The organism is Klebsiella sp. C360 (genome assembly GCF_048822415.1).
Classification (GTDB): domain Bacteria; phylum Pseudomonadota; class Gammaproteobacteria; order Enterobacterales; family Enterobacteriaceae; genus Klebsiella; species Klebsiella quasipneumoniae.
The window spans coordinates 276,470-333,981 of record NZ_JBMEZZ010000002.1; the positions used below are offsets into that span (position 1 = coordinate 276,470).

Genomic DNA, 57,512 nt, shown 5'->3' on the forward strand with positions numbered 1-57,512 from the left:
CGGTCACCACCACTTCGCCGAGGTCGCCGTAATAGCCGGTGGCTGACCCGCTGATCAGCACGGAGGGAGGGGGGTCGCTGGCGTGGATCAGGCCCACCAACCGCTGAGTGAGATCCCAGCGACTATGGCATAAGCGCTGTTTCTGTTCGGCGGTCCAGCGTTTATCGGCGATGGGCTCGCCCGCCAGATTGATGACGGCATCGATGTCATTGAGGTGGTGATGGCCCTCGAAATCGCGCCACAGCGTGACGCGTGGATCGAGACGGGCGCGGGCGGTATCCGGATGCCGGGTGGAGACCGTGACGCTATGCCCGAGCTCCAGCAATCTGGGTATCAGATGTCGGCCAATCAGGCCGGTACCACCAGTAAGCAGGATCTTCATACCACCTCCCTGACATGGTTAGCGCCGCCAGCTCATGGTCATGGATACCGAGTCGGCATAGCGCAGCGCGTGAAGTTTATCGATCTCCACTTCAGCATATGTGACCCAGTGATGTTCGCATGCGATATTCAGCACATCCTGAGTTAATTTTTCCAGCAGTGAAAAACGACCATTCTCAAGATGGCTGATGATGCGTTTGGTAATGGTGCGGTAGTTCAACGCATCATTAATGTCCTCGCTGTCGCGCGCTTTATCGGCAGGGTAGTGAATGGCCACATTCACCACCACGTCCTGGCGGTTGGCGATCTCTTCCTCTTTAATACCAATAAAAGTACGCAGGCGCAGGTTCTTAATACGAATAATGGCGTCTGGTTGAGACATTGCAGGCTTCCTCCGTGGTGTAAGTCCTGCAATCATACAACAAAGCGCGACGGGCGAGCAGGGGGTTAATAAGACTGAATTTTTAGCATCGCTTCCACCGTCGCCGGCCGCTGCTTAATGCGCTCATACCAGTTATGCACCGCCGGATAGTTCGCCAGATCGATCCGCTGGCGGACATGGCAGTTCACCCAGGGCCAGGCGGCGATGTCGGCGATGCTGTAGTGGTCCCCGCCCAGCCACGGGCTGGATCCCAGGCGGTGATTCAGTACCCCGTAGAGTCGCTGGGTTTCCACCTGAAAACGCTCAATCGCGTAGGGCACGGTTTGCGGCGCTGAGTGGGAAAAATGCTGATTTTGCCCCAGCACCGGTCCCAGGCCGCCGACCTGCCAGAACAGCCACTGCAGGGTGGTATAGCGCGCCCGCAGCTCGCCGCTCAGCAGCTTGCCGCTTTTTTCCGCCAGATAGAGCAGAATGGCGCCGGACTCAAAGACGCTCAACGGCGCGCCGCCGTCGGCAGGCATGTGGTCGACGATAGCCGGAATTTTGTTATTCGGCGAAATCGCCAGAAACTGCGGATGAAACTGCTCCCCTTTACCGATATCGACCCGGATTAGCCGATAAGCCAGCTGCGCCTCTTCGAGAAAGAGGGTGATTTTGTGGCCGTTTGGGGTGGGCGCATAGTAGAGATCGATCATAATATTTCCCGCCGTCGTGGGTCGCAAACTGATCGAGTATAGGTGAAGCTGCGCGACCCGGGAGAAAATCCGCGAGCGGTGCCTCGGTCTGTCGCCAGCCACGCAGCGGGCGAGCAGTGACATCGCCTGTAAGACAGGCTATGTTGGTTTATTGCCCTGTCTACCAACCCTGAGGAAGCTATGAGCCAGCCTGTGATTACCCTGTGGTCCGATGCCGATTTTTTCTCACCGTACGTGATGTCTGTCTATGTCGCGCTGCAGGAAAAGAGCCTGCCTTTTAGCCTTAAAACCATCGACCTGAACCGCGGCGAACATCTGCAGGCCGGCTGGACGGGCTATGCCGCCACCCGTCGCGTACCGCTGCTTGAGGTTGACGATTTCGCGCTGAGCGAGTCTTCGGCGATTACCGAATATCTGGATGAACGTTTCGCGCCGCCTGAGTGGGAGCGCCTTTATCCACACGATCTGCAAAAGCGGGCCCGCGCCCGGCAGATCCAGGCATGGCTGCGCAGCGATCTGGTGCCCATTCGTGAAGAGCGATCCACCGCCGTGGTGTTTGGCGGAGTGAAAATGCCGGCGCTCAGCGAGGCAGGCAAGCGGTCGGCGGAAAAACTGTTTGCCACCGCGACCACGCTGCTGGCCCACGGCGGGCAAAATTTATTCGGCGAATGGTCTATTGCCGACGCCGACCTGGCGCTGATGCTCAATCGTCTGGTTCTCAATGGCGATGAGGTGCCGGAGGCGCTGGCGGATTATGCGGCGTTCCAGTGGCAGCGGGCCTCAATCCAGCGTTACGTGGCGCTTTCCGCCAAACGCGGAGGCTGATAACCCGCTGCGCTTCCGCTATCATAGAGGCATCGTAACCAGTGGAGATGGAACCTATGAAGCTGATGTTTGCCTCCGATATTCATGGTTCGCTGCCCGCCACGGAACGCGTGCTTGAACGTTTCGCGCAAAGTGGCGCCAGGTGGCTGATCATCCTCGGCGATGTGCTTAATCACGGACCGCGCAACGCGTTGCCGGAAGGCTATGCGCCGGCGGAGGTGGCCGAGCGGCTGAACAGCGTGGCGGAGCGCATCATTGCCGTCCGCGGTAACTGCGACAGCGAAGTGGATCAAATGCTGCTTCGTTTTCCCATGACCGCACCCTGGCAGCAGGTGCTTGGCGAAGGCTATCGCCTGTTTCTGACCCACGGTCATCTGTATAACCCGGACAATTTGCCGCCACTTGCCGCTGGCGATGTCCTGGCGTATGGCCATACTCATATTCCGGTTGCTGAAAAACGCGGGGCGATCTCTCTGTTTAATCCAGGCTCAGTGAGTATCCCGAAAGGGGGATATTCCGCCAGCTATGGGCTACTGGATGAGGGGCGTCTGCAGGTTTTAGCACTCAATGATAATCAGGTTATTGCAGAGGTCGCAATTTACCCGTAATTTAGCCCTCAATCATAAAGACGCGCCGCAAGAGCGCTTTTAAAGTAAGGTTTCCTGATGGCGGAACAGAATCATTTGGCAAGCACAGAATGGGTCGATATTGTTAATGAAAACAATGAGGTGATAGCACAGTCCAGCCGCGAGCAGATGCGCGCGCAGTGCCTGCGCCACCGGGCGACCTATATCGTCGTTCACGACGGAATGGGGAAAATTCTGGTGCAGCGACGCACCGAGACAAAAGACTTTCATCCGGGCATGCTGGATGCCACCGCCGGCGGCGTCGTGCAGGCTGATGAGCAATTGCTGGAGTCGGCCCGCCGCGAGGCGGAAGAGGAGTTAGGCATCGCCGGGGTGCCGTTCGCCGATCACGGCCAGTTCTACTACGAAGATAAATTCTGCCGCGTCTGGGGAAGCCTGTTCAGCTGCGTTTCCCACGGGCCGTTTGCCCTGCAGGAAGAAGAGGTAAGCGAGGTGTGCTGGTTAACGCCGGAAGAGATCACCGCCCGCTGCGATGAGTTCACGCCCGACTCCCTGAAAGCGCTGGCGCTGTGGATGACCCGCAACGCCGGTAACGAGTATGATGACGCGGAAGAGAGCGAGCGCGAATAATCGCGCGAACGCGTGGCAGCAAACGCTGTTCGCCTCCTGACAAAAAAAGGCAGCCATCTGGCTGCCTTTTGCTTTTCTCTCAGCGAGCGATTACTTCTGCTGCTGAGCTGACTGGATCGCGGTCAGTGCGATGGTGTAGACGATATCGTCTACCAGCGCGCCACGAGACAGATCGTTGACCGGCTTGCGCATACCCTGCAGCATCGGCCCGATGGAGATCAGGTCGGCAGAGCGCTGTACCGCTTTATAAGTGGTGTTACCGGTGTTCAGATCCGGGAAGATGAACACGGTCGCGCGGCCAGCTACCGGCGAGTTCGGCGCTTTGGATTTCGCCACGTCAGCCATCACCGCGGCGTCATACTGCAGCGGACCGTCGATCATCAGGTCAGGACGTTTTTCCTGCGCCAGGCGGGTCGCTTCGCGGACTTTTTCTACATCGCTACCCGCGCCGGAAGTACCGGTGGAGTAGGAGAGCATCGCCACGCGCGGTTCGATGCCGAAGGCAATCGCGGAGTCAGCGGACTGAATCGCGATTTCCGCCAGCTGCTCTGCGGTCGGATCCGGGTTGATCGCGCAGTCGCCGTAAACGTAAACCTGTTCCGGCAGCAGCATGAAGAACACCGAAGAGACCAGCGAGCTGCCCGGTGCGGTTTTGATCAGCTGCAGCGGCGGACGAATGGTGTTGGCGGTGGTGTGTACCGCGCCGGACACCAGGCCGTCGACTTCGTCTTGTTCCAGCATCAGGGTGCCGAGAACCACGTTATCTTCCAGCTGCTCGCGGGCGACCGCTTCGGTCATGCCCTTGCTCTTACGCAGTTCGACCAGGCGAGCCACGTAGCTTTCGCGTACCACTTCCGGGTCGACGATTTCGATACCGGCGCCCAGCTCAACGCCCTGCGCTGCCGCAACGCGGTTGATCTCATCCGGGTTACCCAGCAGCACACAGGTGGCGATCCCGCGTTCGGCGCAGATAGCGGCGGCTTTCACGGTACGCGGCTCGTCGCCTTCCGGCAGAACCACGCGTTTGCCGGCTTTGCGCGCCAGCTCGGTCAGCTGGTAGCGGAAGGCTGGCGGGGAGAGACGACGGCTGCGCTCGGAGGTCGCGGTCAGCGATTCGATCCAGTCGGCGTTGATGTAGTTGGCGACGTATTCCTGAACTTTCTCAATGCGCTCGTGATCGTCAACCGGTACTTCGAGGTTGAAGCTCTGCAGGCTCAGGGAGGTCTGCCAGGTATTGGTGTTGACCATGAATACCGGCAGGCCGGTGGCGAAGGCGCGTTCGCACAGCTTGCTGATGCGCGCGTCCATTTCATAGCCGCCGGTCAGCAGGATGGCGCCGATTTCCACGCCGTTCATCGCTGCCAGGCAGGCGGCAACCAGCACGTCAGGACGATCTGCGGAGGTCACCAGCAGTGAGCCCGCGCGGAAGTGCTCCAGCATGTGCGGGATGCTGCGCGCGCAGAAGGTCACGGATTTGACGCGGCGGGTGTTGATGTCGCCTTCGTTGATGATGGTCGCATTCAGGTGATGGGCCATGTCGATCGCGCGGGTGGCGATCAGATCGAAGCTCCACGGTACGGCGCCCAGCACCGGCAGCGCGCTGCCGTTTTGCAGCTGAGCCGGATCGATCTTCACGACTTTCGCTTTGGATGAGTCGTCGAAGATTTCTGACAGGTCAGGACGGGTACGGCCCTGCTCGTCGACCGGCGCATTCAGTTTGTTGATGATAACGCCGGTGATGCTGGTGTTTTTCGCGCCGCCAAAGCTGTTGCGGGTCAGTTCAATACGCTCGTTCAGCTGTTCTGGCGTATCGGTGCCCTGCGACATCACGAAGACGATTTCCGCGTTCAGGGTTTTGGCGATTTCAAAGTTCAGCGCCTGGGCGAACTGATGCTTACGGGTCGGCACCAGGCCTTCCACCAGTACCACTTCCGCGTCCTGAGTGTTCGCGTGGTAGTTGGCGATGATCTCTTCCATCAGCACATCTTTCTGATTGCTGGAGAGCAGAGACTCAACGTGGTTCATCTTCAGCGGTTCAGCAGCGGTGGTAGTGGAGGAGCTGGCGCGAACGATGGTGGTGGTCTGGTCCGGGGCATCGCCGCCGGAGCGTGGCTGGGCGATAGGTTTAAAGACGCTCAGACGAACGCCTTTGCGTTCCATAGCGCGGATCACACCGAGGCTGACGCTGGTCAGGCCTACGCTGGTACCGGTAGGAATTAACATGATAGTACGGGACACGGTATATCCTCTTTCGTTACCGCCAGTATCAGGCGGGATACAAAACAGCACCACCAGCGACCCGTCATACTCCACGTTGCACGTGCGTTGGCTCTACTTGCTCACCCCGGTCGCGTACGCGCTGTACGCGCCGGGGATCTGCTGTGTCGCCGCCTTCCTGCAGCTCGAAGTATTGCGGGTCAGGGCTGGCGGTGTGGAATTATGCGGTCAGACGGCTGGCGTCTTGCGCGATGACCAGCTCTTCGTTGGTCGGGATAACCACGGCAGGACGGGTGCCTTCTTTGTTGATGAAGCCAGACTTGCCGAAGCGGGCAGCCAGGTTACGCTCATGGTCAACTTCAAAGCCCAGTACGCCCAGTTTGCCCAGCGACAGCTCACGCACCATCGCGGCGTTTTCACCGATGCCACCGGTGAAGATCACGGCGTCGAGACGGCCGTCCATCAGCGCGGTGTAGGAGCCGATGTATTTCGCCAGGCGGTGGCAGTAGACGTCCATCGCGCGTTTAGCGTCGGCTTTTTCCTGGTAGTTGTCTTCCACGTAGCGGCAGTCGCTGGTGACTTCGGTCAGGCCCAGCAGGCCGGACTCTTTGGTCAGCATTTTGTTGATGGCGTCAACGCTCATGCCCAGGGTGTCGTGCAGATGGAAGATGATGGCCGGATCGATATCGCCGGAGCGGGTACCCATCACCAGGCCTTCCAGCGGGGTCAGACCCATGGAGGTGTCAACGCATTTGCCGTTACGAATAGCGGAAACCGAACCACCGTTGCCGAGGTGGCAGGTGATGATGTTCAGCTCTTCAACCGGCTTGTTCAGGATCTTAGCGGCTTCCTGAGTCACGTAGAAGTGGCTGGTGCCGTGCGCGCCGTAACGACGAACGCCGTGCTCTTTGTACAGGCTGTACGGCAGGGCGTAGAGATAGGATTCTTCCGGCATGGTCTGGTGGAACGCCGTATCGAATACTGCCACGTTTTTGTCTTTCAGGTGCGGGAAGGATTTCAGCGCTTCAGCGATGCCGATCAGGTGTGCCGGGTTGTGCAGCGGGGCGAAGGACGCGGCGTCTTTAATGCCCTGAATCACGGACTCGTCGATGACTACGGAGCTGGTGTATTTTTCGCCGCCGTGGACGATACGGTGGCCGATTGCGGTCAGCTGAGCAGACAGTTCTGGTTTTTGTGCCAGAATAGTGTTAACGATAAAGTTCAGTGCTTCGCTGTGCGCGGCGCCCGCGCCTAATTCGGCTTCTTGTTTGCCGCCGTCAATTTTCCATTTGATACGGGCTTCCGGCAGGTGGAAGCATTCCGCTAAACCGGACAGGTATTCGTCGCCGTTCACGGCGTCAAGGATAGCAAATTTCAGAGAGGAGCTACCGCAGTTCAGAACCAGTACTAACTTACTCGACATGGAAGTACCTTTTTATGATACGTGGCTAAAAAAACGTCAGTGTGTCATTAGCGTAGCGCAGGATGACCTCGACATTTATGATTAACATCATGCCTTGTTCTGTTTTCAGGCACGATGAGATAAGTACATTTGATTTTATGCCATTTTGCATAATTTTCAGCCAATGGCAGAATATGCGATAATTTGACTAGCCTGGCAAAAGAGTCTATCCGCCCTTTCAGGCGGGCACAGGATACCTGATTGCGGCATCCTTTGCCAAAATCTTTTGAACGATGTCATGCATAGTTGGTGTTTTGCACGAATTTTTTAAGTTTTATATGTAAAGTTGAGGTAAAGCCATGTCGACCCCTGAGAAACGCCCCGTTAGCTTCTTTAGCTTGTTCAACCGCGGGCAGCACTACGCCAAGACCTGGCCTCTCGACAAGCGCCTCGCGCCGGTATTTATCGAAAACCGCATCATTCGTGCCACCCGCTACGCCATCCGCATCATGCCGCCGATCGCCATTTTCACCCTCTGCTGGCAGATAGCGCTGGGCGGCCAGCTGGGTCCCGCCGTGGCCACCGCGCTGTTTGCATTGAGCCTGCCGATGCAGGGGTTATGGTGGTTGGGTAAACGTTCAGTGACGCCGCTGCCGCCTTCCATTCTTAACTGGTTCTACGAAGTACGCGGCAAACTGCAGGAGGCGGGGCAGGCGCTGGCGCCTGTCGAAGGCAAGCCCGATTATCAGGCGCTGGCTGACACGCTTAAGCGCGCCTTCAAACAACTCGATAAAACTTTCCTTGATGATTTGTAATTCACTACGGAAAACGCATATAAAAGAAGGCGCATGATTTATGCGCCTTCTTTATTTCACGCCCTACCGTGCTACAGGAGTCACAACATGGAAATGACCAATGCGCAGCGTCTGATTTTATCCAATCAGTACAAAATGATGACGATGCTCGACCCGGACAATGCGGAGCGCTACCGTCGTCTGCAAACCATCATTGAGCGTGGGTATGGGCTGCAGATGCGTGAACTGGACCGCGAGTTCGGCCAGTTGACGGAAGAAACCTGCCGTACCGTTATCGACATCATGGAGATGTACCACGCGCTACACGTCTCCTGGACCAACCTGAAAGACGCGGAGGGTATCGACGAGCGCCGAGTCACCTTCCTCGGCTTTGATGCCGCCACCGAAGCGCGTTTTCTCGGCTACGTGCGCTTTATGGTCAATGTTGAAGGCCGTTACAGCCACTTTGACGCCGGCACCCATGGCTTTAACTCGCAGACCCCGATGTGGGAGAAATATCAGCGGATGCTGAGCGTCTGGCACGCCTGCCCGCGCCAGTATCATCTGAGCAGTAACGAAATTAACCAAATCATCAATGCCTGAGGGAGGTGCCCGTGCAGTGTAAAGGTTTCCTGTTCGATTTAGACGGGACGCTGGTGGATTCCTTGCCGGTGGTGGAGCGTTCATGGTGCAAGTGGGGGGATCGTTTCGCCATCGACCATGATGAAATTCTCAGTTTTATTCACGGCAAGCAGGCCATTACCTCCATTCGCCATTTTATGCCGGGTCGCAGCGAGGAGGATATCCAGGCCGAATTCCGTTATCTCGAGCAGATGGAAGCCACTGATATCGAAGGCATCGTCGCCCTGCCGGGGGCGTTAGCCCTGCTGAATTCGCTCAATGAGGCTGGGATCCCGTGGGCGATTGTCACCTCCGGCTCGATTCCGGTTGCGCACGCGCGTCACCGCGCGGCGGGCCTGCCGATGCCGGAGGTGTTTGTCACCGCTGAGCAAGTGAAGCACGGCAAGCCGGCGCCGGACGCCTATCTGCTGGGCGCCGAGCGGTTGGGGCTGCCTGCCGGGGAGTGCGCGGTGGTGGAAGATGCGCCGGCGGGGCTGCTCTCCGGGCTGACGGCAGGCTGTCGCACCATCGCGGTCAAGGTGCCTGCCGATGCCCCCCGTCTGGATGAAGCCGACCTTGTGCTGAGCAGCCTGGAAGATCTGCTGGTTGAACGGCAGGCCGACGGCGTGGTGAATGTGCGTCTTAAAGCGTAAACCCATGATTTCGCCCCGCGTCGTCGGGGCTTTTTTATGCCACTATGTCGACCCCCACTTGTGACAAGGAAACGTTGTGAACGGTGAATTGATTTGGGTTTTATCCCTCCTGGCCATCGCGGTTGTGCTGTTTGCTACCGGCAAGGTGCGCATGGATGCTATCGCCCTGATGGTCATTGTCGCCTTTGTCCTCAGCGGCACGCTGACGCTGACCGAAGCTTTTTCCGGGTTCAGCGATCCTAACGTGATCCTGATTGCCGCCCTGTTTATTATCGGCGACGGCCTCGTGCGTACCGGGGTAGCCACCAAGATGGGCGCCTGGCTGGTGAGCGTAGCAGGCAACAGCGAAACCAAAATGCTGATCTACCTGATGCTCACCGTCGCCGGGCTGGGCGCGTTTATGAGCTCCACCGGCGTGGTCGCCATTTTCATTCCGGTGGTCCTTAGCGTCTCGGCGCGGATGAATACCTCCCCCTCGCGGCTGATGATGCCGCTGAGCTTCGCCGGGCTTATCAGCGGGATGATGACCCTGGTGGCGACGCCGCCCAACCTGGTGGTCAACAGCGAACTGCTGCGCGAAGGGCTGCACGGCTTCAGTTTTTTCAGCGTCACCCCGATTGGCCTGGTGGTGCTGATCCTGGGCATCGTCTATATGCTGGCGGTGCGCTTTATGCTGAAGACGGATAATGGCGAATCCGCGCGCGATGGACGAAAAAGAAGCACCTTCCGCGATTTGATTCGCGAATATCACCTCACCGGCCGCGCCCGCCGGCTGGCGATCCGACCCGGTTCGCCGATGATCGGTCAGCGGTTGGATGATTTAAAGCTGCGTGAGCGCTACTGTGCCAACGTCATCGGCGTTGAGCGCTGGCGGCGGTTCCGTCGGGTGATTGTTAACGTCAACGGGGTATCGGAATTTCGCGCCCGCGACGTCCTGCTGATCGATATGTCCGCCTCCGATGTCGACCTGCGCCAGTTCTGCGGCGAGCAAATGCTCGAGCCGATGGTGCTGCGCGGCGAGTATTTTGCCGATCAGGCGCTGGATGTGGGGATGGCGGAGGTGGCGCTGATCCCGGATTCAGAGATGATAGGCAAAACGGTGCGTGAGATAGCCTTCCGCACCCGGTTTGGTCTCAATATCGTCGGCATGAAGCGCGATGGCAAATCGATGGATGGTTCCGTGGTCGATGAGCCGCTGCAACTCGGCGATATCCTGCTGGTGGTCGGCAACTGGCGGCAAATTGCTCTGCTGGCGAAGCGCGGTCGGGATTTCGTGGTGCTCAATATGCCGGTTGAGGTCGATGACGCTTCGCCGGCCCACAGCCAGGCTCCGCACGCGATTTTCTGTCTGGTGCTGATGGTGGCCCTGATGCTGACGGATGAAATCCCCAACCCTATCGCCGCGATCATCGCCTGTCTGCTGATGGGCAAATTCCGCTGCATCAACGCCGAAAGCGCCTACAAGGCGATCCACTGGCCGAGCATTATTCTGATTGTCGGGATGATGCCTTTTGCCCTGGCCTTGCAGAAAACCGGTGGGGTGGATCTGGTGGTCAAGGGACTGATGGACGTTGCCGGAGGCGAGGGGCCTTATCTGATGCTCGGCTGCCTGTTTGTGATGTGCGCGGCGATAGGCCTGTTTATCTCTAACACGGCCACTGCAGTGCTGATGGCGCCTATTGCCTTAGCGGCGGCGAAGTCGATGGGCGTGTCGCCCTATCCCTTTGCCATGGTGGTGGCGATGGCGGCTTCGGCGGCGTTTATGACCCCGGTCTCCTCGCCGGTCAACACCCTGGTGCTTGGCCCGGGTAAGTATTCCTTCAGCGACTTTGTAAAGATTGGCGTGCCCTTTACCGTGCTGGTAATGGTGGTCTGCGTCCTGCTGATCCCGGTGCTCTTCCCGTTTTAAGGTATGCCGGCCGGGTAGGGGGCGACCGCTGCCCGGCCTGAAAAATTACAGCGGCGAATCCTGGCTGATTTCATCCAGCGACAGCTGGAAGCTCGGGACAAACACCTGCATAAAGTAATCCATCTCCGCGCTGCGCCGCGACGCCAGCGTTTTTTCCAGACGGCCTTTGGCCAGCAGAAATTCGTTGTTGCCCGCCGACAGCTCTTCGAGGCATTTCAGGTAGGCGCAGAGGGCGTCAGCCTGTTTGACGATCGACTGCTCTTCCTCACTGTAGTGATGCTCGTCAATCAGCGGTTCGAAAATATCGCGCAGCTCGTCAGGCACCATATCCACCAGCTTCTGCTGGGCGATTTTCTCAATCGCCTTATATTCCTGGGCAATCTGCGAATTGAAATATTTCACCGGAGTAGGGAGATCGCCAGTTAAGACTTCCGAGGCGTCATGGTACATCGCTAACAAGGCGATACGCTCGGCGTTGACCTGGCCGCCGAATTTGCGGTTTTTGATCGCCGCCAGCGCGTGGGCGACCATCGCCACCTGCAGGCTGTGCTCGGAGACATTTTCAGTGCGCACGTTGCGCATCAGCGGCCAGCGGTTAATCAGTTTCAGACGGGAGAGGTGGGCAAAGAAATGACTCTGACTCATAGGAACCCTTAATCAGTGACAACATCGGGTTCCATTGTGCGCAGGGATCGCCGCCGGATGCAAATGCCGGCGGCGGCACGATTACAGCTGATGGTAGCCGGAGAGGAAGCGGCCGAAGCGGGAGATCGCCATCTCCAGGTCGTCTTCGCGAGGCAGGGTCACAATGCGTACGTGATCCGGCCACGGCCAGTTAAAGGCAGTACCCTGCACCAGCAGCACTTTCTCCTGCAGCAGGAAATCGAGCACCATTTTCTGGTCATCGTGAATATTGAAGCGTTTGGCGTCGATTTTCGGGAACATGTACAGCGCGCCTTTTGGCTTCATGCAGGAGACGCCCGGAATATCGTTGATCAACTCCCAGGCGCGGTTGCGCTGTTCATACAGACGCCCGCCGGGAATGATGAATTCGCTGATACTCTGGTAGCCGCCCAGCGCCGTCTGGATAGCATGCTGGGCCGGCACGTTGGCGCACAGACGCATCGACGCCAGCATTTCCAGTCCTTCGATATAGCCTTTCGCATGTTTTTTCGGGCCATTCAGCACCATCCAGCCCTGACGGAAGCCGGCGACGCGGTAAGTTTTCGACAGTCCGTTGAAGGTCACCGTCAGCAGATCGGGCGCCAGAGCGGCAATGGAGTGATGCTGGGCTTCGTCGTAGAGGATCTTGTCGTAGATCTCATCGGCGAAAATAATCAGGTTGTGCTGGCGGGCGATCTCCACGATCTCCTGCAGCAGCTCTTTGGAATAGACCGCGCCGGTGGGGTTGTTGGGGTTGATGATCACGATCCCGCGGGTGCGAGGCGTAATTTTAGCGCGGATATCGTCAAGATCCGGGAACCAGTCAGAGGATTCGTCACACAGATAGTGCACCGCTTTACCGCTGGAAAGGGACACCGCCGCCGTCCACAGCGGGTAGTCCGGGGCGGGAACCAGCATCTCATCGCCGCTGTTTAACAGCGCCTGCATCGCCTGGACAATCAGTTCGGACACGCCGTTGCCGATGTAAATATCTTCCACGGTGACATCGCGCATTCCCCGCGCCTGGTAATGCTGCATGATGGCTTTACGCGCCGAGTACAATCCTTTCGAATCGCAGTAACCCTGGGCGGTAGGCAGATTGCGGATGACGTCGACGAGGATCTCGTCAGGGGCTTCGAAGCCGAAGGGCGCCGGGTTGCCGATGTTCAGTTTCAGAACCTTATTGCCTTCTTCTTCAAGACGTTTCGCTTCTTTCAGAACCGGGCCGCGGATGTCATAACAGACGTTCTCTAACTTGCTGGATTTTTCGATGGGGGACATGAATCTTGACCTTTTAGCTGTTATCGCCACTCCCTGCCGTGGAAGTCAGCACGGAACAATGTACTCCGCCTCCCCGCTGTTTTGAAGGCTTTGCAGGAGAAGATTTTGCTAACGCAGGATTTTAAGTGTAATTGATTTATCTGTTGCTTGCTGATTTTTCCTGTGGTTTATGCCTTTTCAGGGCATTTTTTCGGTCGTCTATGTTGAGGTAGTGCCTTTTTTACCATCATTTATCTGGTTTGTTTGTCGGGTAAACGGGGGGGCTGAAGAATGGATGGCCGCAAAAAAACGCTATCCTTAATGTAATAGCGGTTGATTTGTAATCTTGATGTTAAGTAATTTTAATAAAAAGCTGTGCGCAAGCGCATTATTATTATTTTTGACAGGTAATAATCTGAGGTTTGTTAATTTATATAAAATGTTGAAAAAAATTTAAAATTAACTCAGTTAATCCTTATTAAGGCTTATAAAAAGGATGGGAATCGGTTAGAATATCGCCGTTAATATCAGTGGTAGTCGGTATGATTTACGGCTGAATTGGTATCTAATATATTGTTATTACAGGATTTTATTGTTCGTTTTTCGCCAAAAAGAAGTCCGGCGAAAGAGAGGCTTTCTCACCACCACTGTGCGATTTCCCGGGGCGACGTATGACGCCTTGCTGGCCGTGGTAATTAATAATAATGAGGAATACGAACAATATATTACTCCGGTGTTCTGCGCATTTGCTCAGATGAGTACTTTGGCATGTAATAACGTTCGTCCAGTTGTTTATCCGCCATCTGACGGTGAGCACAAGGCTCAGGGAATAGCCGGAAACCTGGCGTAAAGCATCAACAAGGCAGGTCAGCGTTAGCCACCTGTAAGTGAAGAAAGATGATTAATACAACACGTCCGATACTCAACCTCGATCTCGATCTGCTGCGCACCTTTGTAGCCGTCGCTGATTTGAACACCTTCGCCGCCGCCGCCGCTGCAGTGTGCCGTACCCAGTCCGCGGTCAGCCAGCAAATGCAACGCCTGGAGCAGCTGGTTGGCAAGGAGCTTTTCGCTCGTCACGGACGCAATAAACTGCTGACCGAGCAGGGCATTCAGCTGCTGGGCTATGCCCGCAAAATCCTGCGCTTTAACGATGAAGCCTGCATGTCGCTGATGTATGGCAGTCTGCAGGGGGGACTGACTATCGGCGCGTCGGAAGAAACCGCTGATACTATCCTGCCGTTTCTGTTAAACCGCATCGGCTGCTTCTATCCCAGAATGACGCTGGAGATTAAAGTCCATCCCCACGCCGTCATCATGGCGATGCTGAGCGGGGGAGAGGTCGATCTGGCATTAACCACCCATCAGCTTCCCGGTTTTACCGCTTTTACGCTGAGAACGTCGCCTACCCTCTGGTACTGTGCGGCGGACTACGTGCTGGCGAAAGGGGAGTCGATCCCCCTGATCCTGCTCGAAGAGCCTGGCCCGTTCCGTGAGGACATCATCGCCGCGCTGGAGGCTGCCCGCGTCTCCTGGCATCTGGCCCACGGCGCCTCGTCGCTCTCCGGGGTGAAAGCGGCAGTGAAAGCCGGGCTGGGGGTCACCGCGCGTCCGGTCGAAATGATGAGCCCGGATTTGCGCGTGGCCGGCATTAGCGATGGCCTGCCGGTCCTGCCGGATACCCGGTACGTCGTCAGCTGCAATCCGCAGACGGTGAGCGAACTACCGCAGGCGATTTTTCAGTCTCTGAGCCAGGAGAGCGATCCCTGGCGCGCGGGGCCGGCACTTACTCCGGAAGAGGGAGGAAGCACCTTCATTTTGTGAGGTTATGTTGCTAACAAAGATCACAAAAACTGGTAACAGAATGTAAGTGTCCAAAAAGAGCCTCAGGGCTGGGTTTCTCGTCTGGTGGCTCTTTTTTTTGCACTCTTATTGATGTTTTGAATCTTTTTTTTATTTCTTTGCAGAAAAATCAGCATATTGGCGTGACCAGGCGCTCACCTTGCCGACTTTTTCCTGCACTTTCAACACTTCCTGCTAATGTTAAAAAACCGGATGGATTGTTGCCGATTTCCTGGGGTAATTAACAAAACCGTGTCGCAGATCAAGAAAATACCCCTCTTTGGGGGGAGGAATCGAGGCTAAATCCTGTCAAAATAGCAGGGATTTTTGATTTACGACGGAAACGGACACGATTCAACAACACTAAAACCGAACAGTATGCAAGGTTATTTCGCATAAAAGGGCATTTAATGTTAATGAAAAGATTCCAATGTAAATTAATGTTATGAAAACTTTTGTTAAAGTTGACAAAAGGTTAAAGAAAGGGGTAAAAAGCCACGGCATCTGGGCTTCTCACATCTTCCAGGGACGCTTTTTTGCACGGTTATTTTTTATTCCTCCCGTGAAACGCTGTGGCGTTCATCTGCCAGTAAGAGCAGAGGGTTTTGGCGCTACACTTTTTTGGTTAAGCAATGCGTATGTCAACATCCACTGAAGTCATCGCTCATCACTGGGCATTCGCTATATTTCTCATCATCGCTATCGGTCTGTGCTGCCTGATGCTCGTCGGCGGCTGGTACCTTGGCGGTCGCGCGCGCGCGCGTAGCAAAAACACGCCGTTTGAATCGGGGATCGACTCCGTTGGTTCGGCCCGCTTACGTCTTTCTGCGAAGTTTTATCTGGTTGCCATGTTCTTCGTGATCTTCGACGTGGAAGCCCTGTATCTCTACGCATGGTCGACCTCCATCCGCGAGAGCGGCTGGGTCGGCTTTGTGGAAGCCGCAATTTTCATTTTAGTGCTACTGGCTGGTCTGGTTTATCTCGTTCGCATCGGCGCACTGGACTGGACGCCTGCGCGTTCCCGTCGCACGCTGGTTAACCCGGAAACAGACAGTCCCACTAACCGTCATATGCAGTAAAAGCGAGGCAATAAGATGGATTATACGCTCACCCGCATAGATCCTAACGGTGAGAACGACCGTTACCCCCTGCAGAAACAGGAGATCGTTACCGACCCCCTGGAGCAGGAAGTCAACAAAAGCGTGTATATGGGGAAACTCGAACACGCGCTGCATGACATGGTGAACTGGGGCCGTAAGAACTCAATTTGGCCGTATAACTTCGGCCTTTCTTGCTGTTATGTGGAAATGGTGACGTCATTCACTGCGGTGCATGACGTTGCGCGCTTTGGGGCCGAAGTTCTGCGCGCCTCTCCGCGTCAGGCGGACCTGATGGTGGTCGCCGGAACCTGCTTCACCAAAATGGCGCCGGTTATTCAGCGTCTCTATGATCAGATGCTGGAGCCGAAGTGGGTGATCTCCATGGGCGCCTGCGCGAACTCCGGCGGCATGTACGACATCTATTCCGTCGTCCAGGGCGTGGATAAGTTTATTCCGGTCGATGTGTACATCCCGGGCTGCCCGCCGCGTCCGGAGGCCTATATGCAGGCGCTGATGCTGCTGCAGGAGTCCATTGGTAAAGAACGTCGTCCGCTCTCATGGGTGGTTGGCGATCAGGGCGTCTATCGCGCCAATATGCAGTCGGAACGCGAGCGTAAACGCGGCGAACGTATTGCAGTGACCAATCTGCGGACGCCGGACGAGATTTAATTTGCGCCTGCGGGCGGGAGAACCACTTCGCAAATCAATCTACAACAGCGCGAAGTCTCGCCCGGCAGTCACCACGGACCTTTTGCAATGGTGAACAATATGACCGATTTAACCGCGCATGACGCCGCACCAGCCTGGCAAACCCGCGATCACCTTGATGACCCGGTGATCGGCGAACTGCGCAACCGCTTTGGGCCGGATGCCTTTACCGTTCAGCCAACCCGTACCGGCGTACCGGTGGTATGGGTCAAGCGCGAGCAGCTGCTTGAGGTGGGTGATTTCCTGAAGAAATTGCCGAAGCCTTACGTGATGCTGTTTGACCTGCACGGCATGGACGAACGTCTGCGCACGCACCGCGATGGCCTGCCCGCCGCGGATTTTTCCGTTTTCTATCACCTGATTTCCATCGACCGCAACCGCGACATCATGCTCAAGGTGGCGCTGTCTGAAAACGATCTGCATCTGCCGACCTTCACCAAACTGTTCCCCAACGCCAACTGGTATGAGCGTGAAACCTGGGAAATGTTTGGTATTACCTTCGATGGCCACCCGAACCTGCGTCGCATCATGATGCCGCCGACCTGGGAAGGCCACCCGCTGCGTAAAGACTACCCGGCGCGCGCCACCGAATTCGATCCGTTTGAGCTGACCAAAGCCAAGCAGGATCTGGAGATGGAAGCGCTGACTTTCAAACCGGAAGAGTGGGGCATGAAGCGCGGCACCGACAACGAGGACTTCATGTTCCTCAACCTCGGTCCGAACCACCCCTCCGCGCACGGTGCGTTCCGCATTATTCTGCAGCTGGATGGCGAAGAGATCGTCGACTGCGTGCCGGACATCGGTTACCACCACCGCGGCGCCGAGAAGATGGGCGAGCGCCAGTCCTGGCACAGCTACATCCCGTACACCGACCGTATCGAATACCTTGGCGGTTGCGTCAACGAGATGCCGTACGTGCTGGCCGTGGAAAAACTGGCCGGGATCACCGTGCCGGATCGCGTCAACGTGATCCGCGTAATGCTCTCCGAACTGTTCCGCATCAACAGCCACCTGCTGTATATCTCTACCTTTATTCAGGACGTCGGCGCGATGACCCCGGTCTTCTTCGCCTTTACCGATCGGCAGAAAATCTACGATCTGGTGGAAGCGATCACCGGTTTCCGTATGCACCCGGCGTGGTTCCGCATCGGCGGCGTCGCGCACGATCTGCCGCGCGGCTGGGATCGTCTGCTGCGTGAGTTCCTCGAGTGGATGCCGAAGCGTCTGGACTCCTATGAAAAAGCCGCCCTGCGCAACACCATTCTGAAGGGCCGTTCCGTCGGCGTGGCAGCCTATACCGCTAAAGAGGCGCTGGAGTGGGGCACCACCGGCGCAGGCCTGCGCGCCACCGGTATCGGCTTCGACGTGCGTAAATGGCGTCCTTATTCTGGCTATGAAAACTTCGACTTCGAAGTCCCGACCGGGGGCGGCGTCTCTGACTGCTACACCCGCGTGATGCTGAAAGTCGAAGAGCTGCGCCAGAGCCTGCGCATTCTTCAGCAGTGCCTCGACAATATGCCGGAAGGGCCGTTCAAAGCGGATCACCCGCTGACCACGCCGCCGCCGAAAGAGCGCACGCTGCAGCATATCGAAACCCTGATCACCCACTTCCTGCAGGTATCGTGGGGCCCGGTCATGCCGGCCAACGAATCCTTCCAGATGATTGAGGCGACCAAGGGGATTAACAGTTACTACCTGACCAGCGACGGCAGCACCATGAGCTACCGTACCCGCGTCCGCACGCCGAGCTTTGCGCACCTGCAGCAGATCCCGTCGGCGATCCGCGGCAGCCTGGTATCCGACCTGATCGTCTATCTGGGTAGTATCGATTTTGTTATGTCAGACGTGGACCGCTAATTATGCACGAGAATCAACAACCACAAACCGAGGCTTTTGAGCTGAGTGCGGCAGAGCGTGAGGCTATTGAGCACGAGAAGCACCACTACGAAGACCCGCGTGCGGCGTCCATCGAAGCGCTGAAAATTGTTCAGAAACAGCGCGGCTGGGTGCCGGATGGCGCGATCTACGCTATTGCCGATGTGCTGGGCATCCCGGCCAGCGACGTCGAAGGCGTGGCGACGTTCTACAGCCAGATTTTCCGCCAGCCGGTTGGCCGTCACGTGATCCGCTACTGCGACAGCGTGGTGTGCCACATTACCGGCTATCAGGGGATTCAGGCCGCCATCGAGAAGAAGCTGAACATCAAGCCAGGGCAGACCACCTTTGATGGCCGCTTTACCCTGCTGCCGACCTGCTGCCTTGGCAACTGCGACAAGGGACCGACCATGATGATTGATGAGGACACTCACAGCCATCTGACGCCGGAGGCAATTCCTGACCTTCTGGAGCAGTACAAATGAAAACCGTAATTCGTACTGCGGAAACGCATCCGCTCACCTGGCGCCTGCGCGACGACAAGCAGCCGGTCTGGCTGGACGAGTATCGCAGCAAAAATGGCTATGAAGGGGCGCGAAAAGCGCTGACCGGCATGGCGCCGGACGAGATCGTCACGGCGGTAAAAGACGCTGGCCTGAAAGGGCGCGGCGGCGCGGGCTTCTCCACCGGTCTGAAGTGGAGCCTGATGCCGAAAGACGAGTCCATGAACATCCGTTACCTGCTGTGTAACGCCGATGAAATGGAGCCGGGCACCTATAAAGACCGCCTGCTGATGGAGCAGCTGCCGCACCTGCTGGTGGAAGGCATGCTGATCTCCGCGTTTGCGCTGAAGGCCTGGCGCGGCTACATCTTCCTGCGCGGAGAGTATATCGAAGCGGCCCAGCATCTGCGCCGCGCGATTGCCGAAGCCACCGAGGCGGGCCTGCTGGGGAAAAACATCCTCGGCACCGGTTTTGACTTCGAGCTGTTTGTCCACACCGGGGCAGGGCGCTATATCTGCGGCGAAGAGACGGCGCTGATTAACTCCCTGGAAGGTCGCCGCGCTAACCCGCGCTCCAAGCCGCCGTTCCCGGCGAGCTCCGGCGTGTGGGGTAAGCCGACCTGCGTCAACAACGTGGAAACCCTGTGCAACGTGCCGGCGATTTTGGCCAACGGCGTTGAGTGGTACCAGAACATCTCCACCAGTAAAGATGCCGGCACCAAGCTGATGGGCTTCTCCGGCCGCGTGAAGAACCCGGGCGTCTGGGAGCTGCCGTTCGGCACCACTGCCCGCGAGATCCTGGAGGATTACGCCGGCGGCATGCGCGATGGCCTGAAGTTTAAAGCCTGGCAGCCGGGTGGGGCAGGGACCGACTTCCTCACCGAAGCGCACCTCGATCTGCCGATGGAGTTCGAAAGCATTGGTAAAGCGGGCAGCCGTCTGGGCACCTCGCTGGCGATGGCCGTTGACCACGAGATCAACATGGTCTCGCTGGTGCGCAACCTCGAAGAGTTCTTCGCCCGCGAGTCCTGCGGCTGGTGTACGCCGTGCCGTGATGGGCTGCCGTGGAGCGTGAAGATCCTGCGCGCCCTGGAGCGCGGCGAAGGCCAGCCTGGCGATATCGAAACCCTTGAGCAACTGTGTCGATTCCTGGGCCCGGGTAAAACCTTCTGCGCGCACGCGCCGGGCGCGGTTGAGCCGCTGCAGAGCGCGATTAAATATTTCCGCGAAGAATTCGAGGCTGGCATTAAGCAGCAGTTCAGCAATACCCATGCAATCAACGGGATTCAGCCGAACCTGCTTAAGACGCGCTGGTAATCTAAAGGTTTTTTTATTTTTGGAAGCACGCTAATGGCTACGATTCATGTAGACGGCAAAGAATACGAGGTCAACGGAGCGGACAACCTGCTGGAGGCTTGTCTCTCTCTTGGGCTTGATATTCCCTACTTTTGCTGGCACCCGGCGCTAGGGAGCGTCGGTGCTTGCCGCCAGTGTGCGGTGAAGCAATATCAGAACGCGGAAGACACGCGTGGTCGCCTGGTGATGTCCTGTATGACTCCGGCATCCGACGGCACCTTTATTTCTATCGACGATGGCGAAGCGAAGCAGTTCCGCGAAAGCGTGGTGGAGTGGCTGATGACCAACCACCCGCACGACTGCCCGGTCTGCGAAGAGGGCGGCAACTGCCACCTGCAGGATATGACGGTGATGACCGGCCATAGCTTCCGCCGCTATCGTTTTACCAAGCGTACCCACCGCAATCAGGATCTGGGGCCGTTTATTTCTCATGAAATGAACCGCTGCATCGCCTGCTACCGCTGCGTGCGCTACTACAAAGATTATGCCGACGGCACCGATCTGGGCGTCTATGGCGCCCACGACAACGTCTACTTCGGCCGCCCGGAAGATGGCACCCTGGAGAGTGAATTCTCCGGCAACCTGGTGGAAGTCTGCCCGACCGGCGTCTTCACCGATAAAACCCACTCCGAGCGCTATAACCGTAAATGGGACATGCAGTTTGCGCCGAGCATCTGCCAGCAGTGTTCCATCGGCTGTAACATCAGTCCGGGCGAACGCTATGGCGAACTGCGTCGTATCGAAAACCGTTATAACGGGACCGTTAACCGCTACTTCCTCTGCGACCGCGGTCGTTTCGGCTATGGCTACGTGAACCTGAAAGACCGTCCGCGTCAGCCGGTTCAGCGCCGCGGCGACGATCTGATTACCCTCAACGCCGAGCAGGCGATGCAGGGCGCGGCGGATATTCTGCGCCAGTCGAAGAAAGTGATCGGCATCGGCTCCCCGCGCGCCAGCATTGAAAGCAACTTCGCGCTGCGCGAACTGGTGGGCGCCGACAACTTCTATACCGGCATCGCCAAAGGCGAACAAGCGCGCCTGCAGATGATGCTGAAAGTGCTGCGCGAAGGTGGGATCCACACCCCAAGCCTGCGCGATATCGAATCCTACGACGCGGTACTGGTGCTGGGCGAAGACATTACCCAGACCGGCGCGCGCGTCGCGCTGGCGGTGCGTCAGGCGGTGAAAGGGAAAGCACGCGAAATGGCGGCGGCACAGAAAGTGGCCGACTGGCAGATTGCCGCGATCCTCAACATCGGCCAGCGCGCCAAACACCCGCTATTCGTCACCAACATCGATGACACCCGCCTGGATGACATCGCCGCGTGGACCTACCGCGCGCCGGTGGAAGATCAGGCGCGTCTCGGCTTCGCCATCGCCCATGCGCTGGACGACAGCGCGCCGGCGGTTGACGGCCTGAGCCGCGAACTGCAGGGTAAAGTCGATGTCATCGTCCAGGCGCTGGCCGGGGCGAAAAAACCACTGATTATTTCCGGGACCAATGCCGGCAGCATGGAGATCATCCAGGCCGCCGCTAACGTGGCGAAAGCCCTGAAAGGCCGCGGCGCCGACGTCGGCGTGACGATGGTTGCCCGCGCGGTGAATAGCGTCGGTCTGGGTATGATCGGCGGCGGTTCTCTTGAAGAGGCGCTGGACGAACTGGAAAGCGGCGCCGCAGACGCGGTCATCGTGCTGGAAAACGACCTTCACCGTCATGCTTCCGCCGCCCGCGTCGACGCAGCGCTCTCCAAAGCGCCGCTGGTGATGGTGGTTGACCATCAGCGCACGGCGATTATGGACAAAGCGCACCTGGTGCTCTCCGCGGCAAGCTTTGCGGAAAGCGACGGTACCGTGGTCAACAACGAAGGCCGCGCTCAGCGCTTCTTCCAGGTCTACGACCCGGCCTACTACGACGCGAAAACCGTCATGCTGGAAAGCTGGCGCTGGCTGCATTCCCTGCACAGCACCGTTAACAACCGTCAGGTTGACTGGACGCAGCTGGACCACGTCATCGATGCCGCGATTGCCGCCCTGCCGCAGCTGGCGGGCATTAAAGACGCCGCGCCGGATGCGACCTTCCGCATTCGCGGTCAGAAGCTGGCGCGTGAACCGCACCGCTACAGCGGCCGCACGGCGATGCGCGCCAACATCAGCGTGCATGAACCGCGTCAGCCGCAGGATAAAGACACCATGTTCGCCTTCTCCATGGAAGGGAACAACCAGCCGTCCGCCCCGCGTTCGCAGATCCCGTTCGCCTGGGCGCCGGGCTGGAACTCCCCGCAGGCATGGAACAAGTTCCAGGATGAAGTGGGCGGGAAACTGCGCCACGGCGATCCGGGCGTCCGTCTGTTTGAAGCGTCCGCCAGCGGGCTGGAATACTTCACGGCGGTGCCGGCCAGCTTCCAGGCTGAAGACGGGAAATGGCGTATCGCGCCGTACTACCACCTGTTTGGCAGCGATGAGCTGTCGCAGCGCGCGCCGGTGTTCCAGAGCCGGATGCCTGAGCCGTACATCAAGCTGAACCCGGCGGATGCCGCGAAGCTTGGCGTCAACGCCGGGGCGATGCTCTCCTTTAGCGTGGAAGGCCAGACCCTGCGTCTGCCGCTGGTTATCTCTGAAGGTCTGACCGCAGGACAGGTTGGCTTACCGATGGGCATGCCGGGCATTGCGCCGGTACTGACCGGATCGCGTATTGATTCACTGCAGGAGGCGAAAGCATGAGCTGGTTAACGCCGGATCTTATCGACATTCTGTTAAGCATCCTGAAGGCCGTGGTCATTCTGCTGGTGGTGGTCACCTGCGGCGCGTTCATGAGCTTCGGCGAGCGTCGTCTGCTCGGTCTGTTCCAGAACCGCTACGGGCCAAACCGGGTGGGCTGGGGCGGTTCGCTGCAGCTGGTCGCCGACATGATCAAAATGTTCTTTAAAGAGGACTGGGTTCCGCGCTTCTCGGATCGCGTGATCTTTACTCTGGCGCCGGTGATCGCCTTTACTTCGCTGCTGCTGGCCTTCGCCATTGTGCCGGTCAGCCCGACGTGGGTGGTGGCCGATCTGAACATCGGGATCCTGTTCTTCCTGATGATGGCAGGCCTGGCGGTGTACGCGGTGCTGTTCGCCGGTTGGTCGAGCAACAACAAATACTCCCTGCTGGGGGCGATGCGTGCTTCCGCGCAGACCCTGAGCTACGAAGTGTTCCTCGGCCTCTCCCTGATGGGCGTGGTGGCGCAGGCGGGGTCATTCAACATGACCGAGATCGTCAACAACCAGGCGCATCTGTGGAACGTTATTCCGCAGTTCTTCGGCTTCGTGACGTTCGCCATCGCCGGCGTGGCGGTGTGTCACCGTCACCCGTTCGACCAGCCGGAAGCGGAGCAGGAGCTGGCCGATGGTTACCACATTGAATATTCCGGCATGAAGTTCGGTCTGTTCTTCGTCGGTGAATACATCGGTATCGTCACCGTTTCAGCGCTGATCGTCACGCTGTTCTTCGGCGGCTGGAATGGCCCGTGGTTACCTCCTTTCATCTGGTTCGCGCTGAAAACCGCGTTCTTCATGATGATGTTCATTTTGATCCGCGCATCATTACCGCGTCCGCGCTATGACCAGGTAATGTCCTTTGGCTGGAAGGTATGCCTGCCGTTAACGCTGGTCAACTTGTTGGTAACGGCGGCTGTCATTCTCTGGCAGGCGCAATAAGGGGTGAATTGAACATGACCTTAAAAGAATTATTGGTGGGGTTCGGCACCCAGGTCCGGAGTATCTGGATGATTGGCCTGCATGCCTTCGCCAAACGTGAAACCCGGATGTACCCGGAAGAGCCGGTCTATCTGCCGCCGCGCTATCGCGGCAGGATCGTGCTGACGCGCGATCCGGACGGTGCAGAGCGCTGCGTTGCCTGTAACCTGTGTGCGGTAGCTTGCCCGGTGGGCTGTATTTCGCTGCAGAAAGCAGAGACGGTAGACGGCCGCTGGTACCCTGAGTTCTTCCGCATCAACTTCTCACGCTGCATCTTCTGCGGTCTGTGCGAAGAAGCGTGCCCGACCACGGCGATCCAGTTGACCCCGGACTTTGAGCTGGGTGAATACAAGCGTCAGGATCTGGTGTACGAAAAAGAGGATCTGCTGATTTCCGGTCCGGGCAAATACCCGGAATATAACTTCTACCGGATGGCGGGTATGGCAATCGACGGCAAAGATAAGGGCGAAGCGGAAAACGAAGCTAAGCCGATCGACGTCAAGAGCCTGTTACCGTAAGGAGAGGGCAATGGAATTCGCTTTTTATATCTGTGGCCTGATCGCCATCCTCGCAACCTTGCGGGTCGTCACCCACACCAATCCGGTGCATGCGCTGCTGTACCTGATCATTTCGCTGTTAGCGATTGCCGGGGTGTTCTTCTCGCTGGGCGCTTACTTCGCCGGGGCGCTGGAGATTATCGTTTACGCCGGGGCCATTATGGTGCTGTTCGTCTTCGTGGTGATGATGCTCAACCTGGGCGGCAGCGAAATCGAACAGGAACGCAAATGGCTGCAGCCGGGGATCTGGATTGGCCCGGCCATCCTCTCCGCGGTGCTGCTGGTGGTTATCGTTTACGCTATCCTGGGGATTAACGACCAGGGTATCGACGGCGCGGCGATCAACGCCAAAGAAGTGGGTATTGCGCTGTTTGGGCCGTACGTCCTGGCGGTGGAGCTGGCCTCCATGCTGCTGCTGGCGGGCCTGGTGGTCGCCTTCCATATTGGCCGCGAAGAGCGCGCCGGCGAGGTGCTGAGCAACCGCGTGAACGACAGCGACAAAAGAAAAACGGAGGAACACGCATGATCCCCTTAACACATGGACTGATCCTCGCGGCCATCCTGTTTGTGCTTGGTCTGACGGGGCTGGTGATCCGCCGCAATCTGCTGTTTATGTTGATCAGCCTGGAAATCATGATTAACGCCGCCGCGCTGGCCTTTGTGGTGGCGGGCAGCTACTGGGGCCAGACTGATGGTCAGATTATGTATATCCTCGCTATCAGCCTCGCGGCTGCGGAAGCGAGTATCGGTCTGGCGCTGCTGCTGCAGCTCCATCGTCGCCGCCAGAACCTGAACATCGATTCAGTAAGTGAGTTGCGTGGATGAACATGCTTGCCTTAACCATTCTTTTGCCATTGATTGGCTTTGTGCTGCTGGCCTTTTCCCGCGGGCGCTGGTCGGAAAACCTTTCCGCCACCGTTGGCATGGGCTCGGTAGGCCTGGCGGCGCTGGTCACCGCCTACGTCGGCGTTGACTTTTTCGCTAACGGCAAACAGGCGGTCAGCGTGCCGCTGTGGACCTGGATGTCGGTTGGGGATTTCAACATCGGCTTCAACCTGGTGCTGGACGGCCTGTCGCTGACCATGCTCTCCGTGGTGACCGGCGTCGGCTTCCTGATCCATATGTTCGCCTCCTGGTATATGCGCGGTGAAGAGGGCTATTCCCGCTTCTTCGCCTACACCAACCTGTTTATCGCCAGCATGGTGGTTCTGGTACTGGCCGATAACCTGCTGCTGATGTACCTGGGTTGGGAAGGGGTGGGGCTCTGCTCTTACCTGCTGATCGGTTTCTACTACACCGATCCGAAGAACGGTGCCGCAGCGATGAAAGCGTTTGTGGTGACCCGCGTCGGCGACGTGTTCCTCGCCTTCGCGCTGTTCATTCTTTATAACGAACTGGGTACCCTCAACTTCCGCGAAATGGTTGAGCTGGCGCCGCAGCACTTCGCTAACGGCAGCACCACGCTGCAGTGGGCGACGCTGATGCTGCTCGGCGGCGCGGTCGGTAAATCCGCCCAGCTGCCGCTGCAAACGTGGCTTGCCGATGCGATGGCGGGTCCGACGCCAGTCTCCGCGCTGATCCACGCCGCCACCATGGTTACCGCGGGCGTCTACCTGATCGCCCGTACCCACGGTCTGTTCCTGATGACGCCGGAAGTGCTGCATCTGGTCGGGATCGTCGGGGCGGTAACGCTGGTGCTGGCGGGCTTCGCCGCGCTGGTGCAGACCGACATCAAACGCGTTCTCGCTTACTCCACCATGAGCCAGATTGGCTACATGTTCCTCGCGCTGGGCGTGCAGGCATGGGATGCGGCGATTTTCCATCTGATGACCCACGCGTTCTTTAAAGCGCTGCTGTTCCTGTCGTCGGGTTCGGTGATTCTCGCCTGCCATCACGAACAGAACATCTTCAAGATGGGCGGCTTGCGCAAATCTATTCCGCTGGTGTACGTCTGCTTCCTGGTGGGGGGCGCGGCGCTGTCCGCTCTGCCGCTCATTACCGCAGGCTTCTTCAGTAAGGATGAGATTCTGGCGGGGGCGATGGCCAACGGCCATATCAACCTGATGGTGGCGGGCCTGGTCGGCGCCTTTATGACCTCGCTGTACACCTTCCGCATGATTTTCATCGTGTTCCACGGTAAAGAGCAAATTCACGCGCACGCAGGGAAGGGGATCACCCATCATCTGCCGCTGATTGTGCTGCTGGTGCTGTCCACCTTCGTTGGCGCGCTGATCGTGCCGCCGCTGGAAGGCGTCCTGCCGCAGACCACTGAACTGGCGCACGGCAACGTGATGACGCTGGAGATTGCCTCCGGGATCATCGCCATTGCCGGCATCCTGATCGCCGCATGGCTGTGGCTGGGCAAACGCACCCTGGTGACCTCTATCGCCAACAGTGCGCCTGGCCGCTTCTTCGGTACCTGGTGGTTCCATGCCTGGGGCTTCGACTGGTTATACGACAAAGTCTTCGTTAAGCCATTCCTCGGCATTGCCTGGCTGCTGAAGAGCGATCCGCTGAACGCATTGATGAACATCCCGGCGATCCTCTCCCGCTTCGCAGGTAAAGGCCTGCTGGTGAGCGAGAACGGCTATCTGCGCTGGTATGTGGCGTCAATGAGCATCGGCGCGGTGGTGGTGCTGGCGCTGCTGATGGTATTGCGTTGAGTTTGAGAACCATTGTGTTGCCCGGCGGCGCGCTGCTTGCCGGGCCTACGGGACCGTAGGTCGGGTAAGCGTTAGCGCCACCCGACAAAACAAGCCTCAAACCGAAGTGAATTTTCTGTGAGAATTCGTTGAAAATCAGGTCGTAAAGGACAGGCATTATCGACGAAGTCAACGTGGACGCCGCCTGCGCGGAGCAACCGGAGCGTATTAAAGTACGTGAGGATTGTGAGCACAGCCGGAGTTCGCTATGACGAGTAAGATAGCCTGAACCGGACTTAAATAAGGAATAAAAATCACCATGTTATTGCCTTGGTTGATATTAATCCCCTTTATCGGCGGCTTCCTGTGCTGGCAGACCGAACGCTTTGGCGTGAAAGTGCCGCGCTGGATCGCGCTGATTACTATGGGACTGACGCTGGCGCTTGGCCTGCAGCTGTGGATGCAGGGCGGCTATTCTCTGACGCAATCCGCGGGTATTCCGCAGTGGCAGTCTGAGTTCGTGCTGCCGTGGATCCCACGCTTCGGCATTAGCATTCATCTGGCGATCGACGGCCTGTCGCTGCTGATGGTGGTGTTGACCGGCCTGCTCGGCGTGCTGGCGGTGCTCTGTTCCTGGCGCGAAATCGAAAAATACCAGGGATTCTTCCACCTCAACCTGATGTGGATCCTGGGCGGCGTCATCGGCGTGTTCCTCGCCATCGACATGTTCCTGTTCTTCTTCTTCTGGGAAATGATGTTGGTGCCGATGTACTTCCTGATCGCGCTGTGGGGCCACAAAGCCTCTGACGGTAAAACGCGTATCACGGCGGCCACCAAGTTCTTCATCTACACCCAGGCGAGCGGCCTGGTGATGCTGATCGCCATTCTGGCGCTGGCATTCGTCCACTTCAACGCCACCGGCGTGTGGACTTTCAACTATGAAGAGCTGTTGAAAACCCCGATGTCCCACGGCGTGGAATACCTGCTGATGCTCGGCTTCTTCATCGCCTTCGCGGTGAAAATGCCGGTGGTGCCGCTGCACGGCTGGCTGCCGGACGCCCACTCCCAGGCGCCGACCGCCGGTTCCGTCGACCTCGCGGGGATCCTGCTGAAAACCGCGGCCTACGGTCTGCTGCGCTTTGCGCTGCCGCTGTTCCCGAACGCCTCCGCCGAGTTTGCGCCCATCGCGATGTGGCTGGGCGTGATCGGGATCTTCTACGGCGCGTGGATGGCCTTTGCGCAGACGGATATCAAACGTCTTATCGCCTACACCTCCGTGTCCCACATGGGCTTCGTGCTGATTGCTATCTACACCGGCAGCCAGCTGGCGTATCAGGGGGCGGTGATCCAGATGATTGCTCACGGTCTCTCCGCGGCGGGTCTGTTTATTCTCTGCGGCCAGCTGTACGAACGTCTGCATACCCGTGACATGCGTCAGATGGGCGGTCTGTGGAGCAAAATCAAATGGCTGCCGGCGATGTCGATGTTCTTCGCCGTCGCCACCCTGGGGATGCCGGGCACGGGTAACTTCGTCGGCGAATTTATGATCCTGTTCGGCAGCTATAAAGTGGTGCCGGTGATCACCGTGATCTCGACCTTTGGTCTGGTATTCGCGTCCGTTTACTCGCTGTCGATGCTGCATCGCGCTTATTTCGGTAAAGCGAAAAGCGAAATCGCGGCGAAAGCGCTGCCGGGGATGTCCCTGCGTGAACTGTCTATCATCCTGCTGCTGGTGGTGCTGCTGGTGCTGTTGGGCTTCTTCCCGCAGCCGATCCTCGACACCTCGCATGCTGCGATGAGCAACATTCAGCAGTGGTTTGTTAATTCTGTTTCTACTACAAGGCCGTAATTCGCCATGACAATAACTCCACAACAACTGATCGCACTGCTACCGCTGCTGATCGTCGGCTTGACGGTGGTGGTTGTGATGCTCTCCATTGCGTGGCGACGCAATCATTTTCTCAATGCCACGCTGTCGGTTCTCGGGCTTAACGCCGCGCTGGTCTCGCTCTGGTTCGTCGGCCAGAACGGGGCGATGGACGTCACGCCGCTGATCCGCGTTGACGGCTACGCCATGCTCTATACCGGGCTGGTGCTGCTGGCGAGCCTCGCGACCTGTACTTTCGCCTACCCGTGGCTTGAGGGTTACAAGGACAACAAAGAAGAGTTCTACCTGCTGGTGTTGATTGCCGCCCTGGGCGGCATTCTGCTGGCCGGTGCGAATCATCTGGCGGCGCTGTTCCTCGGCATCGAGTTGATCTCCTTGCCGCTGTTCGGCCTGGTCGGCTACGCCTTCCGCCAGAAGCGTTCGCTGGAAGCGAGCATCAAATACACCATCCTCTCCGCGGCAGCCTCCTCTTTCCTGCTGTTCGGTATGGCGCTGGTGTATGCGAACTCCGGCAACCTGTCCTTCCTTGCGCTGGGCAAGAGCCTGGCGGACAACACCCTGCACGAGCCGCTGCTGCTGGCGGGGCTCGGCCTGATGATCGTCGGTCTTGGCTTTAAGCTGTCGCTGGTGCCGTTCCACCTGTGGACGCCGGACGTTTACCAGGGGGCGCCTGCGCCGGTCTCCACCTTCCTGGCGACCGCCAGCAAGATTGCTATCTTCGGCGTGGTGATGCGTCTGTTCCTGTACATGCCGGTGGGCAACAGCGAAGCGGTGCGCGTGGTGTTGGGGCTGATCGCCTTCGCCTCTATCATCTTCGGTAACCTGATGGCGCTGAGCCAGACCAATATCAAACGTCTGCTCGGTTACTCTTCTATCTCCCACCTCGGCTATCTGCTGGTGGCGCTGATCGCCCTGCAAAGCGGCGAAATGTCGATGGAAGCCGTTGGCGTCTACCTGGCCGGCTACCTGTTCAGCAGCCTCGGCGCGTTCGGCGTGGTCAGCCTGATGTCCAGCCCATACCGTGGCCCGGACGCGGACTCGCTGTTCTCCTACCGCGGTCTGTTCTGGCACCGTCCGATCCTGTCGGCGGTGATGACGGTGATGATGCTCTCCCTGGCCGGTATCCCAATGACTCTCGGCTTTATCGGTAAGTTCTACGTGCTGGCCGTCGGTGTTCACGCCCATCTGTGGTGGCTGGTTGCCGCGGTGGTTGTCGGCTCGGCGATCGGTCTCTACTACTACCTGCGCGTGGCGGTGAGTTTGTACCTGAGCGCGCCGGAGCAGCTGAACCGTGATGCGCCGTCGAACTGGCAGTACAGCGCGGGCGGTATCGTGGTGCTGATCTCTGCCCTGCTGGTGCTGGTGCTCGGTATCTGGCCGCAGCCGCTGATTAGCATCGTGCAGCTGGCGACGCCGCTGATGTAAGTTGATTGCCTCAATAAAAAAACCGCCGGAATGGCGGTTTTTTTATGCCCGGAATGTTACGCCACCCTGTAGACCATAAAGTCTTCCGCCAGCAGGGTGTCCGGGAAAATCTCCCGGCATTCCGCCAGCATCCGCAGGCAGCCTTCGGCATCGTAGCGTGAGCTAAAGTGGGTGGCGATTAGCGTGCCGACCCCCGCTTCTTTGGCAAGCGCTGCGGTCTGCTGGCTGGAAGAGTGGCCGCGGCTATTGGCTTTCTCCGCCATCGCCTGCTCCAGCGTGGTTTCGTGCACCATCACATCCGCCCCGCGCGCCATTTCCAGCGCCTGCGGGCAGGGGGCGGTATCGCCGAAGATGGCCAGCGTTTTACCCGGCGTAGCGGGCCCCAGGTAGCGGCTGCCGTCGATCGTCCGGCCATCCGCCAGCGTGACCTGTTCACCGCGCTTAAGCCGGTGAAACAGCGGTCCGGGGGGCACGCCGTCGGCAATCAGCTGGGCGGCGTCGAGGGCGCCGGGCTTGTCATGCTGCTCAATGCGATACCCGTAGCACTCCACCGGATGGCTGAGCGGGAACGCGGTGACCCGATAGCCCTCTTCGTCGAACACCTGACCGGGGCCGACTTCGACGATGGTCAGGGGATAGTCGGTCCACGAACCGCTGAGGCGCAGCGCGGTGTCAATGAATTCCTTTATTCCTTTTGGTCCGTAGACCGTCAGCGGCAGCGAATTCCCCTGCATCGAGCGGCTGCACAGCAGGCCGGGCAGGCCGAACAGATGGTCGCCGTGCAGATGGGTAATAAAGATCTTATTCAGTTTGCCTGGATGATGGGGCGTATGCAGAAATTGATGCTGGGTCCCTTCGCCGCAGTCAAACAACCACATTTCGGCGCGGGTTGGCTGTTGCAAATTGAGTATTATCGACGTCATATTACGCGTGCGGGTCGGCACCCCGGCGGATGTCCCCAAAAAAGTTAATTCCATCGTCCAGTGTCCTCAGGGCGAGTCGCAAAGTATCAGTATATCAATAAGGAGCAGCAGATGATGACCTGGCAGGATCTCCATCATAGTGAACTGACCGTTGCCCAGCTGTATGCGCTGCTGAAGCTGCGCAGCGAAGTCTTTGTCGTGGAGCAGCAGTGCGCCTATCAGGATGTCGACGGCGATGATTTGGTCGGGGAAAATCGCCATCTGCTCGGCTGGCGCGATGGCGAACTGGTGGCCTATGCGCGGATCCTTAAAAGCGAAGAGACGTACGATCCGGTGGTGATTGGCCGGGTTATCGTCAGCCCCGCCGCGCGCGGCGAAAAGCTCGGCCATCAGCTGATGGCGCAGGCGCTGGCCAGCTGTCAGCGGCACTGGCCGCAAAAGGCGATTTACCTCGGGGCGCAGGCGCATCTGCAAGCCTTTTACGCCCACTTCGGTTTTACGCCAGTGACTGAGGTCTATGATGAGGACGGCATTCCGCACATCGGCATGGCGCGGGAAAGCCGCGCTCTCTGACCCCTGAACACTCGCGTCCCAACCTTGTTCCGGGCCGGCGAGCGGGGGAGTTAAAACCCGCTCCCTCGTCATGGGTACTGCTATTCCGCCGTTGAACCCCTTATAATGTGGGGTTTTACTACCGTGGAGGTTTGCGTGCTGTCTGTTTCCACTGCGCTGGCCCGTATACGTGACGGCCTGAGTGAGCCCTTTCCTGACTCACCCGGCACGCGAATTATCGATATTGCCTTTCCGCTGAATGATGCCTTCGATCCGCTGCTATGGTGCGGCCAGCAGCCGCAGTGGCCGCAGTTCTACTGGCAGCAGCGCAATGGCGACGAGGAGCTAGCGGCGCTGGGGGCGGTAAAAAGCTTTCCCTCGCTCGACGCCGCAAACCGCTTTTTACACCAGGCCGGGCGGCAGGATCTGCGCATCTGCGGCCTGAATGCGTTTGCCCCGCAGCAGGGCCGGCTGGTGCTGCCGCGTCTGGAGTGGCGTCGGTGCGGCGGCAGGGCCGTGATGCGGCTGGTGCTGCACAGCGACCTCTCCCTGCGCGACGATGCCGTGACGGCGGGTGATTTTCTCGCCAGTCTGACCACCGCCCAGGCGACCCCTGGCGGCGTGCCGCCGCTGCTGAGCGAGCGCCACTCCTCCGATTATCCCCAGTGGCAGGCAATGATAGACCAGGCGACGCAGGCCATCGCCGCCGGCGACATGGATAAAGTGGTGTTGGCGCGGGCAACCGACCTGCAGTTTGCCGCCCCGCTGGATGCCGTGAGCATCATGGCCGCCAGCCGCAGCCGCAATCTTAACTGTTTTCATTTCCTGATGGCATTCAATGCCCGGCAGGCGTTTTTCGGCTCCACGCCGGAGCGGCTGTGGCGCCGGCGCGGCGCGCTGCTGCGCACCGAAGCGCTGGCGGGCACCGTCGCTAATCATCAGGATGACGCGAAGGCGCAGCAGCTGGCCGACTGGTTGATGAAAGACGACAAAAATCAGCGGGAAAACATGCTGGTGGTGGAGGATATCTGCCAGCGCCTGCAGAGTGAGGCCTCGACGCTGGACGTTCTGCCGCCGCAGGTGGTGAGGCTGCGCAAAGTGCAGCATCTCCGACGCTGCATCTGGACCGAGCTGGCGGAGCCTGACGACAGCCGCTGTCTGCTGCAGCTCCAGCCCACCGCCGCGGTGGCCGGCCTGCCGCGGCGGGCGGCGCTGGCATTCATTCAGCGCCATGAACCTTTTTCCCGTGAATGGTACGCCGGCTCCGCCGGATATCTGTCGCTGGCGCAAAGCGAGTTTTGCGTGGCGCTGCGTTCGGCGAAAGTGGACAACGACACTCTGCGACTGTATGCCGGGGCGGGGATCGTCAGCGGCTCCGATGCGCAGGAGGAGTGGCAGGAGATTGACAACAAAGCGGCCGGGCTGCGCTCGCTGCTGTGTCCATAAGACGGGAATGACGATGCATATCAAAACGCCGTCACTTTGCCTTATCTATACTTAGCATCAATATTTGATACCGGACAATTTCATGTCAGTAAGCGCATTTAACCGACGCTGGGCGGCGGTGATCCTGGAAGCTTTAACGCGCCACGGCGTGCAGCATATCTGCATTGCGCCGGGCTCGCGCTCGACACCCTTAACCCTGGCGGCGGCGGAAAACCGCGCCTTTATCCATCATACCCATTTTGACGAACGCGGCCTTGGCCACCTGGCGCTCGGTCTGGCGAAAGCCAGTCGCCAGCCGGTGGCGGTTATTGTGACCTCCGGGACCGCCACCGCGAACCTATATCCGGCGCTGATTGAGGCGGGGCTTACCGGGGAAAAGCTGATTCTCCTGACCGCCGACCGTCCGCCGGAGCTGATCGACTGCGGCGCCAATCAGGCGATTCGTCAGCCGGGGATGTTCGCCTCCCATCCATCGCAGACGATTTCTCTGCCGCGTCCCTCGCAGGATATTTCCGCCCGCTGGCTGGTCTCGACCCTCGACCAGGCCTTGGGCGAGTTGCACGCCGGCGGGGTGCATATCAACTGCCCGTTCGCCGAACCGCTGTATGGCGATATGGATGATACCGGCGTGGAGTGGCAGCAGCAGCTCGGCAACTGGTGGCAGAGCGATAAACCCTGGTTACGTCAGGCGCTGCAGATGGAAAGTGAGAAACAGCGCGACTGGTTCTTCTGGCGGCAAAAGCGCGGCGTGGTCGTGGCGGGCAGAATGAGCGCCGCCGAAGGGAAAAAAGTGGCCGAGTGGGCGCAAACCCTCGGCTGGCCGCTGATCGGCGATATCCTGTCACAGACCGGGCAGCCGCTGCCGTGCGCTGACCTGTGGCTGGGCAACGGCAAAGCGGTGAGCGAGCTGGCGCAGGCGCAGATCGTGGTTCAGCTCGGCAGCAGCCTGACCGGCAAGCGGGTCCTGCAGTGGCAGGCCACCTGCGAGCCTGATGAATACTGGCTGGTGGATAATCTGCCCGGCCGTCTCGATCCGGCGCAGCACCGCGGCCGTCGTCTGCTCGCCAGCATTGACCGCTGGCTTGAGCTTCACCCGGCGGAGAAACGCCAGCCGTGGGCGACGGCTATTCCTGAACTGGCCCGACAGGCGTGGGAGGCGGCGGTCGCCAGCAACGAACCCTTTGGCGAAGCGCAGCTGGCGCAGCGAATTCGGCGCTATCTGCCGGAACAGGGGCAACTGTTTGTCGGCAACAGCCTGGTGGTGCGCCTGATCGACGCCCTGGCGCAGCTGCCGGCTGGCTACCCGGTTTATAGCAACCGCGGCGCCAGCGGCATTGATGGCTTGATCGCCACCGCCGCCGGCGTCCAGCGCGCCAGCGCCCGGCCAACCCTGGCTATCGTCGGCGATCTTTCGGCGCTGTACGATCTCAACTCACTGGCCCTGCTGCGCCAGGCGTCGGCGCCGCTGGTGCTGATCGTGGTGAACAACAACGGCGGGCAGATTTTCTCCATGCTGCCGACGCCGCAGGACGAGCGGCGCCAGTTCTACTTAATGCCGCAGGACGTTGATTTCAGCCACGCGGCGGCGATGTTCGGCCTGGCCTATCATCGCCCGGCTGACTGGCAGGCGCTGGATGAGGCGCTGGCCGGCGCCTGGCGCAGGGCAGGGGCGACGATGATTGAGCTGGCGGTCAATGAGACCGACGGCACGCAGACCCTCCAGCAGCTGCTGGCGCAGGTAAGTCGCCTGTGACCCTCAGCGCTGCTGTCGAACATGGCCAGCCGGGTTATCCCTGGCTGGTCTTTCTGCACGGTTTTTCCGGCGACCGCCATGAGTGGCGGGAAGTAGGCGACGCGTTTCGCGCCTGGCCGCGGCTGTATCTCGATCTGCCGGGCCACGGCGGCTCGGCGGATATCGCGGTGCAGGACTTTGCCGGGGTCAATATTCTGCTGCAGGCTACGCTTAATAGTTACAACATACTTAACTACTGGCTGATCGGTTACTCGCTGGGGGGCCGGGTGGCGATGAACTTCGCCTGCCAGCCGCGCGCGGGCCTGTGCGGCCTCGTCGTTGAGGGCGGCCATCCGGGGCTGCAGGATGCCGAAGCGCGGCAGGCGCGGCGCAGCAACGACAGCGCCTGGGCGGAACGTTTTCGCCATGAGCCGTTGGCGAAGGTCTTTGCCGACTGGTATCAGCAGCCGGTCTTCGCTTCACTGGATGCCGGGCAGCGCGCGGCGCTGGTCGCCTTACGCAGCCGGAACAACGGCGCGACGCTGGCCGAGATGCTGCAGGCGACCTCCCTTGCCGGGCAGGCCGATCTGCGCGCGTCCCTGCAGGCGCGCGATTTCCCCTTTCATTACCTGTGCGGCGAGCGCGACGCGAAGTTTCGCGCCATCGCGCAGGCGCTCGCGGCGGATCTCCATCTTATTCACCATGCCGGACACAACGCGCACCGGGACAACCCGGCGGCGGTGATTGCCTGTCTGGCGCAGATTCTGGCAAGTTAACTGAAGGACATTCTATGATCTCTCTTGATGAAGCAATGCTCTATGCCCCTGTTGAATGGCACGATTGTTCCGAAGGCTATACCGATATTCGCTATCACAAATCGGCCGACGGCATTGCCAAAATCACAATCAATCGCCCGCAGGTGCGCAACGCCTTCCGCCCGCTGACCGTCAAAGAGATGATCCAGGCGCTGGCGGATGCCCGTTATGACGACAATATCGGGGTGATTGTCCTGACCGGGGAAGGTGAGAAAGCCTTTTGCGCCGGCGGCGATCAGAAAGTCCGCGGCGATTACGGCGGCTATCAGGACGACTCCGGCGTGCATCATCTCAACGTACTCGACTTTCAGCGCCAGATCCGCACCTGCCCGAAGCCGGTGGTAGCGATGGTGGCCGGCTACTCTATCGGCGGCGGCCACGTGCTGCACATGATGTGCGATCTGACCATCGCGGCGGAAAACGCCATCTTCGGTCAGACCGGGCCGAAAGTCGGCTCCTTCGACGGCGGCTGGGGCGCCTCCTATATGGCGCGCATCGTCGGGCAGAAAAAAGCGCGCGAAATCTGGTTCCTCTGCCGTCAGTATGACGCGCAGCAGGCGCTGGACATGGGGCTGGTGAACACCGTGGTGCCGCTGGCGGATCTGGAAAAAGAGACGGTGCGCTGGTGTCGTGAAATGCTGCAGAACAGCCCAATGGCGCTGCGCTGCCTGAAAGCGGCGCTGAACGCCGACTGCGACGGCCAGGCCGGTCTGCAGGAGCTGGCGGGCAACGCCACCATGCTGTTCTACATGACGGAAGAGGGACAGGAAGGCCGCAATGCCTTCAACCAGAAACGTCAGCCGGACTTCAGCAAATTTAAACGGAATCCCTAATGCGCGTTTCGCAGGTTTACCGCTGGCAGATACCGATGGACGCGGGCGTGGTGCTGCGAGAACGGCGGTTAAAAACCCGCGACGGGCTGTTCATCCACCTGCGGGAGGGTGAGCAGGAGGGCTGGGGGGAAATTTCTCCCCTGCCGGGATTCAGCGCAGAGACCCTGGCGGAGGCGGAGGCGGCGCTCCTGCCCTGGGCTCAGGCCTGGCGCGACGGCGCGGAGCCGGCGCTTCCTGCGCTGCCCTCTGTCGCCTTTGGCATCAGCTGCGCGCAGGCGGAGCTCAGCGGCGAGCTGCCGCAGGCCGCGGATTATCGCGCGGCGCCGCTCTGCTCCGGCGATCCGGATGAGCTGTTCGCCAGACTGGCGGCGATGCCCGGCGAGAAAGTCGCTAAGGTGAAAGTGGGGCTCTGGGAGGCGGTCCGCGACGGCATGGTGGTTAATCTGCTGCTGGAAGCCATCCCCGACCTGCAGTTGCGTCTGGATGCCAACCGGGCCTGGACGCCGCTGAAAGCGCAGCAGTTTGCGAAATATGTCGAGCCGGCGTATCGCCAGCGCATTGCCTTTCTTGAGGAACCTTGTAAAACGCGGGAGGACTCGCGGGCCTTTAGTCGCGAAACCGGGATCGCTATCGCCTGGGATGAAAGCCTGCGCGAGGCGGATTTTCGCTTCGTCGCCGAGCCGGGCGTGCGCGCGGTGGTGATCAAGCCGACGCTAACCGGCAGTTTACACCGGGTTCAGCAGCAGGTCGCCGCGGCCCATGCGCTGGGGCTGAGCGCGGTGATCAGCTCGTCGATCGAGTCCAGCCTCGGGTTAACCCAGCTGGCGCGGGTTGCCGCCTGGCTGACGCCGCAGACCATCCCCGGACTGGACACCCTGTCGCTGATGGGCGCCCAGCTGGTGCGGGCGTGGCCGGAAAGCCCCCTGCCGATGCTCAGCATCGATACGCTGGAGCCGCTGCTGTGACCTTTCGCGACTGGCCCTGGCGGCACTGGCGCCAGCGGCGCGGAGAGGCGCAGGCGCTGCGCCTGAATGACCAGCCGCTGACCTGGCGCGACCTGTGCGCCCGCGTTGACGCCCTGGCGGCCGGGTTTGCCGCGCAGGGCGTAACCGAAGGTCACGGGGTGGCGCTGCAGGCTTTTAACCAGCCGTCGACGCTGCTGGCCTGGCTGGCGCTGCTGCAGTGCGGCGCGCGGGTGCTGCCGCTGAATCCGCAGCTGCCGACGGCGTTGCTGCAGGAACTGCTGCCAGCGTTGACCGTCCAGCATCAGCTGGTGCTTAACGGCGATGCGCTGCCGGGGGATTTACCGGCGTTAACCCTGCAGGCGACAACGGGAACCCATGCTGTGCCGTGGCGTGGGGATCGTTTCGCCTCAATGACGCTGACCTCGGGGTCGACCGGTTTGCCGAAGGCGGCGGTGCATCATGCCAGCGCCCATCTGGCCAGCGCCGCCGGCGTGCTGGCGCTGATGCCGTTTGCCGCAGAAGATGACTGGCTGCTGTCGCTGCCGCTGTTTCATGTCTCCGGCCAGGGGATTATGTGGCGCTGGCTGCTGGCCGGCGCGCGGCTGACGGTGCGCGATAAACAGCCGCTGGCGCAGATGCTGCAGGGCTGTACCCATGCTTCGCTGGTGCCGACTCAGCTGTGGCGCCTGCTGAATGACGATGCTGCGCTTTCCCTCAAGGCGGTGCTGCTCGGCGGCGCGGCGATCCCGGTCGAATTGACCGAGCGGGCGCGGGGGCAGGGGGTACGCACCTACTGCGGCTATGGCCTGACCGAATTCGCTTCCACCGTCTGCGCTAAAGAGGCCGACGGCGCGGCGGATGTGGGCGCGGCGTTGCCGGGGCGGGAGATGAAAATCGTTGCCGGCGAGGTCTGGCTGCGGGCGGCGAGCATGGCCGCGGGCTACTGGCGCGACGGTCAATTGTTGCCATTGACCAACGACGAAGGGTGGTTTGCCACCCGCGATCGCGGCGAGATCATCGATGGACGGCTTACTCTCCTCGGGCGCCTGGATAATCTCTTTTTCAGCGGTGGAGAAGGGATCCAGCCGGAGGAGGTGGAACGGATCATCGGGGCGCATCCGCAGATACAGCAGGCGTTTGTCGTGCCGCTGGACGATGCGGAATATGGCCAGCGTCCGGTAGCGGTGGTGGAATGCGATGACGGCTGCGAAATGAGCGTGCTGGCGGCATGGAGCGCGGAACGGCTGGCGCGTTTCCAGCAGCCGGTGCGTTGGCTGCGGCTGCCGGAAACGTTAAAGAACGGTGGGATTAAGATCTCGCGCCGGGCGCTGCGCGAATGGGTCAATTCGCCGGCTTAGCCGATATTGGCTTCGGCGCGACGCTGGCGCTGTTTACGCCGCAGACGCAGCAGCGGCGGCACCACCAGCACGGCGATAGCCAGCACCAGCAGCGTTTTGGTCACCCCGCTTTGCCACAGGATCGCCAGATTGCCGTTGCTGATCGACAGCGCGCGACGCAGGTTCTGCTCCAGCATCTCCCCCAGCACGAAGCCAAGGATCAGCGGCGACATCGGGAAGTGCATTTTGCGCATGATGTAGCCGAGCACCCCGAGCCCCACCATCAGCAGCAGGTCAAAAGTGGTGCTGTGTACCGCGTAGACGCCGACGGCGGAGACCGCGGCGATGGCCGGGACCAGAAACCACAGCGGAATGGTCAGCATACGGGTGAACAGGCCGATCAGCGGAATGTTCATAATAAGCAGCATCACGTTGGCGATCAGCAGGGCGGCAATCAGCCCCCAGACGATATCCGGCTGCTCGGTGAACATTGCCGGGCCGGGGGTGATGTTATACAGCGTCAGCGCGCCCATCATCACCGCGGTGGTGCCGGACCCCGGCACGCCGAGCGTCAGCATGGGAATAAAGGAACCGCAGGCGGAGGCGTTATTGGCCGCTTCCGGCGCCGCCACGCCGCGAATATCGCCCTTGCCGAAGTTATCGCTGTTACCGCTGAGTTTTTTCTCCGTCATGTAGGTAATGGCGCTGGCGATGGTCGCCCCGGCGCCGGGCAGAATGCCGACGAAGAAACCCACCACCGAAGAGCGCAGGGTCGCGCCGACGCACTGCGCGGCCTCTTTGGTGTTAAACAGCATCCGTCCGGTTTTCCGCACCAGCGTTTGTCCGCCGCTGGTGCTCTCCAGCATCAACAGGATCTCTGAAACCGAGAACAGGCCGATCACCACCACAATAAACTGTACGCCGTCCGAGAGATGGACGCTGTCGAAGGTGAAGCGGTAAACCCCGGTATTGGCGTCCACCCCTACCGTCGCCAGACCCAGGCCGATTAACGCCGCGAGGAACGACTTCAGCGGGTTCTGCGCCATCATGCTGCCAAGACAGGCGATGGCGAAGACCATCAGCGCGAAGTACTCCGCCGGACCGAACGCCAGCGACCACTGGGCGAGCAGCGGCGCGAACAAAATAATACCGCCGATGGCGATCATTGAGCCAAAGAAGGAACTGACGGCGGAAATCGACAGCGCAACGCCGCCGCGACCCTGCTGGGCCATCGGATAGCCGTCGAGGGCGGTCATAATGGCGGCGGCATCGCCGGGCACGTTCAACAGAATTGATGAAATACGCCCGCCGTATTCGCAACCGATATAAACCGTCGCCAGCAGGATCAGCGCCGACTCCGCGGGTAAATGCAGGGCGAAAGCCAGCGGCAGCAGAATCGCCACGCCGTTGATAGGCCCCAGCCCCGGCAGGAGGCCGACGATAGTCCCGACAAAGCAGCCGATCAGGGCGATCAGCAGGTTCTCCGGCGTCATGGCGACGGCGAAGCCCTGCGAGAGATAGATCCAGGTATCCATAAACGCCTCCGTTAATTAAACCAGATGCCAAGGGGCAGGGTGACATCGAGCAGGGTGTCGAAGGCGTACCATAACGACACGCCCATCGCGACGCCGGCAATGCCCGCCGCCGGCAGCGTCGCGCCGAACAGCAGACCAATGATCGCCGTCAGCAGCGCGGTGGCCAGCGGAAAACCGAGCCATTCAAACCCCCAGGCGTAGACCACCAGCACCAAGACCATGGTCAGCAGACGCTGCAGCACATGCCGTCCCGGCCACTCGACGGCGTCCGGGCGACGTAGCAACATTAACGCGGAGCACAGCAGCATCAGGCCGATGATCCCGAGCGGGAAGGGACGCGGGCCGACGGGTTCATAGGCGTATTCGCTGTGGATCTGCCAGGCGATAAACAGACCGCCAATACATAACAACAGCCACACTCCGGCAAAAATACGATCGCTCATTAGCGCCTCCGCGGATTATTTTGCCAGGCCAAAGGCTTTCGCCTGTTCGCGATAGTCGTTGACCTGCTGCTTAACGTAGGTATCGAGTTCCTTGCCGTTCATGTTGAATTCAAACAGGCCGCGCAGTTCACGTTGCTTTTTGAACGCTTCGGTTTGCTGCAGTTTAGTGAATTCATCGACCCACCACTGGTACTCGGCGTCGCTGACTTTTGGGCCCATAAAGAAGCCGCGAATAATCGGCCAGACCAGGTCGTAGCCCTGCTCTTTAGCGGTAGGGACATCGGCGAGCGCGCCCGGCAGTCGTTCACTGGAGAAGACCGCCAGCACGCGGATTTTATTGCCCTGCAGATAGGGCACCATCTCGCTGAGATCGCCGGAGACCGCCTGCACATGGTTACCGAGCAGCGCGGTCACCGGCTCGCCGCCGCCCTCAAAGGCGACGTAGCGCATTTTATGCGGGTCGACGTTGGCTTTTTGCGCCAGCAGCGCCGCTTTCATCCAGTCCTGGCTGCCGATGGAGGCCCCGGCGCCAATCACGATGCTGGAGGGGTTTTTCTCCATCGCGGTCATAAACGACTTCAGATCTTTCCATGGCGAATCGGCGCGCACGGCGATCATGCCGTAGTCGGTGCCGACGCTCGCCAGCCAGCGCACGTCATCGACGCTGTAACGGCCGAATTTACCCTGCGACAGGTTCAGCAGCGAGCCGCCGGAGAAGGCGACGACGGTCCCCGGCTCTGCCGGGCGCTGGGCGACAATGGCGTTGTAGGCTACCGCGCCCACGCCGCCGGGCATATAGGTGACGCGCATCGGTTTCTCGATAGCGCCGGTTTCCATCAGGCTCACCTGAATCAGCTTACAGGTCAGGTCAAAGCCGCCGCCGGGTTTAGCGGGCGCGATACACTCGGTGCGGGACGGGGCCTCTGCGGCGAAGGCGGATGTGGTGCAAAGGCACAGCGCGATGGCGCTCAGATGGCGGAAAAATGGCGTTTTCATAGGCTTCCTCAGCAGGTACAGGGCAGGTTTTTTTGATTATGTGAACCGACATATGGCGATTCGGTTGCATGATTGTTAAAACAGTTACCTTTCATTTCCCTTTCAATGCAGCAGCAACGTTACAGGATGTGATATGCGTCTCTTATTAGCCGAGGATAATCGTGAGCTGGCTCACTGGCTGGAAAAAGCGCTGGTGCAGGGCGGTTTTGCCGTAGATTGCGTCGCTGACGGGCGTGCGGCCGACCATCTGCTGCAAAGTGAGCAATATGCGCTGGCGGTGCTGGATATCGGTATGCCGGGGTTCGATGGCCTTGAAGTGGTGCAGCGGCTGCGCAAGCGCGGGCAGACCCTGCCGGTGCTGTTGCTGACCGCCCGCAGCGCGGTAGCGGACCGGGTGAAGGGCTTAAATGCCGGCGCGGATGACTATTTACCCAAGCCCTTTGAGCTGGAAGAGCTCGACGCCCGCCTGCGGGCGCTGCTCCGGCGCAGCGAAGGGCAGGTGCATGAGGTGCAGCAGCTTGGCGAGCTGGCGTATTGTGACGAAGGCTATTTTTTACTCCGCGGCCAGATGTTGTCTCTGACGCCGCGCGAGCTGGCGCTATTGAAGGTGCTGATGTTTCGCCGCACTCGCCCGGTTTCCCGTCAGCAGCTGTTCGAACAGGTGTTCAGCCTCAGCGATGACGTCAGTCCGGAAAGCATCGAACTCTACATTCACCGTCTGCGCAAGAAACTTCAGGCGAGCAATGTGCGTATAACCACCCTGCGCGGTTTAGGCTATCTGCTTGAGTGCGAGCGCCATGAGATGGAGTAAGCCGCAATCGCTCTATGCCCAACTGTTGCTGTTTCTCGGCCTGCCGCTGGTCCTGCTGTGGGGACTCTCCGCGTTTAACAGCTACGTCAGCGCGCTGCAGGCGGCGACGCAAGCCTACGATCGTACCCTGCTGTCGTCGGCGCGGACGGTGGCCGAGCAGCTGGTGGTTCGCGGAGGGCAACTGGAGGTGAATGTGCCCTGGGTGGTGCTGGACAGCTTCGAGCTCAATATGAACGATCGTCTCTATTACAAGGTGCTCGACCCGCAGGGGAAGGTCATTTCCGGCTATGACGATCTGCCCGCGATGCCGCCCTCCACCTCGCGAACTCAGCTCTATCCGGCGCTGGCGTGGTTTTATCATACCGAATATCGCGGTCAGGCAATCCGCGTGGCGCGCCTGCTGCAGCCCATCAACGAAGGCGGCATCGTTGGCATGGCGGAGATATATATTGCCGAAACGCTGCAGTCCCGCCGCTGGCTGGCCGGACAATTACTCTTCTCATCCTGGGTGTCGCAGGGGTTACTGGTCCTGTTGACGCTGGTGCTGGCAGCCTGGCTGCTGCGCCGCGTGCTGCGGCCCATGCGTCAGCTCTCCGCGCTGATGGTGCGCCGTGAACCCGGTCTGCTGACGCCGCTGCCGGAGCTGCTGCCCTGGTCGGAAACGCGGCTGCTGATTGTCGCGTTCAACCGCTATATCGACCGCCTGCGGGTGATGATCTCCCGCCAGGAGCGCTTCAGCGCCGATGCGTCCCATCAGCTGAAAACACCGCTGGCGGTGCTGAAAACGCAGGCTTCGGTAGCCCTGGCCAGCGACGATCCGCAACTGTGGCGCGAAAGTCTGCAGGCGATGCGCGCCACGCTGGACGATACGGTCTTGTTAACGGAGCGGTTGCTGCAGCTGGCGACGGTAAAACAGCGGGAGCAGGCGTTTGCGGTGATTAACTTGCCGGAGATTGTGTGCAACAGCTGCTTTTCACGTATCGCGCAAGCGCGGAGCAAACATATCGATCTTGGCTACGAGGGCGAGCAGTCGGCGGTATATGTGGCAGGCGATAGCGTTCTGCTGGGGGAGCTGTGCGCTAACCTGCTCGACAATGCCATTCGCTATACCCCGGAATATGGAACGGTCACGCTTAGCCTGCATCGCGACGGCGACGCCGTGTTGCTCAGCGTGGAAGACAGCGGTCCGGGAATTGACGACCAGCAGGTACACCAGGCGCTGATGCCGTTTCGCCGCCTCAATAACGCGGGCGCGATTCCCGGCGCCGGGCTGGGCCTGGCGCTGGTTAACGATATCGCACGTTTGCATCGTAGCCACCTGCAGCTTTTGCGCAGCGAAAGCCTGGGCGGACTGAAGGCGACGCTGCGCCTGCTGACCGTGGCGTCAGAGTAGCCCCTTCATGCTCAGGGTGAGGCGGGTGGCGGCATTGAGATCGTAGTTTTTAAGCTCATCCGCTTTCACCCAGGCGTAATCGTCAAACTCCTCGTTGATCGTTACGTCGCGATTGGCGCTAACGCAGTCGAAGATCAGATAGATCATATAGATCGTTTCCTGGCGCCCGTCGGGATAGGTTTTCACGCGGGTATCGTCGCGGAAGCTCCATGGCGTGATACGGGTCAACTGCAGTTTTTCGCCAAGCTCCTCGCGGACTTCGCGTCGCAGCGCCTCTTCAATACTTTCCCCCGGCTCCACGCCGCCGCCGGACAAGGCCCATTGTCCGGGAAAAACGCCGCGGTCAGCAGCCATCTTGCACAACAGGTAATGGCCATCATTTTGGATTAGCGGGCAAACAATCGTCCTTTGACGCATGATTTTTCTCCTTCGCAGTAAGTCGGGCCGGGTATCGAGGAAACAGTTTGCGAGGCGCCTCGGCAAACCGCAAGGGAAATACGGCGCTGGCTTTACAGAGTGATAAGTTAAGCGAAAATTATCGTATGGAGAGCCACCATGGAAAGGACCACCCATTCCCCACATGACGCCGTGTTTAAACACCTCCTGTCGCATCGGGCGACGGCGCGGGATTTTCTGGACATTCACCTTCCTGAACATTTGCGAGAATTATGCAATCTGCAAACGCTGCAGTTGGAGTCCGGAAGTTTTATCGATGAAGACCTGCGCGCCAGCCATTCCGATATTCTTTACTCGCTGCAAACCCAGGCGGGGGACGGATATATCTATCTGCTTATCGAACATCAAAGCTCTGCGGACCGTCATATGGCATTTCGCCTGATGCGTTATGCGATAGCAGCGATGCAGCGCCATTTGGATAAAGGACATACGCAACTGCCATTGGTGATCCCGCTGCTTTTTTATCATGGGCAAGTCTCGCCCTGGCCGTATCCCATGTGCTGGCTGGAAGGATTTGCTCATCCGCAAACCGCGCGGCAAGTATACAATCAGGATTTTCACTTAATCGATATCACGGTGCTTCCTGACGATACAATAATGCAGCACCGACGGGTCGCGATGCTTGAGTTGCTGCAAAAGCATATCCGGCAACGCGATATGATGGAACTGCAGGAGCAACTAGCCAGCCTGTTGGCGCTGGGATACACTAGCCGCAGACAGCTCAGGACGCTGCTTCACTATTTATTACAGGCAGGAAATGCCGCCGATCCGGTCGCCTTTTTACGTAATCTTGCGCAAAATGTCCCCAGACGGCTGCATAAGGAGACGCTAATGAACATTGCCCAGTTTCTGGAACAACGCGGCCATCAGCAGGGCCTGCAGCAAGGTCTTGAACAGGGAGAACAATTGGCTGCGCAACGTATTGCCAAGGCGATGCTGGAAAACGGGCTTGATCTGGCGCTGGTGGCGAAGCTGACGGGGCTTGCGCCGGAGCGCCTGGCCCTGCTCGCCCATTAATTTTTCTGCTTCCTTCAAACAGCCTGCGCAATGGCGATTGCGCAGGTAAATATAGATTTATTCAATCAATACAACCTAATTAAATATAATTCTACTGAATATGAATGCGGTGAAATTTACATTCTTTCGCAAATGCGCGGCGGTATTGCTGTAAAAAGACGCAACTGGTTACACTCTTGTGAAAAATCATTTCGTCAGGTCATTGATTCCTGACGAGTGCGCAGTAGAATTTTCAGGTTTTTTCGGGACTTCTTTGATTTTAATTTTCTGGATAGAGTAAATAATGAAAAAAAGCATTTTTATGGCGCTGGCTGGCGTCATGCTGGTCTCTTCGGCGGCCCATGCGATCAGCGTTACCGGCGAAGCAGGCGAGCATTACACCAACCTTGGGGTCGGCTTCGGCACCGAGTCCACCGGTCTGGCTGTTTCGGGTAACTGGCTGCACAGCGATAACGATGGCGACGCCGCGGGTTTAGGCCTGGGCCTGAATATTCCGCTGGGGCCGTTCCTGGCGACCGTGGGCGGTAAAGGGGTATACACCAACCCGAAACAGGGTGATGAAGGTTATGCGGCCGCGGTCGGCGGCGGCCTGCAGTGGAAAATCGGCGACAGCTTCCGTCTGTATGGCGACTACTATTACTCTCCAGATTCCCTCTCCAGCGGCATTGACAGCTATCAGGAAGCCAACGTCGGCGCCAGCTGGACCATTATGCGTCCGCTCAGCATCCAGGCAGGCTATCGCTATCTGAACCTGGCGGGCAAAGATGGCAACCGCGATAACACCATCGCCGACGGCCCGTACATCGGCGCCAGCGCCAGCTTCTAATCTCCTCCGGCGCGGTCTCTTCTTGCCGCGCCAGATTTTCCTCCTCGTCAGCCTCCCGCTTTGCGTTATAGTATTTGCCACCTGGCAGGCAAGGAGTGAGCAATGTTGAATGTGGAAATGCTGTCCACTGGCGATGAAGTGTTGCATGGTCAAATCGTTGACACCAATGCAGCATGGCTGGCGGATTTCTTTTTTAATCAGGGTTTACCATTAACGCGCCGTAATACCGTCGGCGACGATCTCGATGCGCTGGTGGCGATTCTGCGCGAACGCAGCGAACAGGCGGATGTGCTGATCGTCAATGGCGGCCTCGGCCCAACCAGCGACGACCTGAGCGCGCTGGCCGCGGCCACCGCGAAAGGCGAAGGGCTTATTTTGCATCCGGAGTGGCTGGAAACCATGACCCGCTTCTTTGCTGAACGCGGGCGGCCGATGGCGGAAAGCAACCGTAAGCAGGCGGAAATCCCCGCCAGCGCCGAGATGATCAATAACCCGGTGGGCACGGCCTGCGGCTTTGCCATCCAGCTCAATCGCTGCCTGATGTTTTTCACCCCCGGCGTTCCCTCTGAATTCAAAGTGATGGTCGAGCAGGAGATTTTACCGCGCCTGCGCCAGCGCTTTACGCTGCCGGAACCGCCGGTATGCCTGCGGCTGACCACTTTTGGCCGCTCGGAAAGCGAGCTGGCGCAAAACCTCAATCCGCTGACGTTACCGCCTGGCGTAGTGATGGGCTACCGCTCGTCGATGCCGATCATTGAGCTGAAGCTGACCGGACCGGCTGAGCAGCGTGACGCCATGCTGGCCCTGTGGCCGGAAGTGCGTAAAGTGGCTGGCGACAGCCTGATTTTCGAAGGCACTGAAGGGTTACCGGCGCAGATTGCACGCTGCCTGCAGGAGCGGCAGCTGAGCCTGACGCTCAGCGAGCAGTTTACCGGCGGTCTGCTGGCGCTCCAGCTGTCCCGCGCCGGCGCGCCGCTGCTGGCCAGCGAAGTGGTCCCGGCGCAGGAGGAGACGCTGGCGCAGGCGGCCCGCTGGGCGGCCGAGCGGCGCATTAACCATTTTGCCGGCCTCGCCCTGGCGGTGAGCGGCCAGGAAAACGATCATCTTAACGTGGCCCTGGCCACCCCCGACGGCACCTTCGCGCTGCGGGTGAAGTTTAGCGTCACCCGCCACAGCCTGGCGGTACGCCAGGAAGTCTGCGCCATGATGGCATTAAACCTGCTGCGTCGCTGGCTGAATGGCCAACCGCTGGCCAGTGAACATGGCTGGATTAACGTGGTGGATTCCCTCTCAATGTAAGTCGTTTCCCGGCGCGCGGGCTTCTCCCGGGCGCCGGTTGTCCAGCCTGTTGTACTCTCCTGAAAAAATTCTGTGCGTTAAGTCGCAATTTTCCGCTGCGAACGGTCCAGCATACGGGAAAGCGATTGCCCCGCGATGTCGCTCACACTTTACCGCCCGGACAACCGCAACACTGATTCCAGTATTCAGGATTGGAGTCCAGTATGTTGGAATCAACGAAAGTCCCGGCGCTGACCCGCGCGATTGAGATCCTCAATTTAATTGGCCGCATCGGACCCTGCAGCGCGGCGACGATAATAGCGGAGCTGGGGATCCCGAAAAGCACGGTTTATCTGCTGCTGGGCGAGCTGAAAAAGCAGCGCTTCATCAGTATGGATAATCAGGATAACTACTGCCTGTGGACCAAACTGGTGGAGCTGGCCGGGCAGGCGCTAAGCAAAATGGACCTGCGCGAGCTGGCGCGGCCGCGCCTGACCCGGCTGATGGATGAGTGCGGCCTGCTCTGCCATCTGGGCATTATCGATCACGGTAACGCCTACTACATTCTGAAAATTGAATCACCCGCCACCATTAGCGTGCGTTCGCACGAAGGAAAGAGCCTGTCGCTTTACCGCTCCGGGATCGGCAAATGTTTGCTGGCCTGGCAGCCCGCCGGGGTTCAGGCATCGATTATCGATGAACTGCAGTGGGAGCGGGCTACGCCAACGACCATCAGCAATGCTCAACAGCTGCGGGAGGAGCTGGGGCGGATCCGCGCCCGGGGTTGGAGCTTTGATAATGGCGAGGACTATCCGGACGTGCGCTGCGTGGCCGCCCCGGTTTTTAACGCCAATAACGACCTGACCGCCGCCATCTCGGTGGTGGGTACCCGTCTGCAAATCAATGAAGACAATCGCGATTACCTTGCCGGTAAGGCGATTGCCTGCGCGAAAGATATTTCACGACTGCTGGGGTGGAAAAGCCCCTTTGAACAACTCGCCTCATCATAAGGAGAACACCATGACCCTACCGAAAATTAAACACGTCCGCGCCTGGTTTACCGGCGGCGCCACCGCAGAGCAGGGCGCCGGCGGCGGCGATTACCACGATCAGGGGGCTAACCACTGGATTGACGATCATATCGCCACCCCGATGAGCAAATACAAACAGTATGAGCAGTCCCGCCAGTCGTTTGGCATCAACGTGCTGGGCACGCTGATTGTGGAAGTTGAAGCCGACAACGGGCAGACCGGCTTTGCCGTGTCGACGGCCGGAGAGATGGGCTGCTTTATCGTGGAAAAACATCTCAACCGCTTTATCGAAGGCAAATGCGTCAGCGATATCAAACTGATCCACGACCAGATGCTCAACGCCACCCTTTACTACGCAGGATCCGGCGGTCTGGTGATGAACACTATCTCCTGTGTCGACCTCGCGCTGTGGGATCTGTTCGGGAAAGTGGTTGGCCTGCCGGTCTACAAACTGCTGGGCGGAGCGGTGCGTGACGAAATCCAGTTCTATGCCACCGGCGCTCGTCCGGATCTGGCGCAGGAGATGGGCTTTATCGGCGGCAAAATGCCCACCCACTGGGGCCCGCACGATGGCGACGCCGGGATCCGCAAAGACGTCGCCATGGTGGCGGACATGCGCGAAAAATGCGGCCCGGATTTCTGGTTAATGCTGGACTGCTGGATGAGCCAGGACGTTAACTATGCCACCAAACTTGCCCATGCCTGCGCCCCTTACAACCTCAAGTGGATCGAGGAGTGCCTGCCGCCGCAGCAGTATGAAGGTTATCGCGAGCTGAAGCGCCAGGCGCCGGCCGGGATGATGGTGACCAGCGGCGAGCACCACGGCACCCTGCAGTCCTTCCGCACCCTGTCGGAGACCGGAATCGATATTATGCAGCCCGACGTCGGCTGGTGCGGCGGCTTAACCACGCTGGTGGAGATAGCGGCTATTGCTAAAGCGCGCGGGCAGCTGGTGGTGCCGCACGGCTCGTCGGTTTACTCACATCATGCGGTGATCACTTTCACCAACACGCCATTCAGCGAGTTTCTGATGACCAGTCCTGACTGCGCCACGCTGCGTCCGCAGTTCGACCCGATCCTGCTCGGCGAGCCGGTGCCGGAGAGGGGGCGGATTCATAAATCGGTACTGGATAAACCCGGCTTTGGCGTCGAGCTCAATCGCGACTGCAACCTGAAACGTCCTTATCAACACTGATCCCCCGGGCCGCCCGGCGGCCCACGCCTGAGGATATTATGATGAGCAACACTCTGCTGGAGAGCGTGGTGAAGAAAAACCGCGCCCGCTTAATCCCCTTTATGCTGGCGCTGTACGTGCTGGCGTTTCTTGACCGTTCGAATATCGGTTTCGCCAAAGAGACCTACCAGCTGGACACTGGCCTCAGCAACGAAGCCTATGCGCTGGGGGCGGGGATTTTCTTTGTGGTCTATGCCTTTCTTGGGGTGCCGGCCAACCTGCTGATGCGCAAATTTGGCGCCAGAAAATGGATCGGCTGCACCACGCTACTGTGGGGCGTGCTGTCGGCGGCGATGGCGTGGGCGGATACGGAAGCGAAATTCCTGCTGGTACGTACCCTGCTGGGCGCGGCGGAGGCGGGCTTCTTCCCCGGAATGATCTACCTCACGTCTCAGTGGTTTCCCCAGCAAAACCGCGCCAGCATTATGGGGCTTTTTTATATGGGGGCGCCGCTGGCGCTGACCCTCGGTTCGCCTTTATCCGGCGCGCTGCTGGAGATGCATGGGTTTATGGGCCATCCCGGCTGGTTCTGGATGTTTGTGATTGAAGGCCTGCTCGCCGTCGCCGCAGGAGCGTTCACCTTCTTCTGGCTGGACGATTCGCCGCAGCATGCCCGCTTCCTGAGCGCGGCGGAGAAACAGGCCCTGATAAGCGAGCTGGCGCGAGAGGAGGAGAAAAAGGTCACCTCGCGTCTGTCCGATGCGCTGCGTAACGGGCGGGTCTGGCAGCTGGCGCTGATCTACATGACCATTCAGGTGGCGGTCTATGGCCTGATTTTCTTCCTGCCCACTCAGGTCGCCGCGCTGTTGGGCACCAAAGTCGGCTTCATTGCCTCGGTGGTGACGGCTATTCCGTGGGTGGCGGCGCTGTTCGGTACCTGGCTTATCCCTCGCTACTCCGATCGTACCGGCGAGCGGCGCAATATTGCCGCGCTGACGCTGCTGGCGGCAGCGGTCGGGATTGCGGTTTCCGGGCTGGTGGCGCCGGTGCTGGCTATCATCGCGCTGTGCGTGGCGGCGGTTGGGGTGATTGCCGTGCAGCCGGTCTTCTGGACGATGCCGACGCAGCTGCTCTCCGGCACGGCGCTGGCCGCCGGGATTGGCTTCGTTAACCTGTTTGGCGCCATCGGCGGCTTTCTGGCGCCGATCGTTCGCGTGCAGGCCGAAACGCTGTTCGCCAGCAGCGCCGCTGGACTGTTAACCCTGGCCGGCGTGGCCATCATCGGGGTGATCATCATCTTCTCATTAAGCCTCACCCGCGCGGTTCCTCAGCGCGGCGGCGTACAGCATTGATTAAAGGAATCGCTATGAACGCACTGTTATCAAACCCCTTCAAACGTGGATTATTACGCGGTGAGACGCAAATAGGCCTGTGGCTGAGCTCGACCTCCTCCTATCTGGCGGAGATTGCCGCCACTTCCGGATATGACTGGCTGCTGATCGACGGCGAGCATGCCCCGAACACTATTCAGGACCTTTATCATCAGCTCCAGGCCATCGCCCCTTACGCCAGTCAGCCGGTGATCCGTCCGGTGGAGGGCAGCCGCAGCCTGATAAAACAGGTGCTGGATATTGGCGCCAGAACGTTGCTGGTGCCGATGGTCGATACCGCCGAGCAGGCGCGGGAAGTCGTCTCGGCAACCCGTTATCCTCCCGTCGGTAGCCGCGGCGTTGGCGCCGGCGTGGCCCGGGCGGCGCGCTGGGGCAGAGTGGAGAATTATATGGCGCAGGCGAATGACGAACTCTGTCTGCTGATTCAGGTGGAGAGCCGAACCGCGCTGGAAAATCTGGACGCTATCCTCGAGGTGGAGGGCATTGACGGGGTGTTTATCGGGCCGGCGGATCTCTCCGCTTCGCTGGGACACCCGGACGATGCTGGCCATCCTGACGTGCAGCGGGTGATTGAGCAGAGCATCCGGCGCATTCGCGCGGCGGGAAAAGCGGCCGGATTTCTGGCGGTCGACCCGGCGATGGCGGAAAAATGTCTCGCCTGGGGGGCCAATTTCGTCGCCGTCGGGGTCGATACCATGCTGTACACCCAGGCGCTGGACCGCCGGCTGGCGATGTTTAAATCCGCCAGCGCTCAGCCGCAGGAGAAAGCGAGCTATTGACGGCGCAGGCTGGCGCCGGACTCAGGCGAGCGCCTGCGCCAGCACCGTCAGCGGATGTTCGCAGCGTTTGCTGGTGGACATTTCTATCTGCCATTTACAGGTCTCGCAGTCGGTGACGACGATGTCGGCGCCGCTCTCCTCAATCTGACGGAACAGGGGGGCGCCGATAGCCTGGGATACCGCGTAATTCTCAGTCTTAAACCCGTAGGTGCCGGCGATGCCGCAGCACTGCGAATCCAGCACTTCCAGCTGCAGGCCAGGGATCAGCCGCAGCAGTTCGAGGGTATACAGCGACCAGCCCATTTTCTCCATATGGCACGGCGTGTGATAGACCACCTTCAGCGGCAGCGGGCGCAGCGGCAGCGTTTTGCCACTATCCAGTTGTTTCCAGATCCAGCGAGTGGCCAGCTCCACCCGGTCGCGGAGATCGCTGTTGTCGATATCAAGGAGGTGCGGGTATTCATCGCGCAGCGTAAAGGTGCAGGTCGAGGAGGTGGCGATGATCGGCAGCGCGTTTTCCCGCATCGCGGCGACGTTGCTCTGCGCCTGCTTACGCGCTTTGTCAAAAAAGCCGTTGGCGATCAGCGGCACGCCGCAGCATTTTTCCCTTGATAACAACTGCACGCCGGTGCCCAGCGCATTGACGACGCGAATCAGATCCTTGCCCAGCTGCGGGTGGTTATAGTTGACGTAGCAACCATGAAAGAAGGCCACCTGCTCAGGGTACTGCGCCTGTCTGGCCGCGAGCTGGCGGTAAGCGCGGCGGAAGGTACCGAAGCCATATTTGGGCAGCGTGCGGCGATGATCGATATTGAGCGCCGCGTCGAGCAGGCGGCGCACCGGTTTTAAGCCGGTGGTGGCGTTTACCAGTGGGGCAAAGGGGGTGGAAAGGGTGCCCATCAGGTCGGTATGGCTGAGAATAGCGTCGCGCAGGGTCGGTTTTTGCTGACCATACTGTGCCCGGGCGCGCTGAATGATATCGCCAATTTTCACATCCGACGGGCAGGCGACCTCACAGCGCTTGCAGTTAATGCAGTACTTGAGCGCCTCATCGTACAGCGCGCCATCCTTCAGGCGCAGGCGTTCGCCGTCCGGCCCCGCCTGTTTCGGCCCGGGATAGCGCGGATTGACCCGGCTGACCGGACAGGTGGTGGTACAGACCGTGCACTTAATGCAGCTTTCAAAACGGGTATCGTTCATGGTCGGCCTCCGGCGAGGGCGTGGATCTGTCTGGCGGCGTGCAGTGCGGTGACGGCGCAGACCCCGCCGCCGCAGCCGAGCTGAATGGCATCGAACCCGCCGAGCAGCGAACCGATGGCGAAAAGATTGCTGAACGGCTGCCCGCCCAGCATGGGGCGCAGCAGGGCATCGGTTTTCACCCCGAAGCGTTGCCACGGCTGGGAGGCAAAGAAGTCGCGCTGGTACCAGTCGTCGCGCGGCAGGGTCTGCTGTAGATCGAGACCGAGAATGGGTTCGCGCACGCTATCCCGCGTGGCGACAAGACCGTTACTGAAAAAGCTGCCGCTGGCCAGCACGGTAAAACGCGGACGCAGCGCAATATCGCCGTGATTTCGCGTCCAGACAGCCTCGACGGCGCCCTGTCGATGGCTGATGTTCACCACTTCATCGCCGGCAAGCCAGGTGCCGCCGCCGCGAATAAACTGCCGCTGCAGCAAACTGTGCAGGCGCATCCCGGGAACCGAAGGCGGCAGCGTCGGCAGCAGACGCAGCGGGCAGGGCAGGCGCGCCTGCAGCCAGTGGTACAGGCGATCGTCGGCGAGGCCAAAGCAGGCGGGCATGATCAGCAGCTCATGCTGTTGCGCCAGCGGCAGCAGCGCCGCATGCAGGGCAGGCCAGTGGTTTTCATCGTCGAGGAGGCGGGCGATATTGGCGGCGCGAAACTCGGTGGGGTTGTCACGTAAAACATCCAGCAGCGGTAACTCGATTTCCGCCGCTACGGCGGTGACGCCGGTTTGCCCGAGCGCGGCGGCGGCGAGATGCGGCTGAAAATCGGCAAAGCCGCTGATCCCCACCAGGCAGACCCCCTGTCGGGGGAGTGGCGCGACAGGAACCTCCTGCGGCGATAGCCACGCCGCGCGCAGCGTCCCCAGCGGCGTTACCCGCCGGTGCGGGCGGTGCGCGTCGCCCTGCATCACCGCGCCGCAGGCGGCCAGCAAAGCTTCAGTCTGTTTTGCGTATTCGAGCACCGCCCCGGCGCCGAGCCGGGAATAAGGGTGCTCAGGAAGCAGTTCAGCGAGCTGCTGCAGACCTTGCGTGAGGTCAGTGACGTTATCGCCGTTCGGCAGCGCCGAGAGCAGATCTAACGACGCGGAGGAAAAATGCAGTGCGCTTTGCCCGCGGCTGATGATAACGCTGCGCAGGCCGGACTGATTCAGCGTCAGACCGCACAGCAGGCCGGCCAGTCCGCCGCCGATAATCGCGCAGTCAAATTTCATCCTGATGCTCCTGTGGTAGTCCGCACAGGCCGAGGTAGACCCAGCGGGTGAATTCGCTTTCGCGCAGCGCGTCGCCCCAGGCGATGGGCTGCACGCCCTTCCAGCGCTCATTGAGAAACGCCGACAGCTGGGTCAACGACTGCGCGGGGGTGGTGACGTTAAAGCGCTGCAGCAGACCGGCGGCGCGGCAGGCGCAGAGTTCCCCCTGGCAGGTCCCCATGCCAATCCGGGTACGGCGGCGCAGGTCGAGCAGGGTGTGGACCGCCAGATTTTCCACCGCGTATTTCACTTCACCAGCGGTGACGGCTTCGCATTCGCAGACCAGACTACGGTGCTGGCGGCTGTCGCCAAGCCAGGCCGGCGTGCGATCGCCATGGCGGTAGACAGCAGAGCCGCGCAGCGGGCCCGGCAGGGAGATAATTTTTCGCAGGGTGCTTTCCGTCGGCTCCTGCGACCCGGGCAGCGGGCTCTCGGCCGTGGAACAGGGGGTGGTGTTGCCCAGTTTACGACAGACGGCGTCGGTGGCCCACTCGGCCATCAGGCGATAGGTCATCAGCTTGCCGCCGGTGATGGTAATGAAGCCTTCCATGCCGTCGCGCTGAGCATGGTCGAGCAGGACGATGCCGCGGCTGACGCTGCGTCCGCTGGGATCGTTGTCGCTGGCCACCAGCGGGCGCACGCCGGAGTAGGCGCGGAGGATCCGGGTGCGGCCCATGACCGGCGCCAGCTTTTCACCTTCGCGCAGCAGGGTTTCGACTTCCGCGGTCGTTACCCGGTTGTCGTCAATTTCGTCATAAGGAATATGCATCGAGGTGGTACCGATCAGCGAGATGGTATCCCCGGGCACCAGAATATCGGCATCGGCCGGCTTACGGCAGCGGTTGATCACCAGGTTGTTAATCCGGTGGTCAAGGATCAACAGCGATCCCTTCGCCGGAAACATGGTGATGCGCAGGTCGGCATATTCCGCAATGCGCTGCCCCCAGATCCCGGCGGCATTGACCACTACCCCGGCGTACAGGGCGCGGGTCTGGTGAAGCTGACGATCGTATACCTGGACGCCACAGACGCGGTCGCCCTGGCGCAGCAGGCCAGTCACTTCGCAGCCGGTGAGGATCTGCGCGCCGTGTTCGCGGGCGTCGAGCATATTGGCCGCGGTGAGGCGAAACGGGTCAATGGTGCCATCCGGGACCTGCACCGCCCCCAGCAGCGTCGGGTTGACGGCGGGCTCGCGGCGCAGCGCCTCCTGCGCAGAAAGCGGCGTGGCCTCTATGCCAGCCTGCTGGCAGGCGGCGATAAAGGTCTGCTGCCAGGCCAGATCGTCTTCAGGCAGAGTAATGAACAGACCGCCGGCCGGTTCGATACAGTGACGGGAGATGCGGCGCAGGATGCGGTTCTCACTGATGCATTCGCGGGCGGATTCGTTGTCGGTCACCGCATAGCGGGCGCCGCTGTGCAACAGCCCATGATTACGGCCGGTGGCCCCGGTGGCGATATCATGGCGCTCAATGAGCACTGTACGTAATCCGCGTCGGGCGCAGTCGCGGGCGATGCCGGCGCCGGTTGCTCCGCCGCCGATGATGATGACCTCGCTATCAAGACGTCCCGTCATCTTCAGCTCCTCTGCTTTCGTTTACCGCCATTTAGCCACAATCAATAAGGTTATTGTTTGATTTCGAGCATATTCGCGCGTTATTTGAGCGCATTATGTGATTTTGTGCTCACATTGGAACCTTTTGTCATATTTCTGTAACAAATTGTGCGATGTTTCACAGTATCAGCTCTACGTATTGCCTACCATCGCGGCCAGATTCGAAGTTGGTGATTAATCTGGGATTGTTGTCGTGACGTCAGTAAAAAACAGCAAGGGCCACGGAGGCTGATATGTTAAGTATTTTTAAACCCGCCGCGCATAAAGCGCGTTTGCCAGCCGCGGAGATCGACCCGCTCTATCGTCGGTTACGCTGGCAGATTTTTATCGGCATCTTCTTTGGTTATGCCGCTTACTATCTGGTTCGTAAGAACTTTGCCCTGGCGATGCCCTATCTTATCGAGCAAGGTTTCTCCCGCGGCGATCTCGGTTTCGCCCTTTCCGGCATCTCCATTGCCTACGGATTTTCGAAATTCATCATGGGATCGGTCTCTGACCGTTCGAATCCGCGCATTTTCCTGCCGGCGGGGCTGATCCTCGCCGCGCTGGTGATGCTGGTGATGGGCTTCGTACCGTGGGCCACCTCGAGCATCATGATCATGTTCGTACTGCTGTTCCTCTGCGGCTGGTTCCAGGGAATGGGCTGGCCGCCGTGCGGCCGTACCATGGTCCACTGGTGGTCGCAGAAAGAGCGCGGCGGAATTGTTTCAGTGTGGAACTGCGCGCATAACGTCGGCGGGGGGATTCCGCCGCTGCTGTTCCTGTTGGGTATGGCCTGGTTTAACGACTGGCATGCGGCGCTCTATATGCCGGCTTTCGGCGCTATTCTGCTGGCGATTTTCGCCTTCGCGATGATGCGCGATACGCCGCAATCCTGCGGCCTGCCGCCGATCGAAGAGTATAAAAACGACTACCCGGACGATTACAGCGAAGAGCATGAACAAGAGCTGACGGCGAAGCAGATCTTTATGCAGTACATTCTGCCGAACAAGCTGCTGTGGTACATCGCGGTCGCCAACGTCTT

General features: G+C 59.6%; 53 protein-coding genes (2 of these 53 running past the window's edge). 38 read left to right on the top strand and 15 right to left on the bottom strand.

All coding sequences use genetic code 11. From position 1 onward, the window contains the following. The 3 genes from ACOI7D_RS07430 to yfcG all read right to left on the bottom strand — a co-directional run. On the bottom strand, positions 1-382 hold the beginning of the coding sequence (locus tag ACOI7D_RS07430) for a TIGR01777 family oxidoreductase (RefSeq protein ID WP_109547085.1). 512 nt of this gene lie to the left of the window's left edge; only the first 382 of its 894 coding nucleotides appear in the window; its start codon is at positions 380-382; its stop codon lies off the left edge, out of view. Between the two features lie 18 nt (positions 383-400). Then, on the bottom strand, positions 401-763 hold the full coding sequence (gene folX / locus ACOI7D_RS07435) for a dihydroneopterin triphosphate 2'-epimerase (protein WP_002913200.1): 363 nt from the start codon (positions 761-763) through the stop codon (positions 401-403). Positions 764-828: 65 nt separating this feature from the next. Beyond that, positions 829-1,458: a GSH-dependent disulfide bond oxidoreductase gene (gene yfcG, locus ACOI7D_RS07440; RefSeq protein WP_102005770.1), complete on the bottom strand. Its 630-nt coding sequence runs from the start codon at positions 1,456-1,458 to the stop codon at positions 829-831. Positions 1,459-1,638: 180 nt separating this feature from the next. Between yfcG and yfcF the strand changes: the two genes are divergently transcribed. Genes yfcF through yfcD form a run of 3 tightly spaced genes read left to right on the top strand, consistent with a single transcriptional unit; the run spans position 1,639 to position 3,500 of the window. Next, positions 1,639-2,283 (top strand): glutathione transferase, encoded by a 645-nt coding sequence (yfcF, locus tag ACOI7D_RS07445; protein ID WP_032453600.1) that lies wholly within the window; start codon positions 1,639-1,641, stop codon positions 2,281-2,283. 56 nt (positions 2,284-2,339) lie between these two features. Further along, a complete protein-coding gene (yfcE, locus tag ACOI7D_RS07450; protein ID WP_050533222.1) occupies positions 2,340-2,891 on the top strand; it encodes a phosphodiesterase in 552 nt (183 codons plus the stop codon). Positions 2,892-2,948: 57 nt separating this feature from the next. Then, the gene (yfcD, locus tag ACOI7D_RS07455; protein ID WP_002913197.1) at positions 2,949-3,500 is read left to right on the top strand and encodes an NUDIX hydrolase YfcD; all 552 of its coding nucleotides are present in this window, start codon (positions 2,949-2,951) and stop codon (positions 3,498-3,500) included. 90 nt (positions 3,501-3,590) lie between these two features. On the opposite strand, the gene pta is transcribed toward yfcD, so the two are convergent. Together pta and ackA are read right to left on the bottom strand one after the other, a co-directional pair. Further along, complete coding sequence (pta, locus tag ACOI7D_RS07460) at positions 3,591-5,738, bottom strand: phosphate acetyltransferase (protein WP_032453599.1); 2,148 nt, start codon at positions 5,736-5,738, stop codon at positions 3,591-3,593. 199 nt (positions 5,739-5,937) lie between these two features. Next, on the bottom strand, positions 5,938-7,140 hold the full coding sequence (gene ackA / locus ACOI7D_RS07465; RefSeq protein ID WP_008803940.1) for an acetate kinase: 1,203 nt from the start codon (positions 7,138-7,140) through the stop codon (positions 5,938-5,940). Positions 7,141-7,478: 338 nt separating this feature from the next. Here ackA and yfbV point away from each other — a divergent pair, with 338 nt between their 5' ends. From yfbV to ACOI7D_RS07485, 4 genes are all read left to right on the top strand, one after another. Continuing rightward, entirely contained in the window at positions 7,479-7,934 is a 456-nt protein-coding gene (gene yfbV, locus ACOI7D_RS07470; RefSeq protein ID WP_002913194.1) for a terminus macrodomain insulation protein YfbV, read from the top strand. 87 nt (positions 7,935-8,021) lie between these two features. Next, a complete protein-coding gene (locus ACOI7D_RS07475; protein ID WP_023290515.1) occupies positions 8,022-8,516 on the top strand; it encodes a YfbU family protein in 495 nt (164 codons plus the stop codon). Between the two features lie 11 nt (positions 8,517-8,527). Beyond that, entirely contained in the window at positions 8,528-9,187 is a 660-nt protein-coding gene (locus ACOI7D_RS07480; RefSeq protein ID WP_023290514.1) for a sugar phosphatase, read from the top strand. A gap of 76 nt (positions 9,188-9,263) precedes the next feature. Then, the gene (locus tag ACOI7D_RS07485; protein WP_109547086.1) at positions 9,264-11,096 is read left to right on the top strand and encodes an SLC13 family permease; all 1,833 of its coding nucleotides are present in this window, start codon (positions 9,264-9,266) and stop codon (positions 11,094-11,096) included. A gap of 45 nt (positions 11,097-11,141) precedes the next feature. Here the strand turns inward: ACOI7D_RS07485 and yfbR are convergent, their stop codons facing one another. Both yfbR and alaA read right to left on the bottom strand, forming a co-directional pair. Next, positions 11,142-11,741: a 5'-deoxynucleotidase gene (gene yfbR, locus ACOI7D_RS07490; RefSeq protein ID WP_002913188.1), complete on the bottom strand. Its 600-nt coding sequence runs from the start codon at positions 11,739-11,741 to the stop codon at positions 11,142-11,144. An 81-nt stretch (positions 11,742-11,822) separates the two neighbouring features. Next, positions 11,823-13,040 carry an alanine transaminase AlaA gene (gene alaA / locus ACOI7D_RS07495; RefSeq protein ID WP_004201748.1) on the bottom strand — a complete coding sequence of 406 codons (1,218 nt, stop codon included), beginning with the start codon at positions 13,038-13,040 and terminating at the stop codon, positions 11,823-11,825. An 876-nt stretch (positions 13,041-13,916) separates the two neighbouring features. Between alaA and ACOI7D_RS07500 the strand changes: the two genes are divergently transcribed. From ACOI7D_RS07500 to nuoN, 14 genes are all read left to right on the top strand, one after another. Then, complete coding sequence (locus ACOI7D_RS07500) at positions 13,917-14,843, top strand: LysR family transcriptional regulator (RefSeq protein WP_032453594.1); 927 nt, start codon at positions 13,917-13,919, stop codon at positions 14,841-14,843. 650 nt (positions 14,844-15,493) lie between these two features. Then, entirely contained in the window at positions 15,494-15,940 is a 447-nt protein-coding gene (gene nuoA, locus ACOI7D_RS07505) for an NADH-quinone oxidoreductase subunit NuoA (RefSeq protein ID WP_002913181.1), read from the top strand. Positions 15,941-15,955: 15 nt separating this feature from the next. Then, positions 15,956-16,630, top strand: coding sequence for an NADH-quinone oxidoreductase subunit NuoB (gene nuoB, locus ACOI7D_RS07510; protein WP_002913178.1), 675 nt, complete (start codon positions 15,956-15,958; stop codon positions 16,628-16,630). A gap of 87 nt (positions 16,631-16,717) precedes the next feature. Next, complete coding sequence (gene nuoC / locus ACOI7D_RS07515) at positions 16,718-18,526, top strand: NADH-quinone oxidoreductase subunit C/D (protein ID WP_004201746.1); 1,809 nt, start codon at positions 16,718-16,720, stop codon at positions 18,524-18,526. A gap of 2 nt (positions 18,527-18,528) precedes the next feature. Further along, a complete protein-coding gene (nuoE, locus tag ACOI7D_RS07520) occupies positions 18,529-19,029 on the top strand; it encodes an NADH-quinone oxidoreductase subunit NuoE (RefSeq protein ID WP_002913160.1) in 501 nt (166 codons plus the stop codon). Beyond that, the gene (gene nuoF / locus ACOI7D_RS07525; protein ID WP_060590083.1) at positions 19,026-20,363 is read left to right on the top strand and encodes an NADH-quinone oxidoreductase subunit NuoF; all 1,338 of its coding nucleotides are present in this window, start codon (positions 19,026-19,028) and stop codon (positions 20,361-20,363) included. The genes nuoE and nuoF overlap by 4 nt, the downstream gene beginning before the upstream one ends. A gap of 33 nt (positions 20,364-20,396) precedes the next feature. Further along, positions 20,397-23,123 carry an NADH-quinone oxidoreductase subunit NuoG gene (nuoG, locus tag ACOI7D_RS07530; RefSeq protein WP_044524268.1) on the top strand — a complete coding sequence of 909 codons (2,727 nt, stop codon included), beginning with the start codon at positions 20,397-20,399 and terminating at the stop codon, positions 23,121-23,123. Next, a complete protein-coding gene (gene nuoH / locus ACOI7D_RS07535) occupies positions 23,120-24,097 on the top strand; it encodes an NADH-quinone oxidoreductase subunit NuoH (RefSeq protein ID WP_048297931.1) in 978 nt (325 codons plus the stop codon). The genes nuoG and nuoH overlap by 4 nt, the downstream gene beginning before the upstream one ends. 14 nt (positions 24,098-24,111) lie before the next feature. Then, positions 24,112-24,654, top strand: a complete 543-nt coding sequence (gene nuoI / locus ACOI7D_RS07540; protein ID WP_002913152.1) for an NADH-quinone oxidoreductase subunit NuoI — start codon at positions 24,112-24,114, stop codon at positions 24,652-24,654. 10 nt (positions 24,655-24,664) lie between these two features. Further along, positions 24,665-25,219 (top strand): NADH-quinone oxidoreductase subunit J, encoded by a 555-nt coding sequence (gene nuoJ, locus ACOI7D_RS07545; protein ID WP_004201743.1) that lies wholly within the window; start codon positions 24,665-24,667, stop codon positions 25,217-25,219. Continuing rightward, entirely contained in the window at positions 25,216-25,518 is a 303-nt protein-coding gene (gene nuoK, locus ACOI7D_RS07550; RefSeq protein WP_004865088.1) for an NADH-quinone oxidoreductase subunit NuoK, read from the top strand. The genes nuoJ and nuoK overlap by 4 nt, the downstream gene beginning before the upstream one ends. Continuing rightward, entirely contained in the window at positions 25,515-27,356 is a 1,842-nt protein-coding gene (nuoL, locus tag ACOI7D_RS07555) for an NADH-quinone oxidoreductase subunit L (protein ID WP_032453592.1), read from the top strand. The genes nuoK and nuoL overlap by 4 nt, the downstream gene beginning before the upstream one ends. 298 nt (positions 27,357-27,654) lie before the next feature. Beyond that, positions 27,655-29,184, top strand: a complete 1,530-nt coding sequence (gene nuoM, locus ACOI7D_RS07560; RefSeq protein ID WP_048297929.1) for an NADH-quinone oxidoreductase subunit M — start codon at positions 27,655-27,657, stop codon at positions 29,182-29,184. 6 nt (positions 29,185-29,190) lie between these two features. Further along, positions 29,191-30,648: an NADH-quinone oxidoreductase subunit NuoN gene (gene nuoN / locus ACOI7D_RS07565; RefSeq protein WP_004201737.1), complete on the top strand. Its 1,458-nt coding sequence runs from the start codon at positions 29,191-29,193 to the stop codon at positions 30,646-30,648. A 56-nt stretch (positions 30,649-30,704) separates the two neighbouring features. Here the strand turns inward: nuoN and rnz are convergent, their stop codons facing one another. Continuing rightward, on the bottom strand, positions 30,705-31,625 hold the full coding sequence (gene rnz / locus ACOI7D_RS07570) for a ribonuclease Z (protein WP_048336242.1): 921 nt from the start codon (positions 31,623-31,625) through the stop codon (positions 30,705-30,707). A 57-nt stretch (positions 31,626-31,682) separates the two neighbouring features. Between rnz and ACOI7D_RS07575 the strand changes: the two genes are divergently transcribed. The 7 genes from ACOI7D_RS07575 (at position 31,683) to menE (ending at position 39,272) form a co-directional block, all read left to right on the top strand. Continuing rightward, entirely contained in the window at positions 31,683-32,144 is a 462-nt protein-coding gene (locus tag ACOI7D_RS07575; RefSeq protein ID WP_048336241.1) for a GNAT family N-acetyltransferase, read from the top strand. 135 nt (positions 32,145-32,279) lie between these two features. Continuing rightward, entirely contained in the window at positions 32,280-33,569 is a 1,290-nt protein-coding gene (gene menF / locus ACOI7D_RS07580) for an isochorismate synthase MenF (protein WP_109547087.1), read from the top strand. Positions 33,570-33,651: 82 nt separating this feature from the next. Further along, entirely contained in the window at positions 33,652-35,322 is a 1,671-nt protein-coding gene (gene menD / locus ACOI7D_RS07585; RefSeq protein ID WP_109547088.1) for a 2-succinyl-5-enolpyruvyl-6-hydroxy-3-cyclohexene-1-carboxylic-acid synthase, read from the top strand. Beyond that, positions 35,319-36,077, top strand: a complete 759-nt coding sequence (gene menH / locus ACOI7D_RS07590; protein WP_109547089.1) for a 2-succinyl-6-hydroxy-2,4-cyclohexadiene-1-carboxylate synthase — start codon at positions 35,319-35,321, stop codon at positions 36,075-36,077. The genes menD and menH overlap by 4 nt, the downstream gene beginning before the upstream one ends. A gap of 14 nt (positions 36,078-36,091) precedes the next feature. Then, positions 36,092-36,949, top strand: a complete 858-nt coding sequence (gene menB / locus ACOI7D_RS07595) for a 1,4-dihydroxy-2-naphthoyl-CoA synthase (RefSeq protein WP_004201730.1) — start codon at positions 36,092-36,094, stop codon at positions 36,947-36,949. Continuing rightward, the gene (gene menC, locus ACOI7D_RS07600) at positions 36,949-37,914 is read left to right on the top strand and encodes an o-succinylbenzoate synthase (RefSeq protein ID WP_109547090.1); all 966 of its coding nucleotides are present in this window, start codon (positions 36,949-36,951) and stop codon (positions 37,912-37,914) included. Before menB ends, menC begins: the two co-directional genes overlap by 1 nt. Then, entirely contained in the window at positions 37,911-39,272 is a 1,362-nt protein-coding gene (gene menE / locus ACOI7D_RS07605; RefSeq protein WP_064155535.1) for an o-succinylbenzoate--CoA ligase, read from the top strand. Before menC ends, menE begins: the two co-directional genes overlap by 4 nt. On the opposite strand, the gene ACOI7D_RS07610 is transcribed toward menE, so the two are convergent. From ACOI7D_RS07610 to ACOI7D_RS07620, 3 genes are read right to left on the bottom strand one after another with little or no spacing between them, the layout of a single operon-like run. Next, positions 39,269-40,786, bottom strand: a complete 1,518-nt coding sequence (locus ACOI7D_RS07610) for a tripartite tricarboxylate transporter permease (RefSeq protein WP_023290502.1) — start codon at positions 40,784-40,786, stop codon at positions 39,269-39,271. The genes menE and ACOI7D_RS07610 overlap by 4 nt on opposite strands. An 11-nt stretch (positions 40,787-40,797) precedes the next feature. After that, positions 40,798-41,229, bottom strand: coding sequence for a tripartite tricarboxylate transporter TctB family protein (locus ACOI7D_RS07615; RefSeq protein ID WP_060590073.1), 432 nt, complete (start codon positions 41,227-41,229; stop codon positions 40,798-40,800). Positions 41,230-41,244: 15 nt separating this feature from the next. Further along, positions 41,245-42,225 carry a Bug family tripartite tricarboxylate transporter substrate binding protein gene (locus ACOI7D_RS07620; RefSeq protein WP_023290500.1) on the bottom strand — a complete coding sequence of 327 codons (981 nt, stop codon included), beginning with the start codon at positions 42,223-42,225 and terminating at the stop codon, positions 41,245-41,247. Between the two features lie 133 nt (positions 42,226-42,358). On the opposite strand from ACOI7D_RS07620, the gene tctD reads away from it, so the two are divergent. Both tctD and ACOI7D_RS07630 read left to right on the top strand, forming a co-directional pair. Next, positions 42,359-43,036: a transcriptional regulator TctD gene (gene tctD / locus ACOI7D_RS07625; protein WP_032453566.1), complete on the top strand. Its 678-nt coding sequence runs from the start codon at positions 42,359-42,361 to the stop codon at positions 43,034-43,036. Then, positions 43,023-44,429, top strand: a complete 1,407-nt coding sequence (locus ACOI7D_RS07630; protein WP_109547091.1) for a sensor histidine kinase — start codon at positions 43,023-43,025, stop codon at positions 44,427-44,429. Before tctD ends, ACOI7D_RS07630 begins: the two co-directional genes overlap by 14 nt. Here ACOI7D_RS07630 and nudI read toward each other — a convergent pair. Beyond that, positions 44,421-44,846 (bottom strand): nucleoside triphosphatase NudI, encoded by a 426-nt coding sequence (gene nudI / locus ACOI7D_RS07635; RefSeq protein ID WP_044524255.1) that lies wholly within the window; start codon positions 44,844-44,846, stop codon positions 44,421-44,423. The two genes, ACOI7D_RS07630 and nudI, sit on opposite strands and share 9 nt — an antisense overlap. A 138-nt stretch (positions 44,847-44,984) precedes the next feature. Between nudI and ACOI7D_RS07640 the strand changes: the two genes are divergently transcribed. The 7 genes from ACOI7D_RS07640 (at position 44,985) to yfaU (ending at position 52,381) form a co-directional block, all read left to right on the top strand. Next, complete coding sequence (locus tag ACOI7D_RS07640; RefSeq protein ID WP_023290496.1) at positions 44,985-45,902, top strand: Rpn family recombination-promoting nuclease/putative transposase; 918 nt, start codon at positions 44,985-44,987, stop codon at positions 45,900-45,902. 283 nt (positions 45,903-46,185) lie between these two features. Beyond that, complete coding sequence (locus ACOI7D_RS07645; protein WP_004201712.1) at positions 46,186-46,728, top strand: YfaZ family outer membrane protein; 543 nt, start codon at positions 46,186-46,188, stop codon at positions 46,726-46,728. A 102-nt stretch (positions 46,729-46,830) separates the two neighbouring features. Beyond that, positions 46,831-48,027, top strand: a complete 1,197-nt coding sequence (locus ACOI7D_RS07650; protein WP_044524253.1) for a nicotinamide mononucleotide deamidase-related protein YfaY — start codon at positions 46,831-46,833, stop codon at positions 48,025-48,027. Positions 48,028-48,230: 203 nt separating this feature from the next. Continuing rightward, a complete protein-coding gene (locus ACOI7D_RS07655) occupies positions 48,231-49,016 on the top strand; it encodes an IclR family transcriptional regulator (protein ID WP_023290494.1) in 786 nt (261 codons plus the stop codon). A gap of 10 nt (positions 49,017-49,026) precedes the next feature. Next, on the top strand, positions 49,027-50,232 hold the full coding sequence (rhmD, locus tag ACOI7D_RS07660; RefSeq protein WP_017899291.1) for an L-rhamnonate dehydratase: 1,206 nt from the start codon (positions 49,027-49,029) through the stop codon (positions 50,230-50,232). A gap of 41 nt (positions 50,233-50,273) precedes the next feature. Beyond that, positions 50,274-51,563 (top strand): MFS transporter, encoded by a 1,290-nt coding sequence (locus tag ACOI7D_RS07665; RefSeq protein ID WP_032453561.1) that lies wholly within the window; start codon positions 50,274-50,276, stop codon positions 51,561-51,563. Between the two features lie 14 nt (positions 51,564-51,577). Next, complete coding sequence (gene yfaU, locus ACOI7D_RS07670) at positions 51,578-52,381, top strand: 2-keto-3-deoxy-L-rhamnonate aldolase (RefSeq protein WP_049013194.1); 804 nt, start codon at positions 51,578-51,580, stop codon at positions 52,379-52,381. Between the two features lie 21 nt (positions 52,382-52,402). On the opposite strand, the gene glpC is transcribed toward yfaU, so the two are convergent. Genes glpC through glpA form a run of 3 tightly spaced genes read right to left on the bottom strand, consistent with a single transcriptional unit; the run spans position 52,403 to position 56,449 of the window. Then, on the bottom strand, positions 52,403-53,581 hold the full coding sequence (gene glpC, locus ACOI7D_RS07675) for an anaerobic glycerol-3-phosphate dehydrogenase subunit GlpC (RefSeq protein ID WP_109547092.1): 1,179 nt from the start codon (positions 53,579-53,581) through the stop codon (positions 52,403-52,405). After that, positions 53,578-54,837 (bottom strand): glycerol-3-phosphate dehydrogenase subunit GlpB, encoded by a 1,260-nt coding sequence (gene glpB / locus ACOI7D_RS07680; RefSeq protein WP_109547093.1) that lies wholly within the window; start codon positions 54,835-54,837, stop codon positions 53,578-53,580. Before glpB ends, glpC begins: the two co-directional genes overlap by 4 nt. Then, positions 54,827-56,449 carry an anaerobic glycerol-3-phosphate dehydrogenase subunit A gene (gene glpA, locus ACOI7D_RS07685; RefSeq protein WP_109547094.1) on the bottom strand — a complete coding sequence of 541 codons (1,623 nt, stop codon included), beginning with the start codon at positions 56,447-56,449 and terminating at the stop codon, positions 54,827-54,829. The genes glpB and glpA overlap by 11 nt, the downstream gene beginning before the upstream one ends. 272 nt (positions 56,450-56,721) lie before the next feature. Here glpA and glpT point away from each other — a divergent pair, with 272 nt between their 5' ends. After that, a protein-coding gene (gene glpT / locus ACOI7D_RS07690; protein WP_023290488.1) for a glycerol-3-phosphate transporter crosses the window boundary here: on the top strand, positions 56,722-57,512 show its 5' portion. It continues 556 nt past the right edge of the window; only the first 791 of its 1,347 coding nucleotides appear in the window; the start codon lies at positions 56,722-56,724; its stop codon lies off the right edge, out of view.

Bases quoted from the DNA above. Each gene is read 5' to 3' on its own strand.
- yfcE (WP_050533222.1), top strand. From the start codon at position 2,340: ATGAAGCTGATGTTTGCCTCCGATATTCATGGTTCGCTGCCCGCCACG.
- ackA (WP_008803940.1), bottom strand. From the start codon at position 7,140: ATGTCGAGTAAGTTAGTACTGGTTCTGAACTGCGGTAGCTCCTCTCTG.
- yfcD (WP_002913197.1), top strand. From the start codon at position 2,949: ATGGCGGAACAGAATCATTTGGCAAGCACAGAATGGGTCGATATTGTT.
- ACOI7D_RS07665 (WP_032453561.1), top strand. From the start codon at position 50,274: ATGAGCAACACTCTGCTGGAGAGCGTGGTGAAGAAAAACCGCGCCCGC.
- ACOI7D_RS07640 (WP_023290496.1), top strand. From the start codon at position 44,985: ATGGAAAGGACCACCCATTCCCCACATGACGCCGTGTTTAAACACCTC.
- ACOI7D_RS07475 (WP_023290515.1), top strand. From the start codon at position 8,022: ATGGAAATGACCAATGCGCAGCGTCTGATTTTATCCAATCAGTACAAA.
- ACOI7D_RS07610 (WP_023290502.1), bottom strand. From the start codon at position 40,786: ATGGATACCTGGATCTATCTCTCGCAGGGCTTCGCCGTCGCCATGACG.
- nudI (WP_044524255.1), bottom strand. From the start codon at position 44,846: ATGCGTCAAAGGACGATTGTTTGCCCGCTAATCCAAAATGATGGCCAT.
- menB (WP_004201730.1), top strand. From the start codon at position 36,092: ATGATCTCTCTTGATGAAGCAATGCTCTATGCCCCTGTTGAATGGCAC.
- nuoH (WP_048297931.1), top strand. From the start codon at position 23,120: ATGAGCTGGTTAACGCCGGATCTTATCGACATTCTGTTAAGCATCCTG.
- ACOI7D_RS07630 (WP_109547091.1), top strand. From the start codon at position 43,023: ATGAGATGGAGTAAGCCGCAATCGCTCTATGCCCAACTGTTGCTGTTT.
- yfcF (WP_032453600.1), top strand. From the start codon at position 1,639: ATGAGCCAGCCTGTGATTACCCTGTGGTCCGATGCCGATTTTTTCTCA.
- nuoI (WP_002913152.1), top strand. From the start codon at position 24,112: ATGACCTTAAAAGAATTATTGGTGGGGTTCGGCACCCAGGTCCGGAGT.
- glpB (WP_109547093.1), bottom strand. From the start codon at position 54,837: ATGAAATTTGACTGCGCGATTATCGGCGGCGGACTGGCCGGCCTGCTG.
- ACOI7D_RS07655 (WP_023290494.1), top strand. From the start codon at position 48,231: ATGTTGGAATCAACGAAAGTCCCGGCGCTGACCCGCGCGATTGAGATC.
- nuoL (WP_032453592.1), top strand. From the start codon at position 25,515: ATGAACATGCTTGCCTTAACCATTCTTTTGCCATTGATTGGCTTTGTG.
- nuoA (WP_002913181.1), top strand. From the start codon at position 15,494: ATGCGTATGTCAACATCCACTGAAGTCATCGCTCATCACTGGGCATTC.
- glpC (WP_109547092.1), bottom strand. From the start codon at position 53,581: ATGAACGATACCCGTTTTGAAAGCTGCATTAAGTGCACGGTCTGTACC.
- yfbR (WP_002913188.1), bottom strand. From the start codon at position 11,741: ATGAGTCAGAGTCATTTCTTTGCCCACCTCTCCCGTCTGAAACTGATT.
- rhmD (WP_017899291.1), top strand. From the start codon at position 49,027: ATGACCCTACCGAAAATTAAACACGTCCGCGCCTGGTTTACCGGCGGC.
- ACOI7D_RS07615 (WP_060590073.1), bottom strand. From the start codon at position 41,229: ATGAGCGATCGTATTTTTGCCGGAGTGTGGCTGTTGTTATGTATTGGC.
- ACOI7D_RS07500 (WP_032453594.1), top strand. From the start codon at position 13,917: ATGATTAATACAACACGTCCGATACTCAACCTCGATCTCGATCTGCTG.
- menC (WP_109547090.1), top strand. From the start codon at position 36,949: ATGCGCGTTTCGCAGGTTTACCGCTGGCAGATACCGATGGACGCGGGC.
- nuoB (WP_002913178.1), top strand. From the start codon at position 15,956: ATGGATTATACGCTCACCCGCATAGATCCTAACGGTGAGAACGACCGT.
- nuoN (WP_004201737.1), top strand. From the start codon at position 29,191: ATGACAATAACTCCACAACAACTGATCGCACTGCTACCGCTGCTGATC.
- tctD (WP_032453566.1), top strand. From the start codon at position 42,359: ATGCGTCTCTTATTAGCCGAGGATAATCGTGAGCTGGCTCACTGGCTG.
- ACOI7D_RS07620 (WP_023290500.1), bottom strand. From the start codon at position 42,225: ATGAAAACGCCATTTTTCCGCCATCTGAGCGCCATCGCGCTGTGCCTT.
- nuoM (WP_048297929.1), top strand. From the start codon at position 27,655: ATGTTATTGCCTTGGTTGATATTAATCCCCTTTATCGGCGGCTTCCTG.
- nuoG (WP_044524268.1), top strand. From the start codon at position 20,397: ATGGCTACGATTCATGTAGACGGCAAAGAATACGAGGTCAACGGAGCG.
- ACOI7D_RS07575 (WP_048336241.1), top strand. From the start codon at position 31,683: ATGATGACCTGGCAGGATCTCCATCATAGTGAACTGACCGTTGCCCAG.
- ACOI7D_RS07650 (WP_044524253.1), top strand. From the start codon at position 46,831: ATGTTGAATGTGGAAATGCTGTCCACTGGCGATGAAGTGTTGCATGGT.
- nuoE (WP_002913160.1), top strand. From the start codon at position 18,529: ATGCACGAGAATCAACAACCACAAACCGAGGCTTTTGAGCTGAGTGCG.
- yfaU (WP_049013194.1), top strand. From the start codon at position 51,578: ATGAACGCACTGTTATCAAACCCCTTCAAACGTGGATTATTACGCGGT.
- menD (WP_109547088.1), top strand. From the start codon at position 33,652: ATGTCAGTAAGCGCATTTAACCGACGCTGGGCGGCGGTGATCCTGGAA.
- yfcG (WP_102005770.1), bottom strand. From the start codon at position 1,458: ATGATCGATCTCTACTATGCGCCCACCCCAAACGGCCACAAAATCACC.
- yfbV (WP_002913194.1), top strand. From the start codon at position 7,479: ATGTCGACCCCTGAGAAACGCCCCGTTAGCTTCTTTAGCTTGTTCAAC.
- nuoK (WP_004865088.1), top strand. From the start codon at position 25,216: ATGATCCCCTTAACACATGGACTGATCCTCGCGGCCATCCTGTTTGTG.
- nuoC (WP_004201746.1), top strand. From the start codon at position 16,718: ATGGTGAACAATATGACCGATTTAACCGCGCATGACGCCGCACCAGCC.
- glpA (WP_109547094.1), bottom strand. From the start codon at position 56,449: ATGACGGGACGTCTTGATAGCGAGGTCATCATCATCGGCGGCGGAGCA.
- nuoJ (WP_004201743.1), top strand. From the start codon at position 24,665: ATGGAATTCGCTTTTTATATCTGTGGCCTGATCGCCATCCTCGCAACC.
- alaA (WP_004201748.1), bottom strand. From the start codon at position 13,040: ATGTCCCCCATCGAAAAATCCAGCAAGTTAGAGAACGTCTGTTATGAC.
- rnz (WP_048336242.1), bottom strand. From the start codon at position 31,625: ATGGAATTAACTTTTTTGGGGACATCCGCCGGGGTGCCGACCCGCACG.
- ACOI7D_RS07645 (WP_004201712.1), top strand. From the start codon at position 46,186: ATGAAAAAAAGCATTTTTATGGCGCTGGCTGGCGTCATGCTGGTCTCT.
- nuoF (WP_060590083.1), top strand. From the start codon at position 19,026: ATGAAAACCGTAATTCGTACTGCGGAAACGCATCCGCTCACCTGGCGC.
- folX (WP_002913200.1), bottom strand. From the start codon at position 763: ATGTCTCAACCAGACGCCATTATTCGTATTAAGAACCTGCGCCTGCGT.